This window comes from Pseudomonas sp. S2_H01 (assembly GCF_054668305.1).
In genome coordinates this window covers 979,012-1,036,682 of record NZ_CP162756.1, presented here as the reverse complement: position 1 = coordinate 1,036,682, position 57,671 = coordinate 979,012, and the positions used below count along the sequence as shown (strand labels likewise).

Sequence of the window (57,671 nt, the reverse complement as noted above, 5' to 3'; positions counted from 1 at the left end):
GGTGCATGGGGCAGGAAACGCCGCAGAAGGTGCAGTGATTTTCTGATCGTACCCATGCTCCGCGTGGTAACGCATCGATTGACGCTCCGCGTCGACTTGGACGCAGAGCGTCTTGGACCGCGTCAACCTGATGCTTCTGCGTTGATTTTGCTTTTCCGTTTCCTTTTCCTGCCACAAAAAAAGGCCCCATCTGCATCCACAGACGGGGCCTTCTGACTCGCAGCGGCAATCAGATCACCGCATCAGCCCTATCACTGCATCGAAGAACGCGGTGCGACCGGCTGGTTATCGTTGGAAATGGTCACTTCCACACGACGGTTCATCGCACGGCCCGACGCGCTGGCGTTATCCGCCACCGGGTACTCCTTGCCATAACCCTGCGCAACGACACGGTCCATGGCCACGCCCATCTTCACCAGTGCCATGCGCACCGAGTTCGCGCGGCGCTCGGACAGCGACTGGTTGTAGGTCGCCGAACCGGTGCTGTCGGTGTAGCCCTCGACGATCACCTTGCGATCAGGGTTTTCCGACAGGAACTGCGCCAGCTTGTTCACGTTCACCAGGCCCGTCGATTTCAGCTCGGCCTTGTTCAGGTCAAACAATACGTCGCCAAAGGTCACCAGCGTACCGCGTTCGGTTTGCTTGGCGTTCAAGCTGTTCTGCAGTTGCTTGATCTGAGCATCGCGAGCATCCAGACGCGCCTGAGCACGTTGGGCCGATGCGTTTTTCAGATCGTTCTCAGCGGTCTTCAGGTTGATCGTCTGCTTGGCCAGTTCGACGCGCTGATTGGTCAGGTACGCCAGCTGATCAACTTTCTTTTCGTCGTCATGATTGCGATACGCGGCGTCTGCCTTGTCCAGCCATTCGCTGGCGTCCTTGGTTTCCAGCGCCGCCAATTGACTGGCTTTCGGATTGCTTTGCAGCGCCGAGTAGTTGGTCCGGGCTTGTTCCAGGTTCACGTTAGGTTGCGAGGAGCAGGCAGCCAGACCAACGCTCAGGGCCAGCAGGGCAGGGATCAGTACTTGTTTACGCATGATGGTTTCTTCCTTTAAATCAATGGCCAATGCATGAAAGGCGAAGGGTTACTGGCTGACCGGCTGAACCTGGCGCATGCCTTCTTCACGCAGTTCATTGACGCCCTGACGAGCATCCTGCACCGCTTTCTGAGCCTTGGCGGCCTGGGCCTTACGCTCAGCTACTCGAGCGTCCCATTCGGCTTGCTCGGCGTATTTGCGGGCTTCGTCGTATTTCTTTTCCTGCATGGCCAGTTCGGCTTGCTTGAACTTGTCCTGGGCAGATTTCATTTCCACCGCTGCGTACTCAGTACCGCCGGCGGTAACGGCTGCGTTCACCGCGGATTGGGTGACGGCGTATTGCTCGCTGGGCGGGTTGCCTGCGCAACCGGCGAGCAGGAAGCTGGTGCCCAGAGCCAGCGCGGCCAGTTTCAGCCCGCGCAGGCCGTTGAACGTGGTTTTGGCAGTGCTGATATTCATGGTGGTCAACTCCATTTTGAAACTCCTGAAAACACGATGTTTTCCATTTCAGTCAAGAGCCTGGCGGCTGGATGACAGGGTCATGTATCCGCTGCCATCTGTCGGCTTTTTCTGTAATGGCTAAATGCTCGGACCTGAGCAGTTTTTGAATAGTTCAGCGTTTTTTAGCCATCTGACTGAGTGGATTTCTACAAAGTGAGAAATTGACGTTGAAAAACTGGCACAAAAAAAGACGCGCCAGGCCCGTGCTGACGGGGTGGCGCGACTCTTTTCAAAGCGCTGAAAGCGACGTCGTAATCAGTGCTGCGGGTTGTCCTGCTGATCGGACAAATCCTGCAGAAAACGACGAGACAGGGCGAGGAAACGCGGTGTTGGGCCGACATCTTCGTAGAGCGGATCGCCTTCTTCATCGGTGGCGACCACGTGCGAACCCTTGATGTACGGAAAACTGGCTTCCAGCTCTTCCAGGGCGGCACCGATCAGCTCACCCATTAATTCTTCCGGGGTGCGCTTGGGGTACATTTCCGCCAGCGCGGCCAGCCGTGCAGCGGCTTCGACATCCAGATGAACCGCATAGCCGGTCTTGGTCAGACGACCCTTGGCGGTCTGTTCCCATTGTTTTGCGAGCTCACGGATTTTCATAAAGACCTCTTCGTACACCCGCGTGGTGGCGGGTTCAGGCGAATGTTCGAACCCTCGTGGGGTTCGCTGATGAGACTAGCTTGCTCCCGGCAGATGTGCGGCAAAGGGTTGCGCGCATGTATGAATTTGTCGCTCTATACACAGAGATAGAGGCAAAACTTACGCGGGCGTTCAGTTTCGAGTGATCGAACTGACTCAAGGCAGAACAAAAAAACGCTGAAGGAGAAGGCTGGATGGCTGATATCGATGCACGATTGCGCGAGGACGTTCACCTGCTGGGTGAGCTGTTGGGCAACACCATTCGTGATCAGCATGGGGCTGATTTTCTCGAGAAGATCGAGCGTATCCGCAAGAGCGCCAAGGCCGGTCGCCACGGCTCGACGCAAAGCACCGAGCAACTGAGCTCCAACCTTGAAAGCCTCGGTGAAGACGAACTGCTGCCAGTGGCACGGGCCTTTAACCAGTTCTTGAACCTGGCCAACATCGCCGAGCAGTACCAGCTCATTCATCGCCGCGATGACAGCAAGCCGCAACCCTTCGAGTCGCGCGTGCTGCCGGAATTGCTGGAGCGTCTCAAGCAGTCCGGACAATCCTCCGAAGCCCTGGCCCGCCAGCTTGGGAAGCTGGAAATCGAGCTGGTACTGACCGCTCACCCCACCGAAGTCGCCCGCCGGACCTTGATCCAGAAATACGACGCCATCGCCGCGCAGCTCGCCGCCCTCGACCATCGCGACCTGAATCGCCTTGAGCGCGAACAGATCACCGAAAGGCTGCAACGCTTGATCGCTGAAGCCTGGCACACCGAAGAGATCCGCCGCATTCGACCCACGCCGGTGGACGAAGCGAAGTGGGGCTTTGCCGTTATCGAAAACTCGCTGTGGCAGGCCATTCCCAACTACCTGCGTAAAGCCGATCACGCCTTGCATGCCGCGACGGGCCTGCATTTGCCACTGGAAGCCGCGCCGATTCGCTTCGCCTCATGGATGGGCGGTGACCGGGATGGCAACCCGAATGTCACGGCTGCCGTCACCCGCGAAGTGCTGTTGCTCGCGCGCTGGATGGCGGCGGATCTCTACCTGCGAGACGTCGATCAACTCGCGGCTGAGCTGTCGATGCAGCAGGCCAGCCCGGCGCTGATGGCGGCGTCGGGAGACAGTGCCGAACCCTACCGCAGCGTGCTGAAACAACTCCGCGAACGGCTGCGCGCCACCCGTAACTGGGCGCATGCCTCGTTGAGCGTGACGCAGCCAGCGCCTGAAGGTGTGCTGCACAACAATCGCGACCTGCTGGATCCGTTGCAGCTGTGTTTTCAGTCGCTGCACGCGTGCGGCATGGGCGTGATCGCGGACGGCCCGCTGCTGGACTGCCTGCGCCGCGCGGTGACGTTCGGCCTGTTTCTGGTCAAGCTCGATGTGCGTCAGGACTCCACGCGGCACAGCTCGGCGATGACCGAAATCACTGATTATCTGGGGCTCGGGCGCTATAACGAGTGGGACGAAAACGCGCGTATCGAGTTTCTGTTGCGTGAGCTGAGCAACAAGCGCCCGCTGCTGCCCGCGCATTTCAAACCCGCCGCCGAAACCGCCGAGGTACTGGCGACCTGTCGGGAGGTGGCCGCTGCGCCTGCGGCATCGCTGGGGTCATACGTCATCTCCATGGCCGGTGCGGCGTCCGATGTGCTGGCCGTACAACTGCTGTTGAAAGAAGCCGGACTGCAGCGCCCGATGCGCGTGGTGCCGTTGTTCGAAACCTTGGCCGACCTGGATAACGCCGGGCCGGTGATCGAGCACCTGCTCAGCCTGCCGGGCTATCGCCTGCGCTTGCACGGCCCGCAGGAAGTCATGATCGGTTACTCCGATTCGGCCAAGGATGCGGGCACAACAGCCGCCGCCTGGGCACAGTACCGGGCGCAGGAAAAACTGGTGGAGATCTGCCGTGCGCAGCAGGTTGAATTGCTGCTGTTCCATGGCCGCGGTGGCACGGTCGGACGGGGTGGTGGTCCCGCTCACGCGGCGATTCTGTCCCAGCCGCCAGGCTCGGTTGCCGGGCGTTTCCGCACCACCGAGCAGGGCGAGATGATCCGCTTCAAGTTCGGCCTGCCGGACATCGCCGAACAGAACCTCAACCTCTACCTCGCGGCCGTGCTTGAAGCAACGCTGCAACCGCCGCCGATGCCCGAACCCGCCTGGCGCACGATGATGGATGAGCTGGCGGCGGATGGTGTCAACGCGTACCGCGCCGTGGTGCGTGAAAACCCTGAGTTCGTCGAGTATTTTCGCCAAGCAACGCCTGAACAGGAGCTCGGTCGCCTGCCGTTGGGCAGTCGACCGGCCAAGCGTCGGGAGGGTGGCGTCGAGAGCTTGCGGGCAATTCCGTGGATCTTCGCCTGGACCCAGACACGCTTGATGCTCCCTGCATGGTTGGGCTGGGAAGACGCGCTGAGCAAGGCGCTCGAACGTGGCGAAGGCGCGCTTCTGGCGCAGATGCGTGAGCAGTGGCCTTTTTTCCGCACGCGGATCGACATGCTGGAGATGGTACTCGCCAAGGCCGACAGTGATATCGCGCAACTCTACGACGAACGTCTGGTAGAACCGGGGCTGCAGCATTTAGGTGCACATTTGCGCGACCTATTGTCGCAGGCGTGCAGCGTGGTGTTGGGGTTGACCGGCCAGTCGCAGTTGCTGGCGCACAGTCCTGAAACCCTGGAATTCATCAGCCTGCGCAACACCTACCTCGATCCGCTTCATCTATTACAAGCCGAGTTGCTGGCGCGGTCCCGTGTTCAGGACGCGAGTCTGGACAGTCCTTTGGTACAGGCTCTGTTGGTGTCTGTCGCAGGCATTGCCGCCGGTTTGCGCAACACCGGCTAAGGTGAGATTGCCCCCGCGGATGAAGGTGCAAGCCTTCATCTCGCGGCGTGCGGGTGATCGGCGAGGGCGCATTGCTTTAAAGTTGCGCCAGGTCATACCCGCCTGCCAATCGTTGCCAAGCTACTGGTTTATCGCCGGTTACTGCGACTTTTGGCGTCTTGTGCGGTATGAATCGGCTGTGTATCTTGATCAGCCTTTGGCCGTTGGGTCAGTTAATTTTTTTGTGATTGGCCCCATTTAGGCGAATCCGACGAAATCTCTATAAAAATTGAGGAGCACAACAATGCGCGTGATTCTGCTGGGAGCTCCCGGGGCCGGTAAAGGTACTCAGGCAACGTTCATTACCAAGCAATTCGACATCCCGCAAATCTCCACCGGTGACATGCTGCGCGCAGCCGTCAAGGCGGGGACTGAACTGGGTCTGAAGGCCAAAAGCGTGATGGACAGCGGCGGTCTGGTTTCCGACGACCTGATCATCGGTCTGATCAAGGATCGCCTGTCGCAGCCTGACTGCACCAACGGCTGCCTGTTCGACGGTTTCCCGCGCACCATTCCTCAGGCTGAAGCGCTGAAAAACGCGGGCCTGGCGATCGACCACGTCGTAGAGATCAAGGTCGACGACGAAGAAATCGTCCAGCGCATTTCCGGCCGTCGCGTGCACGAAGGTTCGGGCCGCGTTTACCACACCATCCACAACCCGCCGAAAGTCGAAGGCCTGGATGATGTGACGGGCGAGCCGCTGGTTCAGCGCAAAGACGACGTCGAAGAAACCGTGCGTCATCGCCTGTCGGTCTACCACGCGCAGACCGAGCCTCTGGTCGAGTTCTACAAGAAGCTCGAAGAGAAGGACGGCACGCCGAAGTTCAGCAGCATCCCGGGTGTCGGTTCGGTCGAGCAGATCACCTCGAAAGTGAAGGAAGCACTGGCCTGATTCTTTGATCGGTGCAGTGAACAACGGCCCGCTTGCGGGCCGTTGTTGTTTATAATGCGGCACGTTTTTGTCTAACCCTCTTTTGCACAACCGTGGAAAACCCGATGACGACCCTGCTGGCCCTGGACACCGCCACTGAAGCCTGCTCAGTTGCTTTGCTGCACGACGGCAAAGTGCTGACTCACTACGAGGTGATCCCGCGCCTGCACGCGCAGAAACTGTTGCCGATGATCAAGGACTTGCTGGCCGAAGCGGGTATCGGCCTGTCGGCGCTGGACGCCATTGCGTTCGGTCGCGGGCCGGGTGCCTTCACCGGCGTGCGTATCGCCATCGGCGTGGTGCAGGGGCTGGCGTTTGGACTCGATCGTCCGGTGCTCCCCGTGTCCAACCTGGCCGTACTGGCACAGCGAGCGTTTCGTGAGCATGGCGTCCGCCAGGTCGCGTCGGCCATCGATGCGCGGATGGATGAGGTGTATTGGGGTTGCTATCGCGAAACCGACGGTGAAATGAGGCTGGTCGGCGAAGAGGCGGTGATGCCGCCGGAGCAGGCCGCCTTGCCTGCCGATGCGTCGGGAGACTGGTTCGGAGCGGGCACGGGCTGGGGTTATGCCGAGCGCCTCCCGGTGGCGGTGTCCGCTCAGGATGCCGGCATGTTGCCGCACGCTCAGGACTTGCTGACGCTTGCGACGTACTCCTGGCAGCGAGGCGAGGCCATCGTTGCTGACGACGCACAGCCGGTTTACTTGCGTGACAAAGTGGCGACGCCCAAGGCGCGTTGAACACGAGTGCGTGCATCAACTCGGACTCTGTAGGAGACGTCCGAGGTTACGAGGGTATGGGCCGCACTTCGGACGAACGCGGCCCGCAACACGCCGCTTCCCGCAACTCTTCTGTTCTTGCGCTAATAATGCGCGCTGTTCGAACGGCAAACACGCTCGATCTGCGACCCAAGTCACAGCGTTCGCTACCGTTCGGCGACAAATGTTCATTTTCTGCTCGGTGGATTTAAACGTTTTGTAATAACTGTGGTCTAGTTATCGTTCGCGAGTTTGCTTAAGTGCGTTCCGTGAGATTAAATTGCCACTACAAGACGCCGAGTAAGCATCGATGCGGATTAATGGTCCTTCACAACGTTCGTACCCGATAAAACGCAAGCCGCGCAAAGGCTCGGCGACGATCGACAACGCCTCTGAAGAAGTGATCGACGATGCTGAAGTCATTCCTCAATCGTCGCGTCGTCAGACCGGCAGCACCGCCAACGTGCCTGCTCGCCAGCAAGACATCATTTTCCCTCGTGCCATGAGCACCCGTGTTGCCCACGCGCTGAGCAGCTACCTGACGACGTCCACCTTCGTCGATTGGGATCTTGAGGTCTCGGGGCTCGACCTTCACGTTTGAACGTCGTCAACCCGCCTTACTACATCGGTTGCCCGTCCTGGAGCGAGAACGCCTGGCGTCAGTCGTTGTACCCGGACGATGCGCGCAGCACTGATTTTCTCGAGCTTTACGCTCAAGTCTTCAACGCCGTTGAAGGCAACACCACGTTCTATGCGCGCCCGGCGGCCACCACCGTGCTGCGCTGGGCGCAGGTCCTCCCTGAGCATTTTCGTTTCACCGCCAAATTTCCCGGCGACATCAGCCATGCGGGTGATCTGCGCGAGCACCTCACCTCGGCCGCGGATTTCCTGACGCTGCTGGCGCCGCTCGGCGAGCGCGTTCAACCGTTGTGGTTGCAGCTTCCCGCGAGCTTCACCCCGAACCGGCTGGGTGAACTGGCGACGTTCATCGAAGCGCTCGAGGGTCGGTCGCTGGCGGTGGAAGTGCGAAACATGGCGTTCTTCAATAAAGGCGAAGAAGAGCGGATGCTCAATCGCCTGCTGCTCGACCGTGGCGTGGAGCGTATTTGCCTGGATTCGCGGCCGCTGTTCAGCTGTATCTCCAACGATCCGGCCGTCCTGCATGCGCAATCGAAAAAGCCGAAAGTCCCGCCACGTCCTGCTGCGTTGACGCAATTTCCCCAAGTGCGGTTTATCGGGCGTCCGGAGCTGGAGGCTAACGACAGTTTTGTCGAGCAGTGGGCGCAGAAAGTCGCCGGATGGATCGAGGAAGGGCGCACGCCGTATGTCTTCCTGCACACCCCGGACAACATTCAGGCCCCAGACCTTGCACGACGTTTCCATCGGCAATTGATGACATTGCTGCCGGGCTTGCCTGAATTGCCGGAACTGGATCGTGGGCCGCACGTGGAGCAACTCGGCCTGCTGTGAGGTCGATAGGGTGGACGCTCTCACTCTCTGGACACGTTGCCCATGCGCGGTTCGACTGTTTTCCTCGCTTTGTTGCTGATCTGCGCCGGGACCGTTTTTTCGGTCTGGCGGGGTTGGCTGGACGTGCCCGGGCGCTGGAACCCTTGGGCCCCGCTCGATGTACGTGAGCCGCCAAACCTTCTGACCTCTTTCAAGCTTTGGCGATTGCAGGAGGACCCCTCGCTCTGCGATCAGGCATTACAGACCTCGACACTGCGTTACGCCCATCAGGCCGACAGCGCCCCGGATGCCAAATGCCCGTTGAACGATAGCTTGCGTATCCAGGGCGGTGACGTCGCGCTAAGCAGCAGTTTCCTCTCCAGTTGTCGGCTGGCCGTGGCCTACGCGCTGTTTGATGTTCACGCGCTGCAACCGGCGGCGCAGACGGTGTTCGGGCAGAAGGTCGTCCAGATCGATCACCTGGGAAGCTTCGCCTGTCGCAATGTTTATAACCGTAGCGAGGGCAGACTCAGCCAGCACGCGTCGGCGAATGCGCTGGACATCGCAGGGTTTCGCCTGGCGGACGGGAGGCGGATTTCAGTGCTGAAGGACTGGAAAGACGACGGCGCCAACGGGCAGTTTCTGAGGCTTGTAAGGGATGAAGCCTGCAAGCAGTTCAACACCGTCCTCGGCCCGGACTACAACGCGGCGCATCGGAATCACTTTCACGTGGACATGGGGCGCTGGCAGGTTTGTCGTTGAATGGCACCGGAGCGCGAAGATTCGTCAGGCGGCGATACGCAGGTTCTGCAACACAATCGGGCGCGCCCAGCCATTGTCGAACGCCAGATTGCGCTGTTGTTCGGTCATTTCTTCGGGGCTGAACGGCGTGGCGGGTTTGTCGGCCAGGTCCCATTCGAACTCGGCGATGGGCAGGAACAGCGGGCGTGGCTGAGGGCCGGGACCGGGTTCGACGCTGTCGTCGTACGGGTTGAGTACGGTTGGACGCACCCAACTGCTGTCGAATTCCAGATTGCGCTGTTGCTCGATCAGTTCGCTGGCGCTGAACGGCACAGCGGGCTTGTCGGCCAGGTCCCACTCGAATTCGGCGATGGGGAGAAACAAAGGCTCCGGCGGGGCGATTTCCTTGTCCTCGACCGGGCAGGCGCGCTGTTCGACAATTTTGCTCAGGGTCTTGGCACCGGCAATCGGTTCGCCAGTCATGCTGTCCGTTGCCGCGACGACGCTGTAGGCCGGGGCAGTGCCGGCGTTATCGTCCACCTGCTGAGCCATGGCACGGGCAAACGCATCCTGCCAGAGCTGCGTGACGCCGCTCAGGGTCTCGGTATTGCGTACGCTGTAGTCGCCTGCGTACGTCAAATAACCTATGGAGGATGTTTGCTGAATGTCTGACATAAGCGCTCAGTACATGCCGTGGCTCTGGCAAAATGCCGGATACATTCGTTATCGGCAGATGTTGCCAATCATTAAGAAAATTTGAGCGTGTGGAAACGATGAACGAGCAACAGGCGGGCAGCCGCATCCGGGTTGAAGCCCTGACCCCTGACTCTCAGGAAAAGGCTGCGCAGTGGGCCAGACGTCTTGGCTTGCCGCACGAGGATGCCGAGGCCGATTTCGCGTTGCAGGTCAGCGACGACGGCCTGCAATTGCAGCAGTTGGGTGACGACGCGCCGGGGCCGGTCCGCGTGGACTTCGTCGAAGGCAAGGCGGCCCATCGGCGTCTGTTCGGCGGCGGCAGCGGGCAGATGATCGCCAAGGCCGTCGGCATCCAGCCAGGCGTTCGCCCTCGTGTGCTGGATGCGACGGCGGGAATGGGCAAGGATGCGTTCGTGCTGGCGAGCCTGGGGTGTGAAATGAGTCTGATCGAACGTCAGCCGATCATTGCCGCGTTGCTCGAAGACGGGCTGGCGCGGGGATCTCAGGACCTGGAAGTGGGCGGCATCATTGGCCAGATGCGTCTGCTGACGGGCAATTCCATCGAGCTGATGCGCAACTGGCAAGGTGAGCCACCGCAGGTGATCTATGTCGACCCGATGTTCCCTCACCGTGAGAAAACGGCGCTAGTGAAGAAGGAAATGCGACTGTTCCGGCCGCTGGTGGGCGATGACATGGACGCTCCGGCCTTGCTGGAAGCCGCTCTGGCGCTGGCCACCCACCGTGTGGTCGTCAAACGCCCGCGCAAGGCGCCGTGCATTGAGGGCCTAAAGCCCAGCTATGCACTGGACGGGAAGTCCAGCCGGTACGACATCTATCCGAAGAAGGCGTTGAAGCCGTAATCCGCACTTCCAGTGATCTGTAGGAGCGCGCTTGCCCGCGACTGCGGTACGTCAGAGCCAGAAGTGGAGACTGACACACTGCTTCGCGGGCAAGCGCGCTCCTACAACGGTCAGTGCCTATTCGGCCCGATACGCCTTCAAAAACAACGCCACCACTTCCCGGACATGCTGTTCACCGGTCTGTTCATCCGGCACGCCGCCGTTGCCAATCAGCAGGCGGAAATTGCACACGCCTTTGATCAAGCTCAGGAAATGCCCGGCGGCGCTGACCGGTGAATCGAAGTGCAATCCCTCCGTGTCGTTCACCCGCGTCAGAAAACGCTCCATCTCATGCAGGATGCGCTGGGGGCCTGCCTCGAAGAAAACCTGCGAAAGCGCGGTGTCCTGAGTGCCCAAGGCGATCATCAACCGGTGCAACTCAATCGACTCGGGGCTGTTGATCAGCGTCTGAAATCCCCTCGCAATACCCAGCAATACTTTTTCCAAGGGTTCCGCGGTGCCCACGTCGACGAACAGCTCGGGAAGCTGCTCCTCACACCGTGCCACCACGGCGGCGGAAAACAGCGTCTCCTTGTCATTGAAATGGCTATAGACGGTGAGCTTGGAGACCCCGGCTTCAGCGGCCACCGCGTCCATGCTTGTGCTCGCATAACCATTGCGCACGAACAGGTCTTTCGCGGCGTCGAGGATCGCCTTGCGCTTGGTCAGATCCTTCGGGCGACCGGGGCCGGTGGTGGATGTCGCGTCGGTCATTCGTTCTTCAGGCATAGGTGTTTTATTAGTGGACTGTTCAGTTCGGTAATTTTTAATATACTCGCCAGTACAATTATTCCAAGCCCTCACTTGCCAAGGTGCCACACCATGTTTCGCGATGCTTTGCTCCTCGTCGTGCCCATCAGCCTGGTGTCATTGCTGGCAGGTTGCGGTCAGGAAGTATCCGTCCCCGCCACCGTGCGTCCGGCCATGGTAGTGCAACCTGTCCCCTCATCCCAATCGATGGACAGCTATCCCGGTGAAGTCCGCGCCCGCTTCGAGCCGGAACTTGCGTTTCGTATTCCCGGCAAAGTCAGCAAACGGTGGGTCGAAGAGGGCGAACGCGTGAAAGCCAATCAGCCGCTGGCAGAGCTGGACGCTCAGGACGTGCGCCTCCAGCTGGACGCCACCCGCGCGCAAGTCGCCGCCGCCGAAGCGAATCTGCAGATGGTCCGCTCCGAGCGTGACCGTTACAAGACGCTGATGGAACGGCAGATGGTCAGCAAATCCCAGTACGACAACGCCGAAAACCTGTATCGCGCCGGCGATGCTCGCCTGCGCCAGCTCAAGGCCGAGTTCACGGTCGCCGACAATCAGACCGGTTATGCCGTGCTGCGTGCGTCGCAGGACGGGGTCATTGCCAAGCGCCTGGTGGAAGTCGGGCAGGTCGTGGCGGCCGGGCAAACGGTGTTCACCCTGGCGGCCGATGGCGAGCGGGAAGTGTCGATCAGCTTGCCCGAACAGAACTACGGACGTTTCAAGATCGGCGATCCGGTCTCGGTGGAGTTGTGGACGCAGCGTGAGCAACGGTTTCCGGGGCGCATTCGTGAACTGTCCCCCGCGGCCGATCCCCGTTCGCGAACCTTTGCGGCGCGCATCGCCTTCGCCGGTGGCAAGGTGCCTGCCGAGCTTGGCCAGAGCGCACGGGTGTTCATTGCCTCCGAGCACAACGTGCCACTGTCGGTGCCGCTGTCTGCGCTGACCGCCGAGAATGGCGTGACCTACGTCTGGCGGCTGCAAGGTGACAACACCCTCAAGCGCACCCCTGTACAGGTGGGCGCATACGGTGAGGAGTCGGTGCCGGTGTTGAGTGGCCTGCAAGCCAGTGACTGGGTGGTGGCCGCCGGTGTTCATGTGCTGCACGACGGGGAGCAGGTTCGTCCGGTCGATCGCAGCAATCGAGCGGTGAAGCTGGCGGCGAAGGAGTAAGCACGGATGCGTTTCAATCTTTCCGAATGGGCGCTGCGCAACCGCCAGATGGTCTTGTACCTGATGATTCTTCTGGCTGTGGTCGGTGCGTTGTCTTACACCAAGCTGGGGCAGAGCGAAGATCCGCCGTTCACCTTCAAAGCCATGGTCATTCGCACGCTCTGGCCCGGCGCCAGTGCCGAGGAAGTGGCGCGTCAGGTCACGGACCGCGTCGAAAAGAAGCTGATGGAAACGGGCGACTACGAGCGCATCGTCTCGTTCTCGCGGCCCGGCGAGTCTCAGGTCACGTTCATGGCGCGCGACTCGCTGGTGTCGGCCAAGTTGCCAGAGCTCTGGTATCAGATCCGCAAGAAGATCGGGGACATTCGCCAGACCCTGCCCGCCGGTGTCCAAGGCCCGTTTTTCAACGATGAGTTCGGCACCACCTTCGGCAATATCTATGCGCTGACAGGCGAAGGGTTCGATTACGCGGTGCTCAAGGATTACGCCGACCGCATCCAGATCCAGCTTCAGCGGGTCAAGGACGTTGGCAAGGTCGAGTTGGTCGGCCTGCAGGACGAGAAGATCTGGATCGAGCTGTCCAACGTCAAGCTCGCGACCCTCGGCTTGCCGCTGCAAGCCGTGCAGCAAGCCCTGGAAGCGCAGAACGCGGTGGTGGCCGCGAGCTTTTTCGAGACGCCAAGCGAACGCGTTCAGCTGCGTGTAACCGGGCGCTTCCAGACCGTCGATGAGATTCGCGATTTCCCGATCCGCGTCGGCGATCGGACGTTGCGCATCAGCGATCTGGCCGATGTGCGCCGGGGCTTCAACGACCCGCCCGCGCCACGCATGCGCTTCATGGGGCAGGACGCCATTGGCCTCGCGGTCGCCATGAAAGACGGCGGCGACATCCTCGTGCTGGGCAAGGCCCTGGAAGGTGAGTTCGCCCGTTTGCAACGCAACCTGCCGGCCGGCATGGAACTGCGCAAGGTGTCTGACCAGCCCGCCGCTGTGAAGACCGGCGTCGGTGAGTTCGTTCAGGTGCTCGCCGAAGCGCTGGGCATCGTGTTGCTGGTGAGCTTCTTCTCCCTCGGCGTGCGCACCGGCATGGTCGTGGCGTTGGCGATCCCGGTGGTGCTGGCGATCACGTTCGCCTGCATGTATTACCTGGGAATCGGCCTGCACAAGATTTCCCTCGGCGCGTTGGTCCTGGCGCTGGGGTTGCTGGTGGACGACGCGATCATTGCCGTGGAAATGATGGCGATCAAGATGGAGCAGGGCTACGACAGGCTCAAGGCCGCGAGCTTTGCCTGGACCAGCACGGCCTTTCCGATGCTCACCGGCACGCTGATCACGGCGGCAGGCTTTCTGCCGATCGCCACAGCGCAGTCGAGCACGGGGGAGTACACCCGCTCGATCTTTCAGGTGGTGACCATCGCCTTGATCGCGTCGTGGGTGGCGGCCGTGGTGTTCGTGCCTTATCTGGGTGACCGGCTGTTGCCGGACCTGGCCAAGCGTCATGCGTCCCGACATGGCGCCGGTTCAGCAGCGCCGGACCCTTACGGCACGCCGTTCTATAAGCGGGTCCGCGCGTTGGTGGGCTGGTGTGTACGCCGTCGCAAGACCGTGATCGTGCTGACCATCAGCCTGTTCGTGCTGTCGATTGTCATGTTCCGTTTCGTGCCTCAGCAGTTCTTCCCGGCCTCGGGTCGGCTGGAGCTGATGGTCGACCTGAAACTTGCCGAAGGGGCTTCGTTGAGCAACACCACCGAGCAGGTGAAGCGTCTGGAAGCCATGATCAAGGACCACGCGGGCATCGAGAATTATGTGGCGTATGTGGGCACCGGTTCGCCGCGCTTTTACCTGCCGCTGGATCAGCAACTGCCTGCGGCCAGCTTTGCGCAGTTCGTGGTATTGGCCAAAACCATCGAAGACCGTGAGGCCCTGCGCACCTGGCTTATCCAGACGATGAACGAGCAATTCCCGATGCTGCGTCCTCGGGTGACGCGACTGGAGAACGGCCCGCCCGTGGGGTATCCGGTGCAGTTCCGGATCACCGGCGAGCACATCGACGAAGTCCGCGCACTGGCGCGCAAAGTGGCGGCCAAGGTTCGGGAAAACCCGCACGTGGTCAACGTGCACCTGGATTGGGAAGAGCCGAGCAAAGTCGTCTATCTCAATGTCGATCAGGACCGGGCGCGGGCGCTCGGCGTGACCACGGCCGATCTTTCGCGATTCCTGCAAAGTCAACTGACCGGCTCCAGCGTCAGCCAGTACCGCGAGGATGACGAGCTGATCGAGATTCTGCTGCGTGGCACCGAGCAGGAACGCCATGAGCTCGGCGGGCTGGCCAGCCTGGCAATCCCGACGGCAAACGGCAGCAGTGTCGCGTTGTCCCAGGTGGCGACGCTGGAGTACGGCTTCGAGGAAGGCATCATCTGGCACCGCAACCGCCTGCCGAACGTGAACATTCGCGCCGACATCTACGGCAAGGAGCAGCCGGCCACGCTGGTCAAACAGATCCTGCCGACACTCGACGAAGTCCGCGCGCAACTCCCCGACGGCTACCTGCTCGAGGTCGGCGGAACCGTGGAAGATTCGACCCGTGGCCAGAACTCGGTGAATGCCGGTGTGCCGCTGTTCATCGTCGTGGTCCTGACCTTGCTGATGATTCAGCTGCGCAGTTTCTCCCGCACCTTCATGGTGTTCCTGACGGCGCCGTTGGGCCTGATCGGCGTGACCTTGTTCCTGCTGATTTTCCGTCAGCCGTTCGGCTTCGTGGCCATGCTCGGCACCATCGCGCTGTCGGGCATGATCATGCGTAACTCGGTGATCCTGGTTGACCAGATCGAACAGGACATCGCTGCTGGTCTTGATCGCTGGCAAGCAATCATCGAAGCGACCGTGCGACGTTTCCGCCCGATCGTACTCACGGCGTTGGCGGCCGTGCTGGCGATGATCCCCTTGTCACGCAGCGTGTTCTTCGGCCCGATGGCGGTCGCGATCATGGGCGGCCTGATCGTCGCGACCGCCCTGACGCTGCTGTTTTTGCCGGCGTTGTACGCGGCCTGGTTCAGGGTGAGGAAGGGCGAGGGCGATTCCGCGGGCTGATAACTTTCTAATTGCTGAACAGAATCACTGCGCGGCTTCTCTGGCCTGGGGATATCCCCTATATTCGCCCCGGCCAGCTCCGGCTGCTCAAGCACTATCGGTTTCAACGTCTTTTCAGGCGCAAGAACGTCCATGTCCGAATCCTTCGAAGTCCCCAGCCCTAACGAACATCATGTCGAGCACGCGCACCGTTCTGGCGATCGTTTTGCCGGGAAGATTGCCGTCATGACGGCGATCATGGCCACGGTCGGCGCAATGCTCAGTTATCAGGCCGGCTCGACCGAGAGCGAGGCGGCGATGGACAAGAACAACGCGGCGATCAAAAAGACCGAGGCCTCTAATCAGTGGAATTACTACCAGGCGAAGTCGAGCCGGGAAAACCTTGCAGACCTGGCGAGCCACATTCCGGGTCTGGACGCGGCGCACTACACGGCAGAAGTGCAACGTTACAAAGCCGACAAGGAAGCCGCGCGCGCCAAGGCCGAGGCGCTTGAGGCTCAGGCGCAAGAGTGGGATGAGAAGTCCGAGCGTGTACTGCATTCTCACCATCGCTGGGCGCAGGCAATGATGACGATCCAGATGGCCATTTCGCTGGCGGCGATTACGTTGCTCACTCGCAAGGAGTGGTTGCAGAAGGTGTCGTACGGCGCGGGCGGGGTGAGCGTGGTGTTGGGGGTGATGGCCTGGCTGCACCTTTGATCTGGCTGTAGGTGCTGATGTTTTAGGTGCTGATGTTGGGTGTGTTTCTGTTGGCGCCAGTTGGGCTCTGGCTGACGCCAGATCTGTTTCGCCTTCGGCGAGTTACTTGATAACCCCAAGTAACCAAGGGTTGGCTCTTGGTTAGGCCCGACTTCGTCGGGTACCCGCACTCCGACGACGCTCCGTGGGCCCGCGCCGAACGGACATCCATGTCCTTGCGGCGCTCTCGCGGCATCCGTGCCGCTCGACCCACTCCGCGCCGTCTGCGTTTGGCCTGCACCCAAGTCGCGCTTTGCGGTGTCTGGACTATCGCGTACAAGAGCAACTCGGGCTGGAGCTCACGCTCTTCGCAATTTTGAATAGTGCATCAATCATCCGCACGCCACCCCAAACTGTAGGAGCGCGCTTGCCCGCGATCTGCCGGGAACCGGCAGCAAGACCTGTGCGTGCGGAGTGCCAGACATGATTGAGTCGCCTGATTTTGCTACCGCTGCGCGGTAGATCGCGGGCAAGCGCGCTCCTACAGGGACTGCGTCAGCCTGATATTTCAGCTACCGCTGCTGCTGTTGATTTTGCTCTTCGACATCAATGGTCCAGACACCACAAAACGCGACTTGGGTGCAGGCTGAACGCAGGCGACGCGCAGTGGGCCGAGCGGCATGGATGCCGCGAGAGCGCTGCCAGGACATGGATGTCCGTTCAGCGCGGGCCCACGGAGCGTCGTCGAAGTGAAGGAACCCGACGAAGTCGGGCCCAACCAGGAGCAGGGCCTTTTGGTTACTTTTTGGCTCTTGAAAAAGTAACTCGCCGAAGGCGAAACAGGTCTGGCGTTAGCCAGAACGTACCAGCGCCACCCGAAATAACGGATATACACCCGACCTAACAGCCGTCAAACAGAAGAACGCAAAGCGCTTAAAGCGCCCCAAACACCTTCTTCGCCAGACTCGTCGCCGCAGCCGCCGGATTCGCGCGGATGCTTTCTTCCTGCTTGGCGATCATCTCGAACAACCCGTCCAGCGCCTTCTCGGTGACATAACCTTCGACGTTCGCATCCTTGGCATCAACCACGCCCAGACTGGCCGCCTGACCGGCAAAGGCGTTGTATTTCTGCGCCAGACCCACTTTGTCGGTGGCCTGCTTCACGATCGGCAGGAACTTGGCGCGGATCTGCTCGCGGCTTGACTTGTTCAGGTACTGAGTAGCCGAATCCTTGCCGCCGCTCAGAATCCCCTTGGCATCCGACACGCTCATCTTCTTCACGGCATCGACCAACAGCGCCTGAGCCTGTGGCACGGCCGCTTCGGCCGCCTGGTTCATGCTGGTTTCCAACTGTTCCACCTGAGTGCCCATGCCCAGCATCTTCATCTTGCTTGCGACCTTGCCCAGCTTGCCCGGCAGTTCGATGCGCACGTCCTTGTTGTTGCTGAAACCGCCCGGCACGCCCAGTTGCTTGACGGCGATCTGTGCACCTTGGGTCAGCGCATCCTTCAGGCCGCCGGTAGCGTCCGATTGCGACAGGTCACTGAGCGACAGCGCAAAGGCACTGGCTGAAAGCATCAGGCCGGCGCAGAGGCCAGTGAGTGAAAGCGTGCGAAGCAGCATGGGTAACGTCCTTTTCAAAAAGAGAGAAAGCAGTGTGCGGCCGGCTTATCGGGCCGGGTTCAGGCGGATCTTCACCGGCGGTTTTTCTTCCAGTGTCAGGTCCACGGTGTAGCGCTCGGTACTGATCATCAGCAGCTTGCCGTCGACTTCGATGCGCGCGCTGACGGCGTAGGTGTGGCCCTGCTGAATCTGCTTCTGATCGTAGGTCAGGTGGAACGGCAACGGTACTTGCCCTTTGATCGGGCCTTTCTGGCTGGCCAGTGTCTGGGCCGGCGCATCGGCCAGCGACACGTCTTGAAGGGTGACCTGCAAGGTGGCGGTCGGCGGCAATGCCATCCGGTGCACGTAGAACACTTCGCCATCGACCGTGCCGGGCAGGTTGTCCGGGGCATGGGCGCACGCGGCGAGGACGGTGGTCATCAAGGTCAGCAGAAGGTGTTTCATCGGGTGAATCTCCTTGTCGTGCGCCGGCGTGCCTTTACGCTGTGCGCCGTGTTTTGTGCGGACGGACTTCTTCATGAGGAAGCTTACGCCCACGGAGGATGCGTCAGACGCTCGGGTCTGTGTCTACGACCTCTTCATTGCGATGCAGTGCCACCTGGCGAATCGATAAGCGTATTTCGGCGGGCAGTACGCGCTTGGCCGCGCCTTCGGCCAGTTCGCCCAACAGCTCGTGATAACCCAGTTTGCCGCCTTCGTCCTTGCGCAACACGTCTTGGTCGAGCAGCGTCTGGATGAAGTGGCGGAACAGGCTCTTGTCGAAGAATTCCGGCGCATTCAGGCCGTGCAGGATCGACAGGCGCTGGGCCATGATCGTGCACAGGTCCTCCAGTTCTTCTGCCGTCAGCGTGTGCTGGCCGCTGTTGAGCAGCAGCGAAATCGACATGTAGAAGCGTTGCAGGGTTTGGGCAATGGCGCGCGACAGCACGGTCAACAACACGAAATGACGCGAGCTCGGGGCCGGGCGCAGGTAGACGTCGTTCTCGAAACGCAGCAGGCCCTGTTCAACGAACGCCGCCAGCCATTGATCGATCACGGCATCCAGTTCGTCCAGCGACCAGCGAATGAACAGCTCGGCTTGCAGGTACGGATAGAGCGCGCGCGCGTAGCGCAGGACCTGTTCCCGGCTCATGCGCGACGAGCTCTGGAAGAAACTCGCGAGCAACGCCGGCAGCGCGAAGATGTGCAACACGTTGTTGCGGTAGTACGTCATCAGGACGGCGTTCTGCTCGTCCAGGTACAGAATCTTGCCCAGCGCGTCTTTCTGCTCGGACAGCAGGTCCATGCCCTTCACGTGCTCGATCAACGCACCGCCGTCACCGTCGGGCAGCGTGGTGTGGGGGGAGTAGGGCACCGCGCGCAGCAGCGTCAGGTAAAGGTCGAGCACGCGCACCAGGGCCTGATCGTCCAGCGCGTGTTTGGGCGTCGACAGCAGGGCCAGCGCGACCAGATTCACCGGGTTGATCGCGGCGGCTTCGTTCAAGTGCCGGGCCACGCGTTCGCCCAAGCGGTGAGTGGTTTCGTTGAGCCATACGGGTTTGAAGACCGGCCCCAGTTCCTGAGCCCGCCAGTCCGGTTGCTCGTGGTCGAGGAAATCGGCCAGTTTGATCGGCTCGCCGAAGTTGACCGACACCTGCCCGAAGCGCTGTTTGAGCGCGCCGATGACTTTGAAAATGTCGAAGATCGACTCTTTCTTCTTCGCGGCGCCGCGCAATTCGCCCAAGTACGTACGGCCCTCGAGCACACGCTCGTAACCGATGTACACGGGGACGAACACGATCGGCGTGCGGGAATTGCGCAGAAAGCTGCGCATCGTGATCGCGAGCATGCCGGTCTTGGGTTGCAGCATGCGACCGGTGCGCGAGCGTCCACCTTCCACGAAGTACTCCACCGGGAAACCCTTGGTGAACAACGTGTGCAGGTACTCGTTGAAGACTGCGGTGTACAGCGGGTTGCCCTTGAACGTGCGGCGCATGAAGAACGCGCCGCCACGCCGCAGCAGGCCGCCGATGACCGGCATGTTCAGGTTGATGCCGGCGGCGATGTGCGGCGGCGTCAGCCCGTTGCGGAACAGCAGGTACGAAAGCAGAAGGTAGTCGATGTGGCTGCGGTGGCAGGGCACATAGATGATCTCGTTGCCTTGGGCGACGTTCTGCACGCCTTCCAGGTGACTGACCTTGATGCCATCGTAAATCTTGTTCCAGAACCAGCTCAGCACCACTTCCAGAAAGCGGATGGCGGTGTAGGTGTAATCCGAGGCGATTTCGTTTCCGTAGTGCAGGGCTTTTTCGCGGGCCTTGGCTTCGGGGATCTTCTCCCGCGCGGCTTCGTCGAGAATGGCCTGTTTAACCAAAGGATCGGTCACCAGCCCTTTCACCAGATTGCGACGGTGCGAAAGGTCGGGGCCGATGGTGGCGGTCTTGAGGTTACGGAAATGCACGCGCAACAGGCGCTGGGCCATGCGCACGGTACGTTCGTAGCCTTTGTTCTCGTCGACCAGTTCGCGCAGGTGGACGGGAGCGGAGAACTGCACACGGGTCTTGCGGCCCAGAATCAGGATCGTGACGAAACGGCGCAAACGCCCGGTGACGGCCCAGCTGTCGGCGAACAGCAGTTTCCAGGGGCTGTCTTCCTTGTCCGGCGATTGGCCCCAGAACACGCTGACGGGAATGATCTGCGCGTCTTCGGTGGCGTTTTGCGAGACGGCGCCCACCAGACGTTCGAGTGCCGGCGGTGCCCCGCGCTTGTCCTGACGGCCCAGCCAGTCAGGCGCGGGCGTGAGGTAGAAGAATGCGGCCGGCTCCGTCAGATTGCCCACCGCAACCGAAAGCACGGGGCGCGGCAGACCGGCTTTGCGGCACTCGGTATCGAGGACGGCAAGGTCGCTCAGCGATGGGTTCTGCAGGGCATAAAACACCGGACGGCTGCGGTCCAGATTGAGCGTGAACGACGATTGATTGATGGTCTCCGAACGCACCCACAGGTACAGCAAGCGACGCAGGGTGCCAAACACAAGACGGCGGAACGGGGAACGGGTCATACGAATTCTGCGCTAAGGGGACGACGCCCACGAAGCGGCCAGTTTGCCGCATATGGCGGGGATGGGCAAAGCTGCCCGCAAGAACGCGGGCACACGCACTGTGTGAGAATTCATTCGCGCTGCAACCGGACAGGCGAAATATTCAGGCCGGATGTACCGACGTCTCGCGAATGAATTCGCTCCCACAGGGATTGAGGTGTGTCACCGATCCAAGGCATGACGAGCAACCCGGTGGGAGACGTCGGAGGTTACGACGGCAGCGAATACGATCTGTCAATCAATCTCTGTGGGAGCTGCAGCGTGCAGTCTTACGACGTACGCCAGGTGATCTCTTCTTCACCGTCGGCACTGATGCGAATCCAGCGGTCGGCGTCTTCGTCGTTCTCTTCTTCGACCCACGTGCCCGGCGCACAGCGGACTTCGACGTTGAGGGCGGCGAACGCGGCGCGGGCGCAGGCGATGTCGTCTTCCCACGGGGTCTGGTCGCTGTCCAGACACAGGCTGTTCCATTTGCCCACGGCCTTGGGAATCCAGGTGACGGGGATGTTCCCGGCGGTGCACTTCCAGGTCTGGCCTTTCTGGGCCCATTCGCTGCACGGGCCGATGTCTGCCGTCAGCCAGGTGGTAATGGCCTTGTGGTCGACGTCAGCGTCTTTGAGGTAAATCTCGATATCGGGTTGGCGCATGGAGGCCTCGTGAGTGTTCTGGAAAATCCATTCGCGGATTCATTCGGTGTACGTGTTCGATGCCGGTCGCCGGGTGCTTATTGCAGAACGAAATAATCGTAACGCATCGACACCGTGGTCTCGAACGGCTCGGCCTGCTCGATCACGCTTGCCCGGCGTTCAGCACTGGCGCGCCACCCGTGGGGCGTCATCGCCAGCAGATTCGCGCGGGCCTGACCGTCGACCAGCGTCAGCTTGAACGTCAGGGTTTCGCTGTGCTGCAAGGTCATGCCCTCGGGCACCAGCGCCAGGTGCTTGTCGTCCGCGTAGTCACGGACTTCGTCATACAGGCGCTGACGCAATTCCATCAGGTGCTCGTTGGTGGGTCCCACCCGCATCAACCCACCGCCGGGCGAGAGCAGGCGCCTGGCTTCTGCCCAGTCCAGCGGGCTGAACACGCTGGCGATGAACTGGACGCTGGCGTCGGGCAGCGGCACGCGGGCCATGCTGGCAATCAACCACGTCAGGTCAGGATTACGCTTGCAGGCGCGCTTGACCGCTTCCCGTGAGATATCCAGTGCATAACCGTCGGCATCGGGCAGGGCCGTCGCGATCTGCGCAGTGTAATAACCCTCACCGCAGCCGATGTCGAGCCAATGCGCAGGGTGACGCTCGGCGGCAAGCTCGGCCAGTCGCTTGGCCACCGGGGCGTAATGCCCGGCGTTGAGAAAGTCGCGGCGTGCCTCGACCATCGCCTGATTGTCGCCGGGGTCGCGGCTGTTCTTGTGCTGGACGGGCAGCAGGTTCAGGTAACCCTGGCGGGCGCGGTCGAAGCGGTGGCCCACCGGGCACACCACGCCGTTGTCCGCTGCGTCGAGCGGCGCTGAACAGATCGGGCAGGTCAGCATCAGGCGAGCAACTTGACCAGAGTCTGGTAGTAGATCTCGGTGAGCACATCGAGATCGCTGGCCAGAATGCGTTCATTGACCTGGTGAATGGTCGCGTTGACCGGGCCCAGTTCTACCACCTGCGTGCCCAGGGTTGCGATGAAGCGCCCATCCGAGGTGCCGCCGCTGGTGGACGGCTGGGTGTCACGACCGGTGACGGTCTTGATGCTGGCTGCCACCGCGTCAAGCAGCGCACCCGGCTCGGTCAGAAACGGCAGCCCCGACAACGCCCACTCCACGTGCCAGTCCAGGTCGTGTTTGTCGAGGATGTCGGCGACGCGCTTCTGCAGGCCTTCAACCGTCGACTCGGTGGAGAAACGGAAGTTGAACACCGCCGTCAGGTCACCCGGAATCACGTTGGTCGCGCCGGTCCCCGAGTTCAGGTTGGAGATCTGGAAACTGGTCGGCGGGAAGAATGCGTTGCCTTCGTCCCAATGTTCGGCCGCCAGTTCCGCCAGGGCCGGGGACGCCAGATGAATCGGGTTCTTCGCCAGATGCGGATAAGCGACATGGCCCTGGATGCCTTTGACGGTCAAGGTGGCACCAAGCGAGCCACGACGGCCGTTCTTGACCACGTCGCCGACGAGCGTGGTGCTCGAGGGTTCGCCGACGATGCACCAGTCCAGACGCTCTTTACGGGCGGCCAGGCGTTCGATCACGGCTTTGGTGCCGTGGTGCGCCGGACCCTCTTCGTCGCTGGTGATCAGGTACGCGACCTTGCCCTTGTGATTCGGGTAATCGGCAACGAAGCGCTCGGTGGCGATGATCATCGACGCCAGGCTGCCTTTCATGTCCGCAGCGCCACGGCCGCACAGCATGCCGTTTTCGTCGATCAGCGCGTCGAACGGGTCGTTCTGCCAGGCCTTGACCGGGCCGGTTGGCACCACGTCGGTGTGACCGGCGAAGCACAGCACCGGACCGTCCTGCGTGCCGTGGGTGGCCCAGAAATTATCCACCTCTTCGATGCGCATCGGCTCCAGCATGAAACCCGCATCGCCCAGGCGTTTCATCATCACGGCCTGACAATCGGCGTCGAGCGGCGTGACCGATGGGCGACGGATCAGGTCGCAGGCGAGTTGCAGAGTGGGCGAAAGGTCGGCTGGGGCTGTCATGAAAGGTCCGCAGAAGTAGGAGTGTTAACCCTGTAGGAGCGCGTTTGCCCGCGAATGCGTTCTGTCTGGCACATCATAGGTATCTGACACAAAGCATTCGCGGGCAAGCGCGCTCCTACAAAACGGCAGATATCTTAAAGCAAAACGGCGACCCGAAGGCCGCCGTTTAGTACAGCGCACAATTGTTTCAGGCCGTGGCGGGCTCGGTCGCTGTCTTGGGTTTGGGCAGCGAGGACAGGAAGGCCATGATCAGCGCGGCCAGATACGGCAGCGATTGCACCAGCAACATGGTCACCCAGAAACGCATGTCATTGCTTGGCAGACCCTGCACCAGGCAGATGCCCAGTGCCGCGCCCCACAGCAGCAACATGATGAACAGCTCCTCCCGCGCTTCGGAAATCGCGACCAACAGACCGTGGCTGTCCGCATTTTTAGGCGTGCGGAAGAACGGGATACTGGTGGTGAAGAAGCCATACAGCACCGCCTTCGCAATGGTGTGCGACAACGCCAGCCCGGCCAGCGCGGCATAGAACGCATCCTTGAGGTTCACGCCGACGGCGCGACGGTACAGGAAGATGATCTTGCCGACCTTGAAGAAGAACAGCGCCAGCGGCGGAATCGCAAAAATCAGCAGGGGCGGATCGACCCGATTGGGCACGATGATCATCGCCGACGACCACAACAGCGCTCCGACCGTGAAGAAGATGTTCATGCCATCGGCGACCCACGGCAGCCAGCCCGCGAGGAAGTGATAGCGCTGGCCACGGGTCAGCTCAGTGTCCTTGCCACGCAGCAGGCTGGCGGCGTGACGCTTGATGATCTGAATAGCGCCATAGGCCCAGCGGAAACGCTGCTTCTTGAAGTCGATGAAGGTGTCCGGCATCAGGCCTTTGCCGTAGCTGTTGTGGGCGTACGCCGCCGAATAACCTTTTTCGAACACGCGCAGGCCCAGCTCGGCGTCTTCACAAATGCACCAGTCGGCCCAGCCCAATTCTTCCAGCACCGATCGACGGGTCATGGTCATCGTGCCGTGCTGGATGATTGCGTCGCGGTCGTTGCGGGTGACCATGCCGATGTAGAAGAAACCTTTGTATTCCGAATAGCACAGTTTCTTGAACGCGCTTTCATGCTGGTCGCGGTAATCCTGTGGCGACTGCACAACGGCAATTTTCGGGTCGGCGAAGTGCGGGACCATGTGCTTGAGCCAGTTGCGGTCGACGCAGTAGTCCGAGTCGATCACTGCGATCACTTCGGCGTCCGGCGCGGTGTGCGGGATCAGGTAGTTCAGCGCACCGCCCTTGAAGCCGGCCAGTGGCGCGACGTGAAAGAACTTGAAGCGCTCGCCGAGCATCTCGCAATGGGCCTTCACCGGCTCCCAGACGGCCGGGTCTTTGGTGTTGTTGTCGATCAGCAACACTTCGAAATCCGGGTAATCCAGCGCGGCCAGGGCGTTGAGGGTCTGTTTGACCATCTCCGGCGGCTCGTTGTAGCAGGGCACATGCACCGAGACTTTCGGTCTGTAGGCGGTGTCCGTTTCAACCGGCAGGAATTCACGACGCCGCTTGTGGGTCCAGACCGCTTCGGCCAATTCGTGCGCCTCGGTCAACAGCACGATGAAGACCCCGAAAGCACCGAGCGCCAGGAGGAACCCGACCAGCAGGCTGAACCAGGTGCTGTATTGCTGGCTGTAGTCGTAGCCGATCCACACCAACACCGAACCACAAAGGAATGCGATGAACGTCAGGAAGGTCCGACCACGCTGGCGAAGGGCCGAGCCATCGATCAGCATCAAGGCCAGTGCCAGCATCGCCAGCACTGCGGAGCCAATCGCCAGCACGCGCCACTGCGGGATCGCGACCACAGGGCCTTCGAAGTTGAATTTCTGCTGGCGCGCGGCGTTGAACACGCCCCAGTACGCGCCGACCGACCCTTCGTCGCTGGCCTTCCACGGCTGGTCGAAGGCCTCGATCACGAAGTAATTGAAGCCTTGGCGGTTGAGTTTGTTGACCAGCGTACGCAGGTAAATCGCCTGATCGGCCTGCGTTGCATCGGCGCCGCCGCGCATGTGGCCGTTACTCGGCCAGCCGACTTCCGACAGCAGCAGCGGCTTTTTCGGGAACATGTGCTTCAGTTCCCGCGCCCGGTCGAATACGAACTGGCCGGCTTTCTCCATCGGGATGTGTTCCCAGTACGGCAAGATGTGCGCAGCGATCAGATCGACATGCTTGCCGAGCTCCGGGTATTTCTCCCAGATATGCCACTGTTCGGAGGTGGTGACCGGCACTTTTACCGCCGCGCGCACACGGTCGAGGATCGCAATCAGGTCCTTGGGGGTGATCTCTTCGCGAAACAGCGCCTCGTTACCCACGACGACCCGAACCACGCTGCGGGTGGTGTTGGCCAGTTCGATGGCGGTGTTTATTTCTCGCTCGTTACGCTCCAGATCCGGGCTGATCCAGATGCCCAGCGTGACACGCAGGCCAAACTCTTCGGCCAGCTTGGGGATGTCCTTGAGGCTGCCATCCACGGAATAAATGCGGATGTTGTCAGTCTCTTTGCTCATCAGCTCCAGGTCTTGACGCATTTCCTCGTCGGACGGGTACACGCCTTTCTGTGGGTTTTGCCCCAGTCGGAACGGGGAGTAGGAGAATCCAGAGATCTGTTCCGGCCAGTTGGGGGCGGTGACCGGGCGGTTGATCAACGCCCAGAAACCGGTAAACAGCGCGGCGATCGCCACGACGACAACCAGGTTGAGTCCAAATTTACGCGATGGCATAGGTACTTCAGGTTCCAAGCGGGGAACGGGGAAAAGCTGACGAACGTCAGCTGGCAAGAGCTTTGGCAGTCGACAAGGGTTGAAGTTCTATTCCGAAAAAAATGTAGTCCGTTTCTCTCTGATAGGTTGGCGCTTGCCGATTTGTAGGCGCGGAAAACACTGCCTGTGAGAGCGAATTCATTTGCGAAAGATTTTCCAGTCGATGCATGGATGTCGGTTGTGCGGTCCTCTCGCGAATGAATTCGCTCCCACAGGGAACAGCTTCAAAGAGAAGATCCTGTTTTTCAGACCAAACACTTGTAACAGACAGCTGTCCCAAATTCAGGCACGGCCTATAATGCGCGCCGGTTTTTTGGGGTATTGGTCATGAGCACAGAAGATCCGCGGTTTGCTGGCGTCGCCCGTTTGTACGGTATCGAAGGCCTGGAGCGTTTGCGCGCGGCCCATGTCGCGGTGGTCGGTATCGGCGGCGTCGGTTCGTGGGCGGCGGAAGCCATGGCCCGTTGCGGCGTGGGCGAGATCTCGCTGTTCGACATGGACGACGTCTGCGTCAGCAACAGCAACCGCCAACTGCATGCCCTGACCAGCACCGTCGGTCGGCCCAAGGTCGAGGTCATGGCCGACCGTCTGCGTGAAATCAACCCGGATTGCACCGTGCACGCCGTGGCCGACTTCGTCACCCGCGAGACCATGGCTGAGTACATCACGCCGAATATCGACTGCGTGCTCGACTGCATCGACAGCGTCAATGCCAAAGCGGCGCTGATCGCCTGGTGCAAGCGTCGCAAGATCCAGATCATCACCACGGGCGGTGCGGGCGGGCAGATCGACCCGACGCTGATTCAGGTCTGTGACCTCAATCGCACTTACAACGACCCGCTGGCTTCAAAGGTGCGCTCGACCCTGCGCCGTGATTATGGCTTCTCGCGCACCGTCACTCGTCATTACAGCGTGCCGTGCGTGTTTTCGACCGAACAACTGCGTTACCCGAAGCCGGACGGCAGCATCTGCCTGCAGAAGAGCTTCGTGGGCGACGGCGTGAAGCTGGATTGCGCCGGTGGATTTGGCGCCGTGATGATGGTGACCGCCACCTTCGGCATGGTGGCCGCGACCAAAGCGGTGGACAAGATCGTCGCGGGCGTAAGACGCCCGGCTGATCGGGCTAAGGCGAAGGAAACTGCTCAGTCCTGAATGGCTGGTGGTCTTTACCGGTGTTGGAGATTCGATGGTTCTCAAACCAGTGGTGTCAATCCGCTTATCGAGCGTCGCAACGCCTGACAGCATGCGTCACCTCCTGGATGACGCAGAGCGCCATTGCATCTGTTACCACGCGGAGCGTGGGAACAATCACCCAAATGGCGCAAAGCGCGCTCTGGCTTTTGATCTTCATACCGCAGCAGGCCAGACACCACAAAACGCGACTTGGGTGCAGGCTGAACGCAGGTGGCGCGGAGTGGGTCGAGCGGCATGGATGCCGCGAGAGCGCTGCTAGGACATGGATGTCCGTTCAGCGCGGACCCACGGAGCGTCGCCGGAGTGAAGGAACTCCGACGAAGGAGGAGCCCAACCAGGAGCCGGAGACCCTTGGTTACTTGGGGATGGTCCGGCATTCCGGTTTTCAAGTAACCCGCCGAAGGCGGAACAGTTTGGACGTTAGGACAAACCAAACCATCAGCGTCACCCCAGATGGTGGAAATGCACACCCTACAAGCGAGCTTGCTCCCACAGGGTGAAACCGTCGTCAGCGTCCGTGGCTCAACCCGCCAGCTGCCGCATCCTCTGCAACACCGCATTCAGGCCGTTGCTGCGTGACGGTGACAAGTGGCGGCTCAAGCCCAACTGATTGAACCAGTCCGGCAGGTCGACCTGTTCCAGGTCCTGTGCCGACAGACCGTTGACCCGTGCCAGCAGCAGCGCCACCAGCCCGCGAATCAACCGCGCATCGCTCGCGGCACGAAATTGCCAGTGACCGTCGATGACGTCGGCGAGCAGCCAGACTTTGCTCTCGCAACCGTCCACGAGATGCTCGTCGGTCTTCTCGTCGTCCGCCATGGCCGGCAACCGGTCGCCCCATTGCATGAGCAAACGGGCACGCTGCTCCCAGCTCAGCGAGGTGCCGAACGTTTCAACCGCTGTGCGGGCCGGTTCGGGCAGATTCATCGCAGCAACTCCAATGCCTGATCCAGCGCGTTGAAAAACCGCTCCAGGTCGTCGGAATCGTTGTAAATCCCCAGCGATACACGGATGGCACCGGACAGGCCCAGTGTGTTGATCAGCGGAATTGCGCAATGGTGACCCGCACGCATGGCGATGCCTTGCTCGGTGAGTAAATGCGCCAGATCAGCGTTGTGCACACCGTCGATCACGAAGCTCACCAACGCCACCTCGGGCTCACCCACCAGTTGCACGCCCTCGCGCAGCACCAGCCCGGCACGCAGAAGCGCGTGCAGATTCGCCTCATGCTCGGCAGCTGCGAGGTGGTTGACATCGTTCAGGTAGTCCAGCGTCGCGCCCAGCCCGATCACGCCGGAAACAGGTGGCGTACCGGCCTCGAAACCCAATGGGGCAGGGCGAAAGGTCGCGTGGTGATAATCGGTCTGCAACACCATCTCGCCACCGAATTGCCAGGGCCGCAGCTGCGCCAGGGCCTGATGCCGACCGAACAACACACCGACGCCGTCAGGACCGTAGAGTTTGTGGCTGGAAAACACGTAAAAATCGCAGTCCAGCGCCTGTACGTCGTGGCGACCGTGGACCACACCTTGAGCCCCGTCGATCACGGTGAAAGCCCCATGAGCCTTCGCCAGCGCAATCAACGGGGCCACCGGCTGCCAGGTGCCCAGCACGTTGGACAACTGGCTGACGGCAAGCAGACGCGTCCGCGAACCGATCAGGTTGCGCGCAGCGTCCAGATCGATCACGCCCTGTGCGGTCAGCGGCAGCACCACCAGCTTCAGGTCGCGGCGTTTAGCCAGTTGCTGCCAGGGCAGCAGGTTGGCGTGGTGTTCCAGTGCACTGATAACGATCTCGTCGCCGGCCTGAAACAGATGTTCCAGCCCGCAGGCCAGCAGGTTGAAGGCGGAAGTTGCGCCATGGGTAAACACGACCTGCCCGCAAGCACCTGCATGCAACCATTCGGCTACTTTGTGGCGAGTGTCCTCGAACGCCTGAGTCGCCAGGGCACCCGGCAAATGCTGGGCACGGTGCACATTGGCGGCGCCATTGCCGTAGTAATGCGCCAGCGCGTCGATCAGGGCTTGAGGCTTTTGTGCGGTGGCGGCGCTGTCCAGGTAGGTCTGGCCTTGCCGTTCAAGGGCGTCGAGGGCAGGAAAGTCAGCGCGCCAGGGAGAAATAAGGGACATGAGGATCGTGCTCTCTCCACTGTGGGAGCGAATTCATTCGCAATGCGGCGGTGCTGCCGACAGGGACGTCACGAAGGTAACGTCCCTTGTCCAGACACTGTCCGGAATGAATTCGCCTCACATGTCGATCAGTTGTGAGCGTGCAGCGCTTCGTTCAGCTCGATGGCCGACTTGTGGGATTTGCATTCCACGGCGCCGGTTTGCGAGTTGCGACGGAACAGCAGGTCCGGTTGACCGGCCAGATCACGGGCTTTGAGCGCCTTGACCAGTTCGTTCTTGTCATCCAGCAGGGCGACCTTGGTGCCTGCGGTGATGTACAGACCGGCTTCCACGGTGTTGCGGTCGCCCAACGGGATACCGATGCCTGCGTTCGCGCCGATCAGGCAGCCTTCGCCCACCTTGATCACGATGTTGCCACCGCCAGACAGGGTGCCCATGGTCGAGCAACCGCCGCCCAGGTCCGAACCCTTGCCGACGAATACGCCAGCCGATACACGGCCTTCGATCATGCCCGGGCCTTCGGTGCCGCCGTTGAAGTTGACGAAACCCTCGTGCATCACGGTGGTGCCTTCGCCGATGTAGGCGCCCAGACGGACGCGTGCCGTGTCAGCGATGCGCACGCCAGCCGGCACGACGTAGTCGGTCATTTTCGGGAACTTGTCGACGGAGAAGACTTCCAGCAGCTCGCCTTTCAGACGGGCTTCCAGCTGACGCTGGGCCAGCTCGCCCAGGTCGATGGCACCCTGGCTGGTCCACGCCACGTTTGGCAGCAACGGGAACACGCCCGCCAGGCTCAGGCCATGAGGCTTGACCAGGCGGTGAGACAACAGATGCAGCTTGAGGTAAGCCTCAGGCGTGGACGTCAGCGCGGCATCTTCGGCCAGCAGCGTGGCGACCAGCGGCTTGTGGCTTTCCGCCAGGCGGGTCAGCAGCGCAGCCTGTGCTGCGTCGACCGATTTCAACGCGTCAGCCAGCTTCGAGGCGAGGTCAGTGTTGAAGGTGATGGCCTGGTTGCCACCGGTGTAACCCAGGACTGGCGCAACGGCGGCGACGATTTCAGCCGACGGGTTGAGCAGCGGCAGGGCGTAGAAAACTTCCAGCCAGGTGCCTTGACGGTTTTGAGTGCCAACGCCGAAGGCCAGGCTGAACAGGGAAGTGGACATGGAAATACCTCGTTATTTAGGGCTATCTCAATCAGGCGATAGCCGCTGCGTACAGTTCGGGTTTGAAACCAATCAGGGTTTTGTCGCCAAGATCCAGCACCGGGCGCTTGATCATCGACGGCTGGGCGAGCATCAGTTCGATCGCCTTGTCCTGGTCGAGATCGTCTTTCTGCGCCTCGTCCAGTTTGCGAAAGGTCGTACCGGCGCGATTCAGCACCGTCTGCCAGCCGTGCTCATTGCACCACTGGGTCAGGTGTTCGCGGTCGATGCCCTGCGTTTTGTAGTCGTGGAAATCGTAGCTCACCGGTTTTTCATCGAGCCAGGTGCGAGCCTTCTTCATCGTGTCGCACGCTTTGATCCCGTAAAGGTGCAATTTTTTATCGGCCATGAGCTTGCCCCCTTTGGGATGTTGAAAAAAACGGTGACGGATTATGCCACGTACAAACCGCTTGGGCGCGGACTGCCGATGCGTTGAAAGGGTTTACAGAGGATTTTGGTACGCGGTCATACCTATGTATCAAGACGTGGCACGAGCTTAAACGGCTAATATGGCACTTCGACGCTGCGCTCGGGTCTGCTCGGGGTGTCAGTCAAAAAGTCGCTCGCTCGGGGAAACACGCAATGCAGACAGCCTATACCGTCCTTATCTTGTTGACGCTGGTAGGTGTCTCGCGATTGCTGGCCCGGGTCATTCCGCTGCCGCTGCCTCTGGTGCAGATCGCAGCGGGCGCGTTGCTGGCGTGGCCCACCCTCGGGTTGCACGTCGCGCTGGATCCCGAGCTGTTTCTTTTCCTGTTTCTGCCGCCGCTGTTGTTCTCCGATGGCTGGCGCATGCCGAAGCGCGATTTCTGGCGCTATCGCGGCCCGATCCTGACCATGGCGGTCGGGCTTGTGATCTTCACCGTGATCGGCGCGGGGTATTTCATCCACTGGCTGTTGCCGACCATTGCGTTGCCGGTGGCATTCGCACTGGGCGCTGTACTGTCGCCGACAGATGCTGTGGCGGTGTCGGCGATTGCTCAGGACCGTCTGCCCGCGCCGATCATGCGGCTGTTGCAAGGCGAAGCGTTGATGAACGACGCCACGGGCCTGGTGACCTTCAAATTCGCTTTGGCGGCCGCCATCACCGGCGTCTTCTCACTCACCGATGCGAGCCTCACGTTCGTGCTGGTCGCGTGCGGCGGCCTGGCAGTCGGCGTGGTCCTGAGCTGGCTGGTGGGGCGTTTTCGCAGTTGGATGATCACCCGAGGCTGGGACGATCCGGCGACCCACGTGGTGTTCATGTTGCTGCTGCCGTTTGCCGCGTATGTGCTGGCAGAACGACTGGAACTGTCGGGTATCCTCTCGGCGGTGGCCGCGGGCATGATGCAAAGCTGGGTCGACCTCCTGCCGCGTCAGACCAGCACCCGGTTGCTCAATCGCAGTGTCTGGACCTTGCTGGAGTTCGCGTTCAATGGCCTGATTTTTCTGCTGCTGGGTTTGCAACTGCCGGACATCGTCAGCGCGGTTACCCACGACGAGCCCACGCTCTGGCCGACCTTGCTCTGGCGCTGCCTTGATGTGCTGGCGATTTTTGTCGTCCTGGCGGTGCTTCGCTATGTCTGGGTGCGCAGCGTCTGGCGTCTGATGGTGCTGGTCGGGCGTTGGCGCGGGCATAACGAAGGCATGGTCGAATTGTCGGCGCGTTCCTCGTTGCTGCTGACGGTGGGCGGTGTGCGGGGAGCGGTGACACTCGCCGGTACGTTGTCGGTGCCCATGCTGATCGCCGCAGGCGTCGCGTTTCCCGAGCGGGATCTGCTGATTTTCATCGCGGCGGGTGTGATCCTGCTGTCGCTGGTGGTGGCGAGCATCTGTTTGCCACTGCTGTTGCGCGGGCTGGTTTCCGAACCGGACCTGCGCCTCAAGCGGGAAGTGCGTGACGCCTGGAAGCGCACCGCCGAGGCGGCCATCCAGACACTGGAAAACCAGGAGATTCCCGGCGCCACCAGCACCTCGCCCGATGCCGCCCAGGCCGTGCTGGCCACCGAAGTGAAGTCGCGGATCATGTCCGAATACCGGCATCGCCTGGAGATCTTCAACGACACCGCCGAGGCCCAGGCCCTGGCGTTTCAGATGGATCAGCTGGAGAAGCGGATGCGCGTCAATGCGCTGCGGGCCCAGCGACTGGAGCTGTACAGCCTGCACCGTCATCACCAGATCGGTGATGACGTGCTGCGTGTCGTGCTGGCAGAGCTGGACCTGAACGAGGCCAACCTTGGCGTGGTGAAATAGCCCCGCCGAACCGCGATCAACGGTTTCTGATGAACTCGCGAATCCGCTCCGCCGCTTCGACGCACTCGGCCAGTGGTGCTACCAGCGCCATGCGCACGCGGCCGGCACCCGGGTTGAAACCGTCGACATCACGGGACAGGTAGGAGCCTGGCACCACGGTCACGTGTTCGTTGACGAACAGGTCGCGGCAGAATTGTGCATCGTCGCCACCGACGCTCGGCCACAAGTAAAAGCCGCCATCGGGGCGCTGTACGTCCATGACCGGCGAGAGGATGGCCAATACGGCGTCAAACTTCTCGCGATACAGCGTGCGGTTGGCGCGTACGTGTTCTTCGTCGTTCCAGGCCGCAATGCTCGCGAGCTGGGTTTGAACGGGCATCGCGCAACCGTGATAGGTGCGGTACAGCAGAAAGGCTTTGAGGATATCGGCATCGCCAGCCACGAAACCCGAACGCAGCCCCGGCAGGTTCGAGCGCTTTGACAGACTGTGAAACACCACACAACGTTTGAAGTCTTTGCGGCCCAGTTCAACGCAAGCGCTGAGCAGGCCTGGCGGCGGGGTGCCTTCGTCGAAATACAGCTCGCTGTAGCACTCGTCGGCGGCGATCACGAAATCATGTTCGTCGGCCAGTGCGATGAGTTTTTTCAGTGTGTCGACGGGGATCAATGCGCCCGTCGGGTTGCCCGGGGAGCACAGGAACAGGATCTGGCAACGCTTCCAGATATCGGCAGGCACTGCGTCGAAATCCGGATTGAAGCCGTGTTCGGCCAGGCTAGGCAGGTAATGCGGCTTGGCGCCAGCCAGGAACGCTGCGCCCTCATAGATCTGGTAGAACGGGTTAGGGCTCACCACCAGTGCGTCGTCACTGCGGTTGACCACCGTCTGGGTGAAGGCAAACAGCGCTTCACGCGTGCCGTTGACCGGCAGCACGTGCTTGCCTGCGTCCAGCCAGCCTTGCGGGACGCTGAAACGACGTTCGCACCATTGGGCGATGGCTTCACGCAATGCAGGAATGCCCGCAGTGGTGGGATAGACCGCCATCTGGGTGAGGTTGTCGGCCAATGCTTTGGCGACGAACGCCGGTGACGTGTGCTTGGGTTCGCCAATAGAGAGCGCAATGGGGTTCTTGTCCGGGTTCGGCGTGACACTGCCGAGCAGGGCGCGAAGCTTTTCGAACGGGTAAGGCTGAAGCTGTTGCAGTGCGTTATTCATGGGCGATCGGTCTCAAGAAGCGGGGCGCCTTCCCTCGGGAGGGCGCCTTGAATCGAATGTTCGGGTCGTTGAATCGAGTGTCAGATGCTGATCCGCAGTTCGCTGCTCGGCTCCGGGTTGACGCTCAACTGCTGGACGATCGCGTCCCGCAGGCGGCTGCACAATTGCGGATCGGACAGCGGCTGGTTGTTTTCGTCGGTCAGGAAGAACACGTCTTCCACGCGCTCGCCGAGCGTTGCGATCTTGGCGTTCTGCAGTGACAGATCGAACTCCAGGAAAATCTTGCCGACACGGGCCAGCAGGCCTGGACGATCAGGCGCGCTCAGTTCGAGCACGGTGACCGGACGCTGCGCATCGTTCGAAATGGTCACCACCGGCGCGAAGGCGAAATGCTTGAGCTGGCGCGGCACGCGACGTTTGATGATGGTCGGGTAATCGTCCGGGTTGCGCAGCGCTTCGGTGAGACCGTCGCGAATGGCCTTGATCCGCTCAGGGTTTTCGCCGATCGAGCCGCCCTCACTGTCCAGCACGATGTAGGTGTCGAGGGTGAACTGGCTGGTCGAGGTGATAACCCGTGCGTCGTGAATGTTCAGGTTCAGCTGATCCATTGCCGCCACGGTTACCGCAAAGAAATCGTGCTGGTCCGGCGCGTAGATGAAGATCTGTGTGCCGCCTTCGAATTCGCGCTGCGTGGTCTCTTTGATCAGGACCAGTGGTCCGCCGTCGGCAGGTTGCTGCAGGATGGCGTCACTGTGCCATGCGACGTCGCCTGCGGTATGACGCAGGAAGTAGTCATCCCCCAGCTGCGACCACAGTTGCTCGACGTCGTCCGGGTCGGTGCCGTTGCGCACCAGGATATCCAGCGCGGCGCTTTGCGTGCGGCGGATCTGTTCCTCGCGGTCCACCGGGTTTTCCAGGCCGCGTTTGAGTGCGCGCTTGGTTTCGGTGTACAGCTGGCGCAACAGGCTGGCACGCCACGAGTTCCAGAGCGTCGGGTTGGTCGCGTTGATATCGGCGACGGTCAGCACATAGAGGTAATCAAGGTGCACTTCGTCACCCACGAACTGGGCAAAATCGTGGATCACCTGAGGGTCGGACAAGTCTTTGCGCTGCGCGGTGGTGGACATCACCAAGTGATTCTGTACCAGCCAGACAATCAGTTGGGTGTCCCAGTGCGGCAAATGATGGCGAATGGCAAAAGCCTCTGCATCCACCGCGCCCAGTTCCGAGTGATCGCCGCCACGGCCTTTGCCGATGTCGTGGTAGAGGCCCGCCAGGTAGATCAGCTCCGGTTTGGGCAGTTTGCCCATGAGCTTGCTGGCAAGCGGGAATTTCTCTGACACCTGCGTGTACTGAAGCTTACGCAGGTGTTTGATCAGATTAAGGGTGTGGGCATCGACCGTATAGATATGGAACAGGTCATGCTGCATCTGCCCGACGATGTGTCCGAACTCCGGCAGATACAAACCCAGGATCCCGTAACGGTTCATACGCCGCAGATTGCGGTGAATACCGATCTCGCACTTGAACAGCTCGATAAACAGGCTGGTATTGCGGATATCGTTGCGGAAATCATCATTGATCAAGTGCCGATGTTCGCGCAGCAGGCGAATGGTGTCCGCGCGCACACCCTTGATTTCCGGGTGCTGCGCCATCAACACGAAAATTTCCAGCATGGCGAACGGGGTACGCTTGAAGACGTTCGGGTTGGTCGCTTCGATGTAACCGTCGTGCAGCTGGAACCGTGAATTGATCGATTCGGTGACGGTGTTCTCGTCGTCCGACAGAATCACTTCCTCGAAGTGCTGGATGATCAGGTCGCTCAGTTGGGCGATGCTCATGACCACGCGGTAGTACTTCTGCATGAAGCGCTCGATGGCGAGCTTCGCGTCGCTGTCCTGATAACCGAGCAGGCGCGCAATGTTGGTCTGGTAATCGAACAGCAGCCGGTCCTCGGATCGGCCGGCCAGCATGTGCAGTGCGTAGCGGACCTTCCAGAGAAATTCCTGCGAAGACGCCAGCAGCGCGTTCTCGCTCTCGAGCAGAAAACCCTGGTCGGCGAGCGCGTGCAGATTCAGGGTGCCGTACTGACGCCGTGCCACCCACAGGATGGTCTGAATATCACGCAGGCCACCTGGCGAGCCTTTGACGTTGGGCTCCAGGTTGTATTCGGTGTCGAAATACTTGTGGTGGCGCGTCTTCTGCTCGGCCCGTTTGGCGAGGAAGAATTCCTTGCTCGGCCACATTTCACGGGTGCTGGTGACTTCCAGCATGCGCTGGCGCAGATGCTCCGGGCCCGCAATGGTGCGGCTTTCCATCAGGTTGGTGATCACCGTCAGGTCAGCGCGGCCTTCCGAGGCACACTCATCGACAGAGCGCACGCTCTGACCGACTTCCAGACCAATGTCCCACAGCAATGTCAGAAAGCGCTCGATGGAGTCGCGAAAAATCTCGTGATCAGCGCTGTCGAGCAGGATCAGCAGGTCGATGTCGGAGTAGGGGTGCAGCTCGCCACGGCCGTAGCCGCCGACCGCCAGCAGGGCGATGTCGGCGTCTTCGCTCCAGTCAAACTGTTCCCAGGCCTGTTGCAGGATGTTGTCCACAAACCAGGCGCGATCCTCGATCAGCCGGCGAATCTCCCGGCCAGACTTGAAACGCTCGTCCAGCACCTCGCGGGCCTGACGGATGGCTTTTTTAAAGGCGGCGATCGGGCTCGCCTTCAACGCCAGTTCGGCCTGGAACTGGCCGCGATCGAACAAATCTGGGTCCACCTGCGGCATCGAACTGCTTTCCTTCTATCTATACCGGCTGTGTAAGTAGCACGTGGTGATCACGCCGACGTGCGTGCAATGGTGTCGTCGCTGCGCAGGGTGAAGATTTCATAGCCGGTGGCGGTGACCAGAATGGTGTGTTCCCACTGCGCCGACAGCTTGCGATCCTTGGTGATGGCTGTCCAGCCGTCGCCGAGCAGGCGCGTGTCGGCCTTGCCTTGGTTGATCATCGGCTCGATGGTGAACGTCATGCCTTCCTTGAGCTCCATGCCGGTGCCCGCTTTGCCGTAATGCAGGACCTGTGGTTCCTCATGAAACACCTTGCCGATGCCATGGCCACAGTACTCGCGCACCACGGAGAAGCCGTTTTTCTCGGCGTGCTTCTGGATGACTTCACCGATATCGCCCAGGTGAGCCCCCGGCTTGACGATTTCGATGCCTTTATACATGCACTCCTGGGTGATCTTCGACAGGCGTTCTGCCCACTCGGGCACTTTGCCGACATGGAACATCTTGCTGGTGTCGCCGTGGTAGCCGTCCTTGATGACGGTCACGTCGATGTTCAGCACGTCGCCGTCCTTCAGCGGTTTCTCGTTGGGAATACCGTGGCAGACCACATGGTTGATCGAAGTGCAGATGGATTTCGGGAAACCCTTGTAGTTCAGCGGAGCCGGAATGGCCTTCTGCTCGTTGACGATGTAGTCATGGCAGATGCGGTCCAGTTCATCGGTGGTGACGCCAGGCTTGACGTACGACCCGATCATTTCCAGGACGTCTGCGGCCAGACGACCGGCAATTCGCATCTTTTCGATGTCTTCAGGGGTTTTGAGGGTAACGGACATACAAGGCTCTCTCGGCGCGGCAGGGCCGCAGCTAAACACGGAAAAACGCGATTCTACCAGACCGCCGCCGGGCGGGTTATCATCGCTTCCTTATATAGCGGCTGGCGGGCTCATCGTCCGTTGGCGCAACGCAGACAAAAAGCCCCTGAAAACAGGATGTTATTTCGGGTTCCGTTATCAGAGCTTTTGTGATATAAAATGCGCCGCTTTACGGGGTAAGCCCCGAAAGCCCAAACCCACACACGTGTCGACACGATGACCTGGGTGCCCTCGGTTCAAGCCGTTGGTTGGTCATTGGGATACGTGGAGGCCTAACCCGACTTATCAAGGAACTATCATGTCCCAAGTCAATATGCGCGATATGCTGAAGGCCGGTGTGCACTTCGGTCACCAAACCCGTTACTGGAATCCGAAAATGGGTAAGTACATTTTCGGCGCGCGTAACAAGATTCACATCATCAACCTTGAAAAAACCCTGCCTATGTTCAACGAAGCGCTGACTTTCGTTGAGCGCCTGGCTCAGGGCAAAAACAAGATTCTGTTCGTCGGCACCAAGCGTTCCGCTGGCAAGATCGTTGCTGAAGAAGCAGCACGTTGCGGTTCGCCGTACGTCGATCACCGCTGGTTGGGCGGCATGCTGACCAACTTCAAAACCATCCGTGCTTCCATCAAGCGTCTGCGTGAGCTTGAAGTTCAGGCTGAAGACGGTACGTTCGCCAAGCTGACCAAGAAAGAGGCGCTGATGCGTACTCGCGATCTGGAAAAGCTGGATCGTAGCCTGGGTGGTATCAAGGACATGGGCGGTCTGCCAGACGCACTGTTCGTTATCGACGTTGATCACGAGCGCATCGCGATCACCGAAGCCAACAAGCTGGGTATCCCGGTTATCGGCGTAGTCGATACCAACAGCAGCCCGGAAGGCGTTGACTACATCATCCCAGGTAACGATGACGCCATTCGCGCCATCCAGCTGTACATGGGTTCGATGGCTGACGCTGTTATCCGTGGTCGCAACAACGTTGCTGGCGGCACCGACGTTTACGTTGAAGAAGCTCCAGCGGCAACTGTTGAAGGCTGAGTAGCAAACGCCTAGCGTTTACTCAGTACGCAAAAAGGGGGCTTGGCCCCCTTTTTGCCACCTCGAAAACCATCTGGCGTTGCCATCGATCTTATTGTCATGCGCAGCTGTCACCATGGATTTTCAAGAATTTGAACGCCCGCCCGGCGGGTGGAATGGTTGAAGACCTATCCAAGAGGATTTTGAAATGGCAGAGATTACTGCAGCGTTGGTCAAAGAACTGCGCGAGCGTACTGGCGAAGGCATGATGGACTGCAAAAAGGCCTTGACCAAGGCTGGCGGCGACATCGAAAAAGCCATCGACGATATGCGTGCATCCGGCGCAATCAAGGCCGCTAAAAAGGCAGGCAACATCGCTGCCGAAGGCGCCATCGCAATCAAGGACAACGGCAAGCGTGCTGTCCTGATCGAAGTCAACTCGCAGACCGACTTCCTGGCTCTGCAGGACGACTTCAAGAACTTCGTCGCTTCCAGCGTCGAAAAAGCGTTCGATCAGCAAGACGTTACCGTTGAGCAACTGATCGAAGCTCAGGAAACCGAGCGTACCGCTCTGGTTGCCAAAGTCGGCGAAAACGTCAACATCCGTCGTCTGGCGCGTGTTGAAGGCGACGTACTGGGTTCGTACCTGCACGGCAACAAGATTGGTGTCGTTGTGGCTCTCAAAGGCGGCGACGCTGAACTGGCCAAAGACATCGCCATGCACGTGGCTGCCAGCAACCCTGAATTCCTGCTGCCTACCGACGTTTCCGCTGAAGCGATCGAGCGCGAGAAGAATGTCTTCCTGCAGCTGAACGAAGACAAGCTGAAAGGCAAGCCTGCCGATATCGCCGAGAAGATGGTTGCCGGCCGTATCTCCAAGTTCCTGGCTGAAGCCAGCCTGGTCGAGCAAGCGTTCGTCAAGAACCCGGAAATCAAGGTCGGTGAGCTGGCCAAGAAAGCCGGTGCTGAAATCGTTTCGTTCACCTACTTCAAAGTAGGCGAAGGCATCGAGAAGCCAGTCGACAACTTCGCTGAAGAAGTCGCTGCTCAAGTAGCTGCCAGCAAGCAATAAGACGGTTTTACCACTGTCGCCCCAAAGAGGCTGCCCGCTCACGCGCGCAGCCTCTTTGTCAAAGCGGCGGGGAATTTGTTTTTTCAGGGAGAGTGGCTTACGAGGCTGCACATCCCTGACGCAGTAGCCTAGAGTTAGCAGGCTCGCAAGCCGCAGGCTGAAACGGCCCGCAGCTCTGAAGATTTTTTTTAAAACGCCGCAGGAGAGATTCGCAATGGCTCAGCAGGGCAGTGGTTATCAAGCTCGCTATAAACGCATTCTACTCAAGCTTAGCGGCGAGGCCCTGATGGGGTCCGAAGAGTTCGGTATCGACCCTAAAGTGCTGGATCGCATGGCGCTTGAAGTGGGTCAACTGGTTGGAATCGGTGTCCAGGTCGGTCTGGTCATCGGCGGTGGCAACCTGTTCCGTGGTGCGGCGCTGAGTGCTGCCGGTATGGATCGGGTGACAGGCGACCACATGGGCATGCTGGCCACTGTGATGAACGCGTTGGCAATGCGTGACGCGCTCGAGCGTGCCAATATCTCCGCCATCGTAATGTCGGCCATTTCCATGGTAGGCGTGACCGATCACTACGATCGCCGCAAAGCCATGCGTCACCTGAACGCAAAAGAAGTCGTCATTTTCGCGGCGGGGACCGGCAATCCGTTCTTCACCACGGATTCGGCAGCCTGTTTGCGTGCCATCGAAATCGACGCCGACGTCGTGTTGAAGGCAACCAAGGTCGATGGTGTGTACACTGCCGATCCATTCAAAGACCCGCATGCCGAGAAGTTCGATCATCTGACTTACGATGAAGTGCTGGATCGCAAGCTGGGCGTTATGGATCTCACGGCCATCTGCCTGTGCCGTGACCACAAGATGCCACTGCGTGTCTTTAATATGAACAAGCCCGGCGCATTGCTGAATATCGTGCATGGCGGGGCGGAAGGAACCTTGATCGAGGAAGGCGAACAATGATCAACGACATCAAAAAAGACGCTCAAGAGCGCATGCAGAAATCCATCGAATCCCTGCACCATGCATTTGGTCAGATTCGTACCGGCAAGGCACACCCCAGCATCCTGGGCAGCGTCATGGTGCCTTACTACGGCGCCGATACGCCGTTGAGCGGTGTGGCCAACGTCACGGTAAAAGACTCCCGGACCCTTCAAGTCGTCGCGTTTGAGCGCAATATGCTTTCGGCGGTGGACAAGGCGATCCAGAGCGCCGGTTTGAACCTCAACCCCACCAACCTCGGCGAGATGCTGTTGATCTCGATGCCGGCCCTGACCGAAGAAACCCGCAAGGGGTTCACCAAGCAGGCGCGCAGTGCGGCTGAAGATGCGCGTGTTGCAGTGCGAAATATTCGTCGCGATGCGTTGGGCGATCTGAAAAAGCTGGTCAAGGACAAGGAAATCAGCGAAGACGAAGAGCGTCGTGGTACTGCTGAAATCGACAAGCTGATCAAAGACTTCGAGGCCCAGATCACCAAGGCCACGGAAGAAAAAGAAAAGGACCTGATGGCCGTATAAGGGGTCAGGAAGCTTTCATGGAAAAGACGAAGCTGGCTGTGCCGTCATCGGTACCGCGTCATGTCGCGATCATCATGGATGGGAACAACCGCTGGGCTAAAAAGCGTCTGTTGCCGGGTGTGGCGGGTCACAAGGCTGGCGTGGATGCGGTCCGAGCGGTGATCGAGGTGTGTGCCGAGGCGAAAGTCGAGGTGCTGACGCTGTTCGCGTTCTCCAGTGAAAACTGGCAGCGCCCGGCCGAGGAGGTCGGGGCATTGATGGAGCTGTTCTTTACAGCCTTGCGTCGCGAGACCAAGCGCTTGAACGAGAACGGCATCAGCCTGCGCATCATCGGGGACCGTTCACGGTTTCACCCCGAGTTGCAGGCGGCCATCCGCGAGGCAGAAGCCAGTACCGCGGGCAACAGCCGCTTTGTCCTGCAGATCGCCGCCAATTACGGCGGTCAGTGGGATATCGCTCAGGCTGCGCAGCGTCTGGCGCGTGAGGTTCAGGCCGGACACCTGCGTCCGGAAGACATCACGCCGGAACTGCTGCAGACCTGTCTCGCGACGGGTGATTTGCCGTTGCCCGACCTGTGCATTCGCACGGGTGGCGAGCATCGCATCAGCAATTTCCTGCTGTGGCAGCTGGCGTATGCCGAGCTGTATTTCTCCGACCTGTTCTGGCCGGACTTCAAACACGATGCCATGCGCCACGCGCTGGCCGATTTCGCTTCGCGCCAACGCCGCTTCGGGAAAACCAGCGAGCAGGTAGAAGCTGGAGCCCGTGCTTAATGCTCAAACAACGAATCATTACAGCGCTGATCCTTGCGCCACTCGCCCTGTGCGGCTTCTTTCTGCTCGAGGGCGGCAGCTTTGCGCTGTTCATCGGTGCAGTGGTTGCGCTCGGTGCCTGGGAATGGGCGCGACTGGCGGGGTTCGAAACCCAGTCGATTCGTGTGCTTTACGCGACCGTCGTGGCGGTCCTGCTGTTTGTGCTCTACCTGCTTCCGGGCCTTGCGCCCTGGATTCTGGTGGCTGCGCTGATCTGGTGGCTGGCAGCGACCTGGCTGGTGCTCACGTATCCTGAGTCCAGTGACCACTGGTCCAGCGTGATCTGCAAGCTGTTCATCGGCCTGCTGATTTTGCTGCCGGCGTGGCAAGGGCTGGTTCTGATCAAACAGGAACCGATGGGTAACTGGCTGATCCTGGCGGTCATGGTGTTGGTGTGGGGTGCCGACATCGGTGCTTACTTCTCCGGCAAGGCATTCGGCAAGCGCAAGCTTGCGCCGAAGGTCAGTCCTGGAAAAAGCTGGGAAGGGCTGTATGGCGGCCTTGCAGCCTGCCTGGTCATCACCGCCGTCGTGGGGATCTCCCGTGGCTGGTCGTTTCCCGAGATTCTGTTTGCGCTGGTGTGCGCGGCGATCGTGGTGCTCATTTCCGTGGTCGGCGACCTGACCGAAAGCATGTTCAAGCGTAAATCCGGGGTCAAGGACAGCAGCAACCTGTTGCCGGGTCATGGGGGCGTGCTTGATCGCATCGACAGCCTGACCGCTGCCATTCCGGTTTTCGCGTTGCTGCTGTGGGCAGCGAAAGATTGGGGCGTGATGTGAGCGGCCCTCAACAGATTACCGTGCTGGGCGCTACCGGCTCGGTGGGCCTCAGCACCCTTGACGTGATTGCTCGTCATCCGTCGCGCTATCAGGTCTTTGCGCTGACCGGCTTCACGCGTCTGGCCGAGCTGCTGGCATTGTGCGTTCGCCATACGCCTCGCTTCGCGGTGGTCCCGACCGCACTGGCGGCGCGTCAGTTGCAGGACGATTTGCGCGCTGCTGGCCTCGATACCCGCGTGTTGGTGGGGGAGGGCGGACTGTGCGAAGTCTCGGCCCATCCACAGGTCGACACCGTGCTGGCGGCGATCGTCGGTGCCGCCGGCTTGCGCCCGACCCTGGCCGCCGTCGAAGCGGGCAAGAAGGTGCTGCTGGCCAACAAGGAAGCGCTGGTCATGTCGGGCGCTCTCTTCATGCAGGCGGTGCGCCGCAGCGGCACGGTTTTGCTGCCGCTGGACAGCGAACACAACGCCATCTTTCAGTGCTTGCCGGGCAACTACGCCAGCGGTCTTGGTGCAGTCGGCGTGCGGCGGATCCTGCTCACGGCTTCGGGCGGTCCATTCCGCGAGACGCCGCTGGCGGATCTCGAGCACGTCTCCCCCGAGCAGGCGTGTGCGCATCCGAACTGGTCAATGGGGCGCAAAATCTCCGTGGACTCGGCGAGCATGATGAACAAAGGTCTCGAGTTGATCGAAGCCTGCTGGCTGTTCGATACCGCTCCGGCGCGTATCGAAGTGGTCATTCATCCGCAGAGCGTCATCCATTCGATGGTGGACTACGTCGACGGTTCGGTGCTGGCCCAGTTGGGTAATCCGGACATGCGAACCCCGATCGCCCATGCGCTGGCTTGGCCGGAGCGTATTGATTCGGGTGTTGCGCCGCTGGACCTGTTCAGTATTGCGCGGCTGGATTTCCAGGCGCCAGACGAATTGCGCTTCCCTTGCCTGCGTCTGGCACGGCAAGCTGCGGAAACCGGCAACAGTGCTCCGGCGGTCTTGAATGCCGCCAATGAAGTGGCTGTTGCAGCGTTTCTGGAACAGCGTATTCGTTATCCGGAAATCGCGAGTATGATCGACGAGGTCTTGAATCTTGAGCCTGTCGTTGCGGTGAACGAGCTTGAGACGGTTTTTGAAGTCGACGCAAAGGCTCGTGTGCTGGCTGAGCAATGGCTCAGCCGCCATGGGCGGTAAACGGCAAATGCCAGAAGGCACAGGTCCATCACTGTGGGCAGCGATGCATTTCAGATGCGCCCGCAGCGCTAAACCGGTACCCGGAGAACAGCGATGAGCGCGCTATACATGATTGTCGGCACCCTGGTTGCGTTGGGTGTGCTGGTAACCTTTCACGAGTTCGGTCACTTTTGGGTGGCCCGGCGTTGTGGCGTCAAGGTTTTGCGTTTCTCGGTCGGGTTCGGCATGCCACTGTTGCGCTGGCATGACCGCAAGGGCACTGAGTATGTCCTGGCGGCCATACCGCTGGGCGGTTACGTGAAGATGCTCGATGAGCGCGAGGGGGATGTGCCGCCCGAGCTGGTCGATCAATCCTTCAATCGCAAGTCGGTTTACCAGCGAATCGCCATTGTCATCGCGGGACCGGTCGCCAACTTTTTGCTGGCCATTGTATTTTTCTGGGTGCTCGCCATGTTGGGCAGCCAGCAGGTGCGTCCAGTCATTGGGGGTGTCGAGGCCGGCAGTATCGCGGAAAAGGCGGGTCTGGCCTCGGGACAGGAAATCGTTTCAGTAGATGGCGAGGCCACCACCGGCTGGTCCTCTGTCAACCTGCAGCTGGTGCGCCGTCTGGGTGAGACCGGCAGCATTGCATTGAAGGTGCGTGAGCAAGGGTCCGACGTCGACACGCCGCACGCGCTGGTACTGGATAACTGGCTTAAAGGTGCCGATGAGCCGGATCCGATCCGCTCGCTGGGTATTCGTCCGTGGCGCCCGGCGCTGGCGCCAGTACTGGCTGAGCTCGACCCCAAAGGGCCTGCGCAAGCCGCTGGCCTCAAAACAGGTGATCGCCTGCTGGCTCTGGATGGGCAGCCGCTCAACGAATGGCAGCAGGTCGTTGACTGGGTTCGTGTCCGTCCTGATACCCGAATTTCGCTGACCGTCGAGCGCGACGGTGCGAAAATCGACGTGCCGGTCACGCTGGTGGCTCATGGCGAAGGGAAGGCCGCGACGGGGTATCTGGGCGCAGGCGTGAAAGGTGTCGACTGGCCACCGGAAATGCTCCGTGAAGTCAGTTACGGCCCGCTCGCCGCCGTGGCAGAGGGCGCGAGACGCACCTGGACCATGAGCGTACTGACCCTCGATTCGCTGAAGAAAATGTTGTTCGGCGAGCTGTCGGTAAAAAACTTGAGCGGACCGATAACCATTGCTAAAGTGGCGGGCGCTTCGGCCCAGTCAGGTGTAGGTGACTTCTTGAATTTCCTTGCTTATCTGAGCATAAGCCTGGGGGTTCTCAATTTGCTGCCCATTCCGGTGTTGGACGGGGGGCACTTGCTGTTTTATCTGGTCGAGTGGGTGCGTGGTCGTCCACTGTCAGAAAAAGTACAGGGCTGGGGGGTTCAGATCGGGATAAGTCTGGTGGTTGGAGTCATGTTGCTCGCACTGGTCAACGATCTGGGACGACTGTAAAAGCTACGCCGAATTGTGAATCTGCCGCATTTTGCGGCAGTTTGTTTATTGCCAGTTGGAATAAGAAAGGACTTCATGAAACGTCTGCTGCTAACTGCGGTTCTTGCCGTACTGATGATCGCCGAAGTTCACGCCGAGTCCTTCACTATCTCCGATATCCGTGTCAACGGCCTGCAGCGGGTTTCCGCCGGCAGCGTCTTTGGTGCGTTGCCGTTGAATGTGGGTGAACAGGCCGATGACGCGCGTCTTGTCGACGCCACGCGTGCGCTGTTCAAAACCGGATTCTTCCAGGACATCCAGCTGGGCCGTGACGGCAACGTTCTGGTCATCACAGTGGTCGAGCGTCCGTCGGTGGCGAGCATCGAGATCGAAGGTAACAAGGCGATCACGACCGAAGACCTCATGAAAGGCCTGAAACAGTCCGGTCTGGCGGAAGGCGAGATCTTTCAGCGCGCGACCCTGGAAGGCGTTCGTAACGAGCTGCAGCGTCAGTACGTGGCCCAGGGCCGCTACTCGGCAGAAGTTGCCACCGAAGTCGTGCCTCAGCCGCGCAACCGCGTTGGCCTGAAGATCAACATCAACGAAGGTGCGGTCGCTGCGATCCAGCACATCAATGTCGTGGGCAACTCGGTCTTCAAAGAAGAAGACCTGACCGACCTGTTCGAGCTGAAAACCACCAACTGGCTTTCCTTCTTCAAGAACGACGACAAGTACGCCCGGGAAAAACTGTCCGGCGACCTGGAACGTCTGCGTTCGTACTACCTTGACCGCGGCTATATCAACATGGATATCGCCTCGACTCAGGTGTCCATCACGCCCGACAAGAAGAGCGTGTACATCACCGTCAACATCCATGAAGGCGAGAAGTACAGCGTCAAGTCGGTCAAGCTGAGCGGCGACCTCAAGGTGCCTGAAGATCAGGTCAAATCGCTGCTGCTGGTCAAGCCGGGTCAGGTCTTCTCGCGTAAGGTCATGACCACCACGTCCGAACTGATCACCCGTCGTCTGGGTAACGAGGGTTACACCTTCGCCAACGTCAACGGCGTTCCGACCCCGAACGATGCTGACCACACCGTAGACATCCTGTTTGCCGTCGATCCGGGCAAACGTGCCTACGTCAACCGCATCAACTTCCGCGGCAACACCAAGACTGCGGACGAAGTGCTGCGTCGTGAAATGCGTCAAATGGAAGGCGGTTGGGCTTCTACTTACCTGATCGACCAGTCCAAGACCCGTCTCGACCGACTGGGCTTCTTCAAGGAAGTGAACGTTGAAACCCCTGCGGTGCCGGGCACTGATGACCAGGTTGACGTGAACTACGCCGTGGAAGAGCAGGCGTCCGGTTCGATCACTGCCAGCGTTGGTTTTGCACAGAGCGCCGGTCTGATCCTGGGTGGTTCCATCAGCCAGAACAACTTCCTGGGTACGGGTAACAAGGTCAGCATCGGTCTGACCAAAAGTGAATACCAGACCCGCTACAACTTCAGCTACGTCGATCCGTACTTTACGCCGGACGGTGTGAGCCTGGGTTACAGCGCCTTCTACCGTAAGACCAACTACGACGACCTCGATGTTGACGTGGCGAGCTACTCGGTGGACAGCCTGGGTGCCGGTATCAACATGGGTTACCCGATCAGCGAGACATCGCGTTTGAACTTCGGTCTGTCTGTGCAGCGCGACGAGCTGAGTACCGGTACCTATACCGTTGACGAAATCTTCGACTTCATCGACAAGGAAGGCGACAGCTTCACCAACTTCAAGGCGTCCGTCGGCTGGTCCGAATCGACCCTGAACAAAGGCACCTTGCCAACCCGCGGGTCTTCGCAAAGCCTGACGCTGGAAACCACGATTCCGGGCAGCGATCTGTCGTTCTACAAACTTGACTACCGTGGCCAGCTGTTCCACCCGATCACCACCAACACCACGCTGCGTCTGCACTCCGAGCTGGGGTATGGCGACGGTTACGGCTCGACCTCCGGTCTGCCGTTCTATGAAAACTACTACGCGGGTGGCTTCAACTCGGTGCGTGGTTTCAAGGACAGCACCCTGGGTCCTCGCAGTACGCCAAGCAGTGGTACGAAGCGCGGTACGCTTGCGGACCCGGACCAGGATCCTCTGCCGTTCGGTGGTAACGTCCTGATCACGGGCGGCGCGGAGATTCTGTTCCCGCTGCCGTTCATCAAGGATCAACGTTCCCTGCGCACCTCGCTGTTCTGGGACGTGGGTAACGTTTTCGACACCAACTGCACCGGCAACAAAACCACCACGACTGGCGAAAAAATCGAGTGTAACGGTCCTGACCTCTCCGGTCTGGCCAGCTCCGTCGGCGTCGGCGTGACATGGGTAACCGCTTTGGGTCCGTTGAGTTTTGCACTGGCGATGCCGGTCAAGAAGCCGGACAACAGCACCGAAACCCAAGTGTTCCAATTCTCTCTCGGTCAGACCTTCTAAGGGTCTGATCACTGATAACGACAACGGATTTGCAGGAGTTACATTGTGCGTAAGTTGACCCAATTGGCATTGCTGGCAACGGTTCTGATCGCAGGCCCGGCATTCGCTGACATGAAAATCGCTGTCCTGAACTATCAGATGGCTCTGCTGGAATCGGACGCGGCCAAGAAATACGCCGTTGACGCGGAAAAGAAATTCGGTCCTCAACTGACCAAGTTGAAGGCTCTGGAAAGCAGCGCCAAGGGTATCCAGGATCGTCTGGTCGCCGGTGGCGACAAAATGGCTCAGCCTGAGCGCGAGAAGCTGGAACTGGACTTCAAACAGAAAGCCCGTGACTTCCAGTTCCAGTCCAAAGAGCTGAACGAAGCCAAAGCCGTCGCCGACCGTGAAATGCTCAAGCAGCTGAAGCCAAAGCTGGATTCGGCGGTTGAGGAAGTGATCAAGAAAGGCGGTTACGACCTGGTGTTCGAGCGCGGTGCCGTGATTGACGTCAAGCCACAGTATGACGTCACTCGCCAAGTCATCGAGCGCATGAACCAGCTGAAGTAACTTCATGACCGCGACTATCCAGCTCGGCCAGTTGGCCGAGTTCCTCGGTGCCACGCTTCGTGGCTCGGCGGAAAAAGAAATCACCGGGCTTGCCACTTTGCAGGAGGCAGGGCCCGGTCAGGTCAGTTTTCTGGCCAACCCTCAGTACCGTAAATTCCTCGCGACCACTCATGCTGCTGCCGTGCTGCTCAAGCCGGCGGATGCCGAAGGTTACGCGGGCGACGCGCTGTTGATTGCCGATCCGTACCTGGCGTATGCACGCATTTCCCACCTGTTCGATCCCAAGCCGAAAGCGGCAGCCGGTATTCACCCGACTGCGGTGGTCGCTGAAGACGCGTTCGTTGATGCGGCCGCAAGCGTGGGTGCCTACGCGGTGATCGAAAGCGGGGCGCGCATCGCTGCTGGCGTCACCATCGGCGCTCATTGCTTCATTGGTGCACGCAGCACGATCGGTGAAGGCGGCTGGCTGGCGCCTCGCGTGACGCTTTATCACGATGTACGCATCGGTCAACGTGTGGTGATCCAGTCCGGCGCAGTGCTCGGTGGCGAGGGCTTCGGCTTCGCCAACGAGAAAGGCGTGTGGCAGAAAATCGCTCAGATCGGCGGCGTCACCATCGGCGACGACGTCGAGATTGGCGTGAATACTGCCATCGATCGCGGCGCCATGGACGATACCCGTATCGGCAATGGCGTGAAGCTGGATAACCAGATTCAGATCGCACACAACGTACAAGTGGGTGATCACACGGCCATGGCCGCGTGTGTCGGTATCTCGGGCAGCGCCAAAATCGGCAAGCATTGCATGCTGGCCGGTGGCGTGGGTCTGGTGGGCCACATTGAAATTTGCGACGGTGTTTTCATTACCGGGATGACCATGGTGACCCGGTCGATTACCGAGCCTGGCTCTTATTCTTCGGGGACGGCGATGCAGCCGGCCGCGGAATGGCGCAAGAGTGCAGCACGTATTCGCCAGCTCGACGACATGGCGCGACGGCTGCAACAGCTGGAAAAGATTGTCGAGGCAGTGACCTCAGGCGGTAAAGCATCATCTGATGGCTGATACCTTTTTCTTATCAAGTGTGCAAAGCCGATAAACTGCCTCCTTGATTTGCTAGAGGAGTGCCGCGCTTTCGTCGCGCACTCCCAATCTTTACTACAGGCTTCCTCTCGAAATGATGGACATCAACGAAATTCGCGAATATCTGCCCCACCGTTACCCGTTCCTGCTCGTGGACCGGGTCGTGGAGCTGGATGTTGAGAATAAGAGCATTCGTGCCTACAAGAATGTCAGCATCAATGAGCCCTTCTTCAACGGGCACTTTCCCCAGCATCCAATCATGCCGGGTGTGCTGATCATTGAAGCGATGGCGCAAGCTGCGGGCATCCTGGGCTTCAAGATGCTTGACGTAAAGCCTGCCGACGGCACCCTGTATTACTTCGTGGGCTCCGACAAACTGCGTTTCCGTCAGCCGGTGTTGCCGGGCGACCAATTGATCCTTGAAGCGAAGTTCCTCAGCTGCAAGCGTCAGATCTGGAAGTTCGAATGCCAGGCGTCGGTGGACGGCAAGCCGGTCTGCTCCGCAGAAATCATCTGTGCGGAACGTAAACTATGAGTTTGATTGACTCTCGCGCAATCATCGATCCGACAGCCATTCTGGCTGACAATGTGGAGGTCGGCCCTTGGTCGATCGTCGGGCCCGGTGTGGAAATCGGCGAGGGTACGGTCATTGGTCCGCATGTGATCCTGCGCGGTCCGACCAAAATCGGCAAACATAACCACATCTACCAGTTTTCATCGGTGGGTGAGGACACGCCTGACCTCAAGTACAAAGGTGAAGCGACGCGCCTGGTCATTGGTGACCACAATGTGATTCGTGAAGGCGTCACGATCCATCGCGGTACCATTCAGGACCGTGCGGAAACCACGATCGGTGATCACAACCTGATCATGGCCTACGCCCACATCGGTCACGACAGTGTCATTGGTAATCACTGCATCCTGGTCAACAACACGGCGTTGGCCGGTCACGTGCATGTGGATGACTGGGCGATCCTGTCCGGCTTTACCCTGGTGCATCAGTATTGCCATATCGGTGCCCACAGCTTTTCCGGGATGGGCACCGCCATCGGCAAAGACGTCCCGGCATTCGTCACGGTCTTTGGTAATCCGGCCGAGGCGCGCAGTATGAACTTTGAGGGCATGCGCCGTCGTGGCTTCTCGGAGGATGCGATCCACGCCCTGCGTCGCGCCTACAAGACGGTCTACCGTCAAGGGCTGACCGTGGAGCAGGCGATCATCGATCTGGCCGAGCCCGCTGCACAGTTCCCGGAAGTCGCGCTGTTTCTTGATTCGATCCAGAAATCGACCCGCGGCATCACCCGTTAATCATGAGTGCCCTGCGTATAGCGCTGGTCGCCGGAGAAGCCTCCGGCGACATCCTGGGCTCCGGTTTGATGCGCGCCATCAAAGCCCGTCATCCTGACGCCCAGTTCATCGGGGTAGGCGGTCCGCTCATGGAAGCGGAGGGCATGCGCTCCTACTTCCCGATGGAGCGGCTGTCGGTCATGGGGCTGGTGGAAGTGCTCGGGCGGCTCAAAGAGTTGCTGGCTCGTCGCAAGCTGTTGATCCAGACCCTCATCGCCGAGAAGCCCGATGTGTTCATCGGCATCGACGCGCCGGATTTCACCCTCAATATCGAACTCAAACTGCGCCAGGCCGGGATCAAGACGGTTCACTACGTGAGCCCGTCGGTCTGGGCGTGGCGTCAGAAGCGTGTGCTGAAGATTCGCGAAGGTTGCGATCTGATGCTGACTTTGCTGCCGTTCGAGGCTCGCTTTTACGAAGAGAAAGGCGTGCCGGTGCGTTTTGTCGGTCATCCGTTGGCTGACACCATCCCCCTTGAGGCCGACCGCGATGCGGCGCGCGCCGAGTTGGGCCTGGGCGATGGCCCTGTCGTGGCGTTGATGCCGGGCAGCCGTGGTGGAGAAGTGGGTCGTCTGTGCGCGCTGTTCTTCGATGCCGCCGAGCGTCTGCTGGCTCAGCGTCCGGGCATCCGTTTTGTGTTGCCCTGTGCCAGCCCGCAACGCCGTGCGCAGATCGAGCTGCTGCTGCAAGGTCGTGCTCTCCCGCTCACGCTGCTTGACGGTCGCTCCCACGTGGCCCTGGCCGCCTGTGATGCGGTCCTGATCGCGTCGGGGACTGCCACTCTGGAAGCGCTGCTGTACAAACGACCGATGGTGGTTGCCTATCGTCTGGCGCCGCTGACCTACTGGATACTCAAGCGGATGGTGAAGAGTCCGTACGTGTCGCTGCCGAACCTGTTGGCCCAGCGCTTGCTGGTCCCTGAGCTTCTGCAGGACGCGGCGACCGCCGAGGCCCTGGCGCAGACGCTGCTGCCGTTGCTGGACAACGGCGCGGAGCAGACGGCCGGCTTCGATGCGCTTCACCGAACCTTGCGTCGCGATGCGTCCAATCAGGCTGCCGATGCGGTGTTGAACCTGATTGGCGCGTCGCCTTCACGATGAGTGTGCAATCAATGCAAATGGGTCTGGACTTCAACCTGGTCGAGGATCTGGTCGCCGGTGTCGACGAGGTGGGCCGTGGCCCACTGTGCGGCGCTGTCGTGACGGCCGCTGTGATCCTGGACCCCAATCGCCCGATTCTGGGTCTGAACGATTCGAAAAAGCTCACCGAAGCCAAACGCGAAAAGCTGTTTGACGAAATCTGCGAGAAAGCCCTGTGCTGGCACATTGCGCGGGCTGAAGTCGAAGAAATCGACGAGCTGAACATCCTGCACGCCACCATGCTGGCCATGAAACGTGCCGTCGAAGGGTTGCTCATTACGCCGAAGCTGGCATTGATCGACGGCAATCGTTGCCCTCAGCTGTCGGTGCCGTCCGCCCCTGTCATTCAGGGCGACGCTCAGGTGCCCGCTATCGCTGCGGCATCGATTCTGGCGAAGGTCAGTCGTGATCGGGAAATGGCGGCCATGGAGCTTCTCTATCCGGGGTACGGCATCGGCGGGCACAAAGGTTATCCCACGCCGGTTCACCTGGAGGCGCTGGCCAGACTGGGCCCGACGCCCATCCATCGGCGTTCTTTCGCCCCGGTGCGCGCAGCTTACGAGGCGCGCGAGATGATGATATCCACCGGTTTTACCTCGTTGCCGCTCAGTTGATCGCGGGCTGATGTTTTCATGAGAGGCCGGTACAATCCGGCCTTCGTTTTCTGTGCGCTATAGGATCACCCATGCCGGCTTCTTTCGTTCATCTACGCCTGCACACCGAATACTCTCTGGTTGATGGTCTGGTCCGGGTCAAGCCGTTGGTCAAAGCGCTGACCGCCATGAACATGCCGGCGGTGGCGGTGACCGACCAGAACAACCTGTGTTCGTTGGTCAAATTCTATAAAACCGCCATGGGCGCCGGAATCAAGCCGATCTGCGGCGCCGACATCTGGCTGGCGGGGCGCGATCGCGACGCGCCGCTCAGTCGCATGAGCCTGTTGGTGATGAACCCCAAAGGCTATTTGAACCTCACCGAGCTGATTTCCCGCGGCTTCATGCACGGCCAGCGTAACGGCTTGGTGGTCATCGAGCGCGAGTGGGTCGCCGAGGCCAGCGAGGGCTTGATTGCCCTGTCCGCCGCCAAAGAAGGCGAGATCGGTATGGCGTTGCTGGGCGGTAACCCGTCTGAAGCGGACGCGTTGCTTAAAGAGTGGATGTCCGTGTTTCCGGACCGCTTCTATGTCGAAGTCCAGCGCACCCATCGCATCAATGACGAAGAGCACCTGCACGCGGCCGTGGCCCTGGCCGAGCGCCATGGCGCGCCGCTGGTGGCGACCAACGATGTGCGTTTCATCAAGCAGGAAGACTTCGAGGCCCATGAAACGCGCGTCTGCATCGGTGAAGGCCGTGCGCTGGACGATCCCCGCCGTTCGCACAATTACAGCGATCAGCAGTACCTGAAAAGCGCCGAGGAGATGGCCGAGCTGTTCAGTGACCTGCCGGATGCACTGGCGAACACGGTCGAAATCGCCAAACGCTGCAACATCGAAGTGAAGCTAGGCACGCACTTTCTGCCCAACTTCCCGATTCCCGATGGGCTCACCATCGACGAGTACTTCCGCAAGGTGTCCTTCGAAGGGCTGGAAGAGCGCCTGGCGGTGCTGTGGCCGAAAGAGACCACGCCCAATTACGAAGAGAAGCGTCAGGTCTATGTTGATCGCCTGAATTTCGAGCTGGATATCATCATCCAGATGGGCTTCCCCGGTTACTTCCTGATCGTTATGGACTTCATCCAGTGGGCCAAGAGCAACGGCGTTCCGGTGGGCCCGGGTCGTGGATCGGGTGCCGGTTCACTTGTGGCCTACGTGCAGAAGATCACCGACCTCGATCCGCTGCAGTATGACCTGCTCTTCGAACGTTTCCTGAACCCGGAACGGGTGTCGATGCCCGACTTCGACGTCGACTTCTGCATGGACGGTCGTGACCGCGTTATCGATTATGTGGCCGAGAAGTACGGCCGCAACGCAGTCAGCCAGATCATCACGTTCGGTTCCATGGCGGCAAAGGCCGTGGTGCGCGACGTGGCGCGGGTGCAGGGCAAGTCGTACGGCCTGGCGGATCGTCTGTCGAAGATGATTCCGTTCGAAGTCGGCATGACCCTGGAAAAAGCCTACGAGCAGGAAGAAATCCTGCGTGACTTCCTCAAGACCGATGAGGAAGGGGCGGAAATCTGGGAGATGGCGCGCAAGCTCGAAGGCGTTGTGCGTAACGTCGGCAAGCACGCCGGGGGTGTGGTCATCGCGCCGACCAAGCTGACCGACTTTGCCGCCATCTATTGCGACGAGGAAGGCGGCGGTCTGGTGACCCAGTTCGACAAGGACGACGTTGAGGCCGCGGGTCTTGTGAAGTTCGACTTCCTGGGTCTGCGTACGCTGACGATCATCGATTGGGCAATGAAGACGATCAACCGCGACCGCGCCAAGGTCGGCGAGGAACCGCTGGACATCGCGTTCATTCCGCTGGATGACGCCCCGACTTACGATTTGCTGCAGAAAGCTGAAACCACAGCGGTGTTCCAGCTTGAATCGCGCGGTATGAAAGAGCTGATCAAGAAGCTCAAGCCCGACTGCCTGGAAGACTTGATCGCACTCGTGGCACTGTTCCGTCCGGGGCCGCTGCAATCGGGCATGGTGGACGACTTCATCAACCGTAAGCACGGTCGCGCCGAGCTGTCGTACCCGCACGTCGACTATCAGTACGAAGGCCTCAAGCCCGTACTCGCGCCGACCTACGGCATCATCCTGTATCAGGAACAGGTGATGCAGATTGCCCAGGTGATGGCGGGCTACACCCTCGGCGGCGCTGACATGCTGCGTCGTGCGATGGGTAAAAAGAAGCCCGAGGAGATGGCCAAGCAGCGCGGCGGTTTCATTGAAGGTTGCAAGACCAACAATATTGACCCTGACCTAGCCGGTAACATCTTCGACCTGGTGGAAAAGTTCGCCGGTTACGGTTTCAACAAATCCCACTCCGCCGCCTACGGACTCGTCTCGTACCAGACGGCATGGCTCAAGAAACACTACCCGGCGCCGTTCATGGCGGCGGTGCTCTCGGCGGACATGCACAACACCGACAAGGTCGTGACCTTGATCGAAGAAGTGCGGACCATGAAGCTGCGCCTGGATGCGCCGGATGTGAACAACTCCGAGTTCAAGTTCACGGTGAACGACGAAGGTCGCATCGTTTACGGGCTGGGCGCCATCAAGGGCGTCGGCGAAGGCCCGGTGGAAGCGATCACCGAGGCGCGTCAGGCGGGTCCGTTCAAGGACCTGTTCGACTTCTGCGCACGCATCGACCTCAAGCGGGTCAACAAGCGTACTCTCGATGGTTTGATTCGCAGTGGCGCGCTGGACCGCCTCGGTCCGTTTTTCTTCGATGAACCAAAACAGTATCAAGCCAATATCGACCGTAACCGTGGTGTGTTGCTGGCCTCTCTGGAAGGCGCCATTCAGGCTGCCGAGCAGACCGCGCGCAGTCATGACAGTGGTCACGCCGACCTGTTTGGCGGGCTGTTCGTCGAAGCGGACGCGGACGTTTATGCGAACCATCGCAATGCCAAGGAGGTCACTCTCAAAGAGCGGCTTCGTGGCGAGAAGGAAACACTGGGGCTGTACCTGACCGGTCACCCGATCGATGAATACGAAGGCGAGATTCGCCGGTTCGCCCGTCAGCGAATCGTGGACCTGAAGCCTGCGCGCGACACTCAGACCGTTGCCGGGCTGATCATCGCGCTACGTGTAATGAAGAACAAAAAGGGCGACAAGATGGGCTTCATCACCCTCGACGACCGTTCCGGACGTATCGAGGCTTCTTTGTTTGCCGACTCGTTCCAGGCGGCTCAATCGCTGCTGCAAACGGACGCGATGGTCGTCGTGGAGGGTGAGGTCAGTTCCGACGATTTCTCCGGTGGCCTGCGTTTGCGCGCCAAACGGGTCATGAGTCTGGAAGAAGCGCGCACCGGCCTTGCCGAAAGTTTACGCCTGACCGTGCATAGCGAGGCCCTCAAGGGCGATCGTCTACGCTGGCTGGGTGACCTGTGCAGGAAGCACCGGGGAGCGTGTCCGATCACGCTCGACTACACCGGGCAGGAAGCCAAGGCGTTGCTGCAGTTCGGCGAAGCGTGGCGAATCGATCCCGCAGACAGCCTGATTCAGGCGTTGCGTGACCAGTTCGGACGAGAGAACGTCTTCCTGCAGTATCGCTAAAAGCTGATCTCGAATTTTAAACTCGACACTTTTAAGCTCGACCTTTTTAATCTCGACCGCAAGACGCCAGATCCTTTATGGTATGGCGCTTACGGATCAACCGGCCGGCCTCTTGGCCGTCGACCCAAGACGGATGCCTATGAACCCGAATTTTCTGGATTTCGAACAGCCGATTGCTGACCTGCAAGCCAAAATTGAAGAGCTGCGTCTGGTAGGCAATGACAACTCGCTGAACATCGGCGACGAGATCTCTCGACTGCAAGAGAAGAGCAATACGCTCACCGAAAGCATTTTCGGCAACCTGACCAGTTGGCAGATCGCGCGCATGGCGCGCCATCCGCGTCGTCCGTACACCCTGGACTACATCGAACACATCTTCACCGAATTTGACGAGCTGCATGGCGATCGTCACTTCTCCGACGACGCGGCCATCGTAGGTGGTATCGCTCGCCTGGACGATCAGCCAGTCATGGTGATCGGTCACCAGAAAGGCCGTGAAGTGCGCGAGAAGGTTCGTCGCAACTTCGGCATGCCGCGCCCGGAGGGCTACCGCAAGGCGTGCCGTCTGATGGAAATGGCAGAGCGCTTCAAGATGCCGATCCTGACGTTCATCGACACGCCGGGTGCCTATCCGGGTATCGACGCTGAAGAGCGTAACCAGAGCGAGGCCATTGCCTGGAACCTGCGCGTCATGGCACGCCTGAAGACTCCAATCATTGCCACCGTGATCGGTGAAGGTGGTTCGGGCGGTGCGTTGGCCATCGGCGTCTGCGACCAGCTCAACATGCTGCAATACTCCACCTACGCGGTGATCTCGCCGGAAGGCTGCGCATCGATTCTGTGGAAAACCGCCGAGAAGGCGCCGGACGCCGCTGAAGCGATGGGCATCACCGCCGATCGTCTCAAGGGGCTGGGCATCGTCGATAAAGTGATCAGCGAGCCATTGGGCGGTGCACACCGTGACCCAGCGGCCGCCGCCGCATCGATTCGCGCGGAACTGAGCAGCCAGTTGGCGATGCTCAAGAAGTTCAACAACGACGA

49 protein-coding genes (2 of these 49 only partly in view) are annotated in these 57,671 nt (G+C 60.2%); 30 read left to right on the top strand and 19 right to left on the bottom strand.

Going from position 1 to position 57,671, the window contains the following annotated elements; genetic code table 11:
- Positions 1–38, top strand: partial view of a hypothetical protein gene (locus AB4N84_RS04645; RefSeq protein WP_074752768.1) — the 3' end only. The gene continues 289 nt to the left of window position 1, outside the view; the window shows 38 of its 327 coding nt (coding positions 290–327); its start codon lies off the left edge, out of view; the stop codon is at positions 36–38.
- 213 nt (positions 39–251) lie between these two features.
- On the opposite strand, the gene AB4N84_RS04640 is transcribed toward AB4N84_RS04645, so the two are convergent.
- From AB4N84_RS04640 to AB4N84_RS04630, 3 genes are all read right to left on the bottom strand, one after another.
- Entirely contained in the window at positions 252–1,034 is a 783-nt protein-coding gene (locus tag AB4N84_RS04640) for an OmpA family protein (RefSeq protein ID WP_074752767.1), read from the bottom strand.
- Between the two features lie 48 nt (positions 1,035–1,082).
- A complete protein-coding gene (locus AB4N84_RS04635) occupies positions 1,083–1,508 on the bottom strand; it encodes a DUF4398 domain-containing protein (RefSeq protein WP_074752766.1) in 426 nt (141 codons plus the stop codon).
- 282 nt (positions 1,509–1,790) lie between these two features.
- Positions 1,791–2,135 carry a pilin assembly protein gene (locus AB4N84_RS04630; RefSeq protein ID WP_074752765.1) on the bottom strand — a complete coding sequence of 115 codons (345 nt, stop codon included), beginning with the start codon at positions 2,133–2,135 and terminating at the stop codon, positions 1,791–1,793.
- A 233-nt stretch (positions 2,136–2,368) separates the two neighbouring features.
- On the opposite strand from AB4N84_RS04630, the gene ppc reads away from it, so the two are divergent.
- The 6 genes from ppc (at position 2,369) to AB4N84_RS04600 (ending at position 8,944) form a co-directional block, all read left to right on the top strand.
- Positions 2,369–5,005, top strand: coding sequence for a phosphoenolpyruvate carboxylase (gene ppc, locus AB4N84_RS04625; protein WP_460045394.1), 2,637 nt, complete (start codon positions 2,369–2,371; stop codon positions 5,003–5,005).
- Positions 5,006–5,288: 283 nt separating this feature from the next.
- Positions 5,289–5,936, top strand: coding sequence for an adenylate kinase (gene adk, locus AB4N84_RS04620; RefSeq protein WP_460045393.1), 648 nt, complete (start codon positions 5,289–5,291; stop codon positions 5,934–5,936).
- A gap of 104 nt (positions 5,937–6,040) precedes the next feature.
- Positions 6,041–6,715, top strand: coding sequence for a tRNA (adenosine(37)-N6)-threonylcarbamoyltransferase complex dimerization subunit type 1 TsaB (gene tsaB / locus AB4N84_RS04615; RefSeq protein ID WP_460045392.1), 675 nt, complete (start codon positions 6,041–6,043; stop codon positions 6,713–6,715).
- Positions 6,716–7,043: 328 nt separating this feature from the next.
- A complete protein-coding gene (locus AB4N84_RS04610; RefSeq protein ID WP_074752761.1) occupies positions 7,044–7,334 on the top strand; it encodes a hypothetical protein in 291 nt (96 codons plus the stop codon).
- Positions 7,331–8,203 (top strand): DUF72 domain-containing protein, encoded by an 873-nt coding sequence (locus AB4N84_RS04605; RefSeq protein WP_460045391.1) that lies wholly within the window; start codon positions 7,331–7,333, stop codon positions 8,201–8,203. The genes AB4N84_RS04610 and AB4N84_RS04605 overlap by 4 nt, the downstream gene beginning before the upstream one ends.
- A gap of 42 nt (positions 8,204–8,245) precedes the next feature.
- A complete protein-coding gene (locus tag AB4N84_RS04600; protein ID WP_460045390.1) occupies positions 8,246–8,944 on the top strand; it encodes an extensin-like domain-containing protein in 699 nt (232 codons plus the stop codon).
- Between the two features lie 24 nt (positions 8,945–8,968).
- Here AB4N84_RS04600 and AB4N84_RS04595 read toward each other — a convergent pair whose 3' ends face one another.
- Positions 8,969–9,598 carry an energy transducer TonB gene (locus tag AB4N84_RS04595; RefSeq protein WP_074752758.1) on the bottom strand — a complete coding sequence of 210 codons (630 nt, stop codon included), beginning with the start codon at positions 9,596–9,598 and terminating at the stop codon, positions 8,969–8,971.
- Positions 9,599–9,696: 98 nt separating this feature from the next.
- Between AB4N84_RS04595 and AB4N84_RS04590 the strand changes: the two genes are divergently transcribed.
- Complete coding sequence (locus AB4N84_RS04590; protein WP_460045389.1) at positions 9,697–10,479, top strand: class I SAM-dependent methyltransferase; 783 nt, start codon at positions 9,697–9,699, stop codon at positions 10,477–10,479.
- 117 nt (positions 10,480–10,596) lie between these two features.
- On the opposite strand, the gene AB4N84_RS04585 is transcribed toward AB4N84_RS04590, so the two are convergent.
- Positions 10,597–11,232, bottom strand: a complete 636-nt coding sequence (locus tag AB4N84_RS04585) for a TetR/AcrR family transcriptional regulator (RefSeq protein WP_074752756.1) — start codon at positions 11,230–11,232, stop codon at positions 10,597–10,599.
- Positions 11,233–11,340: 108 nt separating this feature from the next.
- On the opposite strand from AB4N84_RS04585, the gene AB4N84_RS04580 reads away from it, so the two are divergent.
- The 3 genes from AB4N84_RS04580 (at position 11,341) to AB4N84_RS04570 (ending at position 16,230) form a co-directional block, all read left to right on the top strand.
- A complete protein-coding gene (locus AB4N84_RS04580) occupies positions 11,341–12,441 on the top strand; it encodes an efflux RND transporter periplasmic adaptor subunit (RefSeq protein WP_460045388.1) in 1,101 nt (366 codons plus the stop codon).
- Between the two features lie 6 nt (positions 12,442–12,447).
- Complete coding sequence (locus AB4N84_RS04575) at positions 12,448–15,531, top strand: efflux RND transporter permease subunit (RefSeq protein ID WP_460045387.1); 3,084 nt, start codon at positions 12,448–12,450, stop codon at positions 15,529–15,531.
- Between the two features lie 132 nt (positions 15,532–15,663).
- Positions 15,664–16,230 (top strand): DUF4337 domain-containing protein, encoded by a 567-nt coding sequence (locus tag AB4N84_RS04570; RefSeq protein ID WP_460045386.1) that lies wholly within the window; start codon positions 15,664–15,666, stop codon positions 16,228–16,230.
- A gap of 912 nt (positions 16,231–17,142) precedes the next feature.
- Here AB4N84_RS04570 and AB4N84_RS04565 read toward each other — a convergent pair.
- The 7 genes from AB4N84_RS04565 to AB4N84_RS04535 all read right to left on the bottom strand — a co-directional run bounded on the left by AB4N84_RS04565 (position 17,143) and on the right by AB4N84_RS04535 (position 26,372).
- Positions 17,143–17,832: a DUF4197 domain-containing protein gene (locus AB4N84_RS04565; RefSeq protein WP_460045384.1), complete on the bottom strand. Its 690-nt coding sequence runs from the start codon at positions 17,830–17,832 to the stop codon at positions 17,143–17,145.
- 45 nt (positions 17,833–17,877) lie between these two features.
- Entirely contained in the window at positions 17,878–18,276 is a 399-nt protein-coding gene (locus AB4N84_RS04560; protein WP_460045383.1) for a YbaY family lipoprotein, read from the bottom strand.
- 103 nt (positions 18,277–18,379) lie between these two features.
- Positions 18,380–20,872: a glycerol-3-phosphate 1-O-acyltransferase PlsB gene (plsB, locus tag AB4N84_RS04555; protein WP_460045382.1), complete on the bottom strand. Its 2,493-nt coding sequence runs from the start codon at positions 20,870–20,872 to the stop codon at positions 18,380–18,382.
- Positions 20,873–21,180: 308 nt separating this feature from the next.
- Positions 21,181–21,558 carry a hypothetical protein gene (locus AB4N84_RS04550; RefSeq protein WP_074752749.1) on the bottom strand — a complete coding sequence of 126 codons (378 nt, stop codon included), beginning with the start codon at positions 21,556–21,558 and terminating at the stop codon, positions 21,181–21,183.
- Positions 21,559–21,635: 77 nt separating this feature from the next.
- Positions 21,636–22,445 carry a putative RNA methyltransferase gene (locus tag AB4N84_RS04545; RefSeq protein WP_460045380.1) on the bottom strand — a complete coding sequence of 270 codons (810 nt, stop codon included), beginning with the start codon at positions 22,443–22,445 and terminating at the stop codon, positions 21,636–21,638.
- Positions 22,445–23,596, bottom strand: coding sequence for a succinyl-diaminopimelate desuccinylase (gene dapE / locus AB4N84_RS04540; RefSeq protein ID WP_460045379.1), 1,152 nt, complete (start codon positions 23,594–23,596; stop codon positions 22,445–22,447). Before dapE ends, AB4N84_RS04545 begins: the two co-directional genes overlap by 1 nt.
- A gap of 187 nt (positions 23,597–23,783) precedes the next feature.
- Positions 23,784–26,372: a glycosyltransferase family 2 protein gene (locus AB4N84_RS04535; protein ID WP_074752746.1), complete on the bottom strand. Its 2,589-nt coding sequence runs from the start codon at positions 26,370–26,372 to the stop codon at positions 23,784–23,786.
- A gap of 360 nt (positions 26,373–26,732) precedes the next feature.
- Here AB4N84_RS04535 and tcdA point away from each other — a divergent pair, with 360 nt between their 5' ends.
- Complete coding sequence (tcdA, locus tag AB4N84_RS04530) at positions 26,733–27,563, top strand: tRNA cyclic N6-threonylcarbamoyladenosine(37) synthase TcdA (RefSeq protein ID WP_460045377.1); 831 nt, start codon at positions 26,733–26,735, stop codon at positions 27,561–27,563.
- A gap of 564 nt (positions 27,564–28,127) precedes the next feature.
- Here tcdA and AB4N84_RS04525 read toward each other — a convergent pair.
- The 4 genes from AB4N84_RS04525 to AB4N84_RS04510 all read right to left on the bottom strand — a co-directional run bounded on the left by AB4N84_RS04525 (position 28,128) and on the right by AB4N84_RS04510 (position 31,285).
- On the bottom strand, positions 28,128–28,532 hold the full coding sequence (locus AB4N84_RS04525; protein ID WP_460045376.1) for a SufE family protein: 405 nt from the start codon (positions 28,530–28,532) through the stop codon (positions 28,128–28,130).
- On the bottom strand, positions 28,529–29,734 hold the full coding sequence (locus AB4N84_RS04520) for an aminotransferase class V-fold PLP-dependent enzyme (protein WP_460045375.1): 1,206 nt from the start codon (positions 29,732–29,734) through the stop codon (positions 28,529–28,531). Before AB4N84_RS04520 ends, AB4N84_RS04525 begins: the two co-directional genes overlap by 4 nt.
- A gap of 128 nt (positions 29,735–29,862) precedes the next feature.
- Positions 29,863–30,897 carry a 2,3,4,5-tetrahydropyridine-2,6-dicarboxylate N-succinyltransferase gene (gene dapD / locus AB4N84_RS04515; protein ID WP_460045374.1) on the bottom strand — a complete coding sequence of 345 codons (1,035 nt, stop codon included), beginning with the start codon at positions 30,895–30,897 and terminating at the stop codon, positions 29,863–29,865.
- Positions 30,898–30,928: 31 nt separating this feature from the next.
- A complete protein-coding gene (locus AB4N84_RS04510; RefSeq protein WP_460045373.1) occupies positions 30,929–31,285 on the bottom strand; it encodes an ArsC family reductase in 357 nt (118 codons plus the stop codon).
- A gap of 233 nt (positions 31,286–31,518) precedes the next feature.
- Between AB4N84_RS04510 and AB4N84_RS04505 the strand changes: the two genes are divergently transcribed.
- Positions 31,519–33,168, top strand: a complete 1,650-nt coding sequence (locus AB4N84_RS04505; RefSeq protein ID WP_460045372.1) for a Na+/H+ antiporter — start codon at positions 31,519–31,521, stop codon at positions 33,166–33,168.
- A 16-nt stretch (positions 33,169–33,184) separates the two neighbouring features.
- Here the strand turns inward: AB4N84_RS04505 and dapC are convergent, their stop codons facing one another.
- The 3 genes from dapC to map form a co-directional block, all read right to left on the bottom strand.
- On the bottom strand, positions 33,185–34,381 hold the full coding sequence (dapC, locus tag AB4N84_RS04500) for a succinyldiaminopimelate transaminase (protein ID WP_460045371.1): 1,197 nt from the start codon (positions 34,379–34,381) through the stop codon (positions 33,185–33,187).
- Positions 34,382–34,461: 80 nt separating this feature from the next.
- Entirely contained in the window at positions 34,462–37,161 is a 2,700-nt protein-coding gene (locus tag AB4N84_RS04495; RefSeq protein ID WP_074752737.1) for a [protein-PII] uridylyltransferase, read from the bottom strand.
- A 50-nt stretch (positions 37,162–37,211) separates the two neighbouring features.
- On the bottom strand, positions 37,212–37,994 hold the full coding sequence (gene map, locus AB4N84_RS04490) for a type I methionyl aminopeptidase (protein ID WP_460045370.1): 783 nt from the start codon (positions 37,992–37,994) through the stop codon (positions 37,212–37,214).
- Positions 37,995–38,331: 337 nt separating this feature from the next.
- On the opposite strand from map, the gene rpsB reads away from it, so the two are divergent.
- From rpsB to accA, 17 genes are all read left to right on the top strand, one after another.
- Positions 38,332–39,072 carry a 30S ribosomal protein S2 gene (gene rpsB / locus AB4N84_RS04485; protein WP_074752735.1) on the top strand — a complete coding sequence of 247 codons (741 nt, stop codon included), beginning with the start codon at positions 38,332–38,334 and terminating at the stop codon, positions 39,070–39,072.
- 187 nt (positions 39,073–39,259) lie between these two features.
- A complete protein-coding gene (tsf, locus tag AB4N84_RS04480; RefSeq protein ID WP_074752734.1) occupies positions 39,260–40,123 on the top strand; it encodes a translation elongation factor Ts in 864 nt (287 codons plus the stop codon).
- Positions 40,124–40,337: 214 nt separating this feature from the next.
- Positions 40,338–41,081: a UMP kinase gene (gene pyrH / locus AB4N84_RS04475; RefSeq protein WP_019692086.1), complete on the top strand. Its 744-nt coding sequence runs from the start codon at positions 40,338–40,340 to the stop codon at positions 41,079–41,081.
- On the top strand, positions 41,078–41,635 hold the full coding sequence (gene frr, locus AB4N84_RS04470) for a ribosome recycling factor (protein WP_074752733.1): 558 nt from the start codon (positions 41,078–41,080) through the stop codon (positions 41,633–41,635). The genes pyrH and frr overlap by 4 nt, the downstream gene beginning before the upstream one ends.
- 17 nt (positions 41,636–41,652) lie before the next feature.
- Positions 41,653–42,408: a polyprenyl diphosphate synthase gene (uppS, locus tag AB4N84_RS04465; protein WP_074752732.1), complete on the top strand. Its 756-nt coding sequence runs from the start codon at positions 41,653–41,655 to the stop codon at positions 42,406–42,408.
- A complete protein-coding gene (locus AB4N84_RS04460; RefSeq protein ID WP_074752731.1) occupies positions 42,408–43,226 on the top strand; it encodes a phosphatidate cytidylyltransferase in 819 nt (272 codons plus the stop codon). The genes uppS and AB4N84_RS04460 overlap by 1 nt, the downstream gene beginning before the upstream one ends.
- Positions 43,223–44,413, top strand: coding sequence for a 1-deoxy-D-xylulose-5-phosphate reductoisomerase (gene ispC, locus AB4N84_RS04455; protein WP_074752730.1), 1,191 nt, complete (start codon positions 43,223–43,225; stop codon positions 44,411–44,413). The genes AB4N84_RS04460 and ispC overlap by 4 nt, the downstream gene beginning before the upstream one ends.
- A gap of 93 nt (positions 44,414–44,506) precedes the next feature.
- Positions 44,507–45,859, top strand: a complete 1,353-nt coding sequence (rseP, locus tag AB4N84_RS04450; protein WP_460045369.1) for a sigma E protease regulator RseP — start codon at positions 44,507–44,509, stop codon at positions 45,857–45,859.
- A 75-nt stretch (positions 45,860–45,934) separates the two neighbouring features.
- The gene (gene bamA, locus AB4N84_RS04445) at positions 45,935–48,310 is read left to right on the top strand and encodes an outer membrane protein assembly factor BamA (protein WP_460045368.1); all 2,376 of its coding nucleotides are present in this window, start codon (positions 45,935–45,937) and stop codon (positions 48,308–48,310) included.
- A 45-nt stretch (positions 48,311–48,355) separates the two neighbouring features.
- Complete coding sequence (locus tag AB4N84_RS04440) at positions 48,356–48,859, top strand: OmpH/Skp family outer membrane protein (protein ID WP_062383122.1); 504 nt, start codon at positions 48,356–48,358, stop codon at positions 48,857–48,859.
- 4 nt (positions 48,860–48,863) lie between these two features.
- Positions 48,864–49,919, top strand: coding sequence for a UDP-3-O-(3-hydroxymyristoyl)glucosamine N-acyltransferase (lpxD, locus tag AB4N84_RS04435; protein WP_074752727.1), 1,056 nt, complete (start codon positions 48,864–48,866; stop codon positions 49,917–49,919).
- A 112-nt stretch (positions 49,920–50,031) separates the two neighbouring features.
- Positions 50,032–50,472: a 3-hydroxyacyl-ACP dehydratase FabZ gene (gene fabZ / locus AB4N84_RS04430; protein ID WP_074752726.1), complete on the top strand. Its 441-nt coding sequence runs from the start codon at positions 50,032–50,034 to the stop codon at positions 50,470–50,472.
- A complete protein-coding gene (gene lpxA / locus AB4N84_RS04425) occupies positions 50,469–51,245 on the top strand; it encodes an acyl-ACP--UDP-N-acetylglucosamine O-acyltransferase (RefSeq protein ID WP_074752725.1) in 777 nt (258 codons plus the stop codon). The genes fabZ and lpxA overlap by 4 nt, the downstream gene beginning before the upstream one ends.
- A 2-nt stretch (positions 51,246–51,247) precedes the next feature.
- Positions 51,248–52,384 carry a lipid-A-disaccharide synthase gene (gene lpxB, locus AB4N84_RS04420; RefSeq protein ID WP_460045367.1) on the top strand — a complete coding sequence of 379 codons (1,137 nt, stop codon included), beginning with the start codon at positions 51,248–51,250 and terminating at the stop codon, positions 52,382–52,384.
- An 11-nt stretch (positions 52,385–52,395) separates the two neighbouring features.
- Positions 52,396–53,037 (top strand): ribonuclease HII, encoded by a 642-nt coding sequence (gene rnhB, locus AB4N84_RS04415; protein ID WP_074752723.1) that lies wholly within the window; start codon positions 52,396–52,398, stop codon positions 53,035–53,037.
- A 71-nt stretch (positions 53,038–53,108) separates the two neighbouring features.
- Positions 53,109–56,630 carry a DNA polymerase III subunit alpha gene (gene dnaE, locus AB4N84_RS04410; RefSeq protein WP_460045366.1) on the top strand — a complete coding sequence of 1,174 codons (3,522 nt, stop codon included), beginning with the start codon at positions 53,109–53,111 and terminating at the stop codon, positions 56,628–56,630.
- Positions 56,631–56,769: 139 nt separating this feature from the next.
- Positions 56,770–57,671, top strand: the 5' portion of a protein-coding gene (gene accA / locus AB4N84_RS04405; protein ID WP_074752721.1) for an acetyl-CoA carboxylase carboxyl transferase subunit alpha. 46 nt of this gene lie beyond the right edge of the window; the window shows 902 of its 948 coding nt (coding positions 1–902); its start codon is at positions 56,770–56,772; the stop codon falls past the right edge of the window.

Bases quoted from the DNA above. Each gene is read 5' to 3' on its own strand.
- rpsB (WP_074752735.1), top strand. From the start codon at position 38,332: ATGTCCCAAGTCAATATGCGCGATATGCTGAAGGCCGGTGTGCACTTC.
- rseP (WP_460045369.1), top strand. From the start codon at position 44,507: ATGAGCGCGCTATACATGATTGTCGGCACCCTGGTTGCGTTGGGTGTG.
- fabZ (WP_074752726.1), top strand. From the start codon at position 50,032: ATGATGGACATCAACGAAATTCGCGAATATCTGCCCCACCGTTACCCG.
- map (WP_460045370.1), bottom strand. From the start codon at position 37,994: ATGTCCGTTACCCTCAAAACCCCTGAAGACATCGAAAAGATGCGAATT.
- dapD (WP_460045374.1), bottom strand. From the start codon at position 30,897: ATGTCCACTTCCCTGTTCAGCCTGGCCTTCGGCGTTGGCACTCAAAAC.
- lpxA (WP_074752725.1), top strand. From the start codon at position 50,469: ATGAGTTTGATTGACTCTCGCGCAATCATCGATCCGACAGCCATTCTG.
- AB4N84_RS04610 (WP_074752761.1), top strand. From the start codon at position 7,044: ATGCGGATTAATGGTCCTTCACAACGTTCGTACCCGATAAAACGCAAG.
- AB4N84_RS04520 (WP_460045375.1), bottom strand. From the start codon at position 29,734: ATGTCCCTTATTTCTCCCTGGCGCGCTGACTTTCCTGCCCTCGACGCC.
- tsaB (WP_460045392.1), top strand. From the start codon at position 6,041: ATGACGACCCTGCTGGCCCTGGACACCGCCACTGAAGCCTGCTCAGTT.
- lpxB (WP_460045367.1), top strand. From the start codon at position 51,248: ATGAGTGCCCTGCGTATAGCGCTGGTCGCCGGAGAAGCCTCCGGCGAC.
- AB4N84_RS04570 (WP_460045386.1), top strand. From the start codon at position 15,664: ATGTCCGAATCCTTCGAAGTCCCCAGCCCTAACGAACATCATGTCGAG.
- ppc (WP_460045394.1), top strand. From the start codon at position 2,369: ATGGCTGATATCGATGCACGATTGCGCGAGGACGTTCACCTGCTGGGT.
- AB4N84_RS04630 (WP_074752765.1), bottom strand. From the start codon at position 2,135: ATGAAAATCCGTGAGCTCGCAAAACAATGGGAACAGACCGCCAAGGGT.
- AB4N84_RS04525 (WP_460045376.1), bottom strand. From the start codon at position 28,532: ATGAATCTGCCCGAACCGGCCCGCACAGCGGTTGAAACGTTCGGCACC.
- dnaE (WP_460045366.1), top strand. From the start codon at position 53,109: ATGCCGGCTTCTTTCGTTCATCTACGCCTGCACACCGAATACTCTCTG.
- pyrH (WP_019692086.1), top strand. From the start codon at position 40,338: ATGGCTCAGCAGGGCAGTGGTTATCAAGCTCGCTATAAACGCATTCTA.
- AB4N84_RS04595 (WP_074752758.1), bottom strand. From the start codon at position 9,598: ATGTCAGACATTCAGCAAACATCCTCCATAGGTTATTTGACGTACGCA.
- AB4N84_RS04545 (WP_460045380.1), bottom strand. From the start codon at position 22,445: ATGCTGACCTGCCCGATCTGTTCAGCGCCGCTCGACGCAGCGGACAAC.
- AB4N84_RS04600 (WP_460045390.1), top strand. From the start codon at position 8,246: ATGCGCGGTTCGACTGTTTTCCTCGCTTTGTTGCTGATCTGCGCCGGG.
- rnhB (WP_074752723.1), top strand. From the start codon at position 52,396: ATGCAAATGGGTCTGGACTTCAACCTGGTCGAGGATCTGGTCGCCGGT.
- AB4N84_RS04550 (WP_074752749.1), bottom strand. From the start codon at position 21,558: ATGCGCCAACCCGATATCGAGATTTACCTCAAAGACGCTGACGTCGAC.
- uppS (WP_074752732.1), top strand. From the start codon at position 41,653: ATGGAAAAGACGAAGCTGGCTGTGCCGTCATCGGTACCGCGTCATGTC.
- AB4N84_RS04635 (WP_074752766.1), bottom strand. From the start codon at position 1,508: ATGGAGTTGACCACCATGAATATCAGCACTGCCAAAACCACGTTCAAC.
- lpxD (WP_074752727.1), top strand. From the start codon at position 48,864: ATGACCGCGACTATCCAGCTCGGCCAGTTGGCCGAGTTCCTCGGTGCC.
- AB4N84_RS04505 (WP_460045372.1), top strand. From the start codon at position 31,519: ATGCAGACAGCCTATACCGTCCTTATCTTGTTGACGCTGGTAGGTGTC.
- bamA (WP_460045368.1), top strand. From the start codon at position 45,935: ATGAAACGTCTGCTGCTAACTGCGGTTCTTGCCGTACTGATGATCGCC.
- AB4N84_RS04585 (WP_074752756.1), bottom strand. From the start codon at position 11,232: ATGACCGACGCGACATCCACCACCGGCCCCGGTCGCCCGAAGGATCTG.
- tsf (WP_074752734.1), top strand. From the start codon at position 39,260: ATGGCAGAGATTACTGCAGCGTTGGTCAAAGAACTGCGCGAGCGTACT.
- frr (WP_074752733.1), top strand. From the start codon at position 41,078: ATGATCAACGACATCAAAAAAGACGCTCAAGAGCGCATGCAGAAATCC.
- adk (WP_460045393.1), top strand. From the start codon at position 5,289: ATGCGCGTGATTCTGCTGGGAGCTCCCGGGGCCGGTAAAGGTACTCAG.
- AB4N84_RS04580 (WP_460045388.1), top strand. From the start codon at position 11,341: ATGTTTCGCGATGCTTTGCTCCTCGTCGTGCCCATCAGCCTGGTGTCA.
- AB4N84_RS04640 (WP_074752767.1), bottom strand. From the start codon at position 1,034: ATGCGTAAACAAGTACTGATCCCTGCCCTGCTGGCCCTGAGCGTTGGT.
- AB4N84_RS04535 (WP_074752746.1), bottom strand. From the start codon at position 26,372: ATGCCATCGCGTAAATTTGGACTCAACCTGGTTGTCGTCGTGGCGATC.
- dapC (WP_460045371.1), bottom strand. From the start codon at position 34,381: ATGAATAACGCACTGCAACAGCTTCAGCCTTACCCGTTCGAAAAGCTT.
- AB4N84_RS04560 (WP_460045383.1), bottom strand. From the start codon at position 18,276: ATGAAACACCTTCTGCTGACCTTGATGACCACCGTCCTCGCCGCGTGC.
- AB4N84_RS04590 (WP_460045389.1), top strand. From the start codon at position 9,697: ATGAACGAGCAACAGGCGGGCAGCCGCATCCGGGTTGAAGCCCTGACC.
- AB4N84_RS04460 (WP_074752731.1), top strand. From the start codon at position 42,408: ATGCTCAAACAACGAATCATTACAGCGCTGATCCTTGCGCCACTCGCC.
- dapE (WP_460045379.1), bottom strand. From the start codon at position 23,596: ATGACAGCCCCAGCCGACCTTTCGCCCACTCTGCAACTCGCCTGCGAC.
- plsB (WP_460045382.1), bottom strand. From the start codon at position 20,872: ATGACCCGTTCCCCGTTCCGCCGTCTTGTGTTTGGCACCCTGCGTCGC.
- AB4N84_RS04495 (WP_074752737.1), bottom strand. From the start codon at position 37,161: ATGCCGCAGGTGGACCCAGATTTGTTCGATCGCGGCCAGTTCCAGGCC.
- AB4N84_RS04565 (WP_460045384.1), bottom strand. From the start codon at position 17,832: ATGCTGCTTCGCACGCTTTCACTCACTGGCCTCTGCGCCGGCCTGATG.
- AB4N84_RS04575 (WP_460045387.1), top strand. From the start codon at position 12,448: ATGCGTTTCAATCTTTCCGAATGGGCGCTGCGCAACCGCCAGATGGTC.
- AB4N84_RS04510 (WP_460045373.1), bottom strand. From the start codon at position 31,285: ATGGCCGATAAAAAATTGCACCTTTACGGGATCAAAGCGTGCGACACG.